Source organism: Acidovorax sp. Leaf73, from assembly GCF_916855635.1.
Taxonomy (GTDB): Bacteria; Pseudomonadota; Gammaproteobacteria; order Burkholderiales; family Burkholderiaceae_C; genus Acidovorax; species Acidovorax facilis.
The window spans coordinates 456,299-513,286 of the sequence record NZ_CAKASI010000002.1 but is presented as its reverse complement, the minus strand read 5'-3'; the positions used below and the strand labels follow the sequence as shown (position 1 = coordinate 513,286).

The 56,988-nt window shown below is 65.9% G+C and carries 52 protein-coding genes (1 of these 52 running past the window's edge); 35 read left to right on the top strand and 17 right to left on the bottom strand.

The window, feature by feature from the left end; genetic code table 11:
- Positions 1-1,330, bottom strand: the 5' portion of a protein-coding gene (locus LPA35_RS08720; protein WP_228896503.1) for a glycerate kinase. Its footprint begins 11 nt before the window's first position; the window shows 1,330 of its 1,341 coding nt (coding positions 1-1,330); it begins with the start codon at positions 1,328-1,330; its stop codon lies off the left edge, out of view.
- Positions 1,331-1,550: 220 nt separating this feature from the next.
- On the opposite strand from LPA35_RS08720, the gene LPA35_RS08715 reads away from it, so the two are divergent.
- The 15 genes from LPA35_RS08715 (at position 1,551) to otnI (ending at position 19,900) form a co-directional block, all read left to right on the top strand.
- Positions 1,551-2,879, top strand: a complete 1,329-nt coding sequence (locus LPA35_RS08715; RefSeq protein WP_055394897.1) for a C4-dicarboxylate transporter DctA — start codon at positions 1,551-1,553, stop codon at positions 2,877-2,879.
- Positions 2,876-3,580 carry a GntR family transcriptional regulator gene (locus tag LPA35_RS08710; protein ID WP_055394866.1) on the top strand — a complete coding sequence of 235 codons (705 nt, stop codon included), beginning with the start codon at positions 2,876-2,878 and terminating at the stop codon, positions 3,578-3,580. The genes LPA35_RS08715 and LPA35_RS08710 overlap by 4 nt, the downstream gene beginning before the upstream one ends.
- A gap of 200 nt (positions 3,581-3,780) precedes the next feature.
- On the top strand, positions 3,781-5,268 hold the full coding sequence (locus LPA35_RS08705) for a nucleobase:cation symporter-2 family protein (RefSeq protein WP_121505617.1): 1,488 nt from the start codon (positions 3,781-3,783) through the stop codon (positions 5,266-5,268).
- Between the two features lie 449 nt (positions 5,269-5,717).
- A complete protein-coding gene (locus tag LPA35_RS08700; RefSeq protein ID WP_228896502.1) occupies positions 5,718-8,024 on the top strand; it encodes an NADP-dependent malic enzyme in 2,307 nt (768 codons plus the stop codon).
- A 293-nt stretch (positions 8,025-8,317) separates the two neighbouring features.
- Positions 8,318-9,349 (top strand): ABC transporter substrate-binding protein, encoded by a 1,032-nt coding sequence (locus tag LPA35_RS08695; protein WP_228896500.1) that lies wholly within the window; start codon positions 8,318-8,320, stop codon positions 9,347-9,349.
- A gap of 163 nt (positions 9,350-9,512) precedes the next feature.
- Positions 9,513-10,337, top strand: a complete 825-nt coding sequence (locus tag LPA35_RS08690) for an ABC transporter ATP-binding protein (RefSeq protein WP_121943596.1) — start codon at positions 9,513-9,515, stop codon at positions 10,335-10,337.
- A gap of 18 nt (positions 10,338-10,355) precedes the next feature.
- On the top strand, positions 10,356-11,123 hold the full coding sequence (locus tag LPA35_RS08685; protein ID WP_055394856.1) for an ABC transporter permease: 768 nt from the start codon (positions 10,356-10,358) through the stop codon (positions 11,121-11,123).
- A 260-nt stretch (positions 11,124-11,383) separates the two neighbouring features.
- Positions 11,384-12,466: a patatin-like phospholipase family protein gene (locus LPA35_RS08680; RefSeq protein WP_228896498.1), complete on the top strand. Its 1,083-nt coding sequence runs from the start codon at positions 11,384-11,386 to the stop codon at positions 12,464-12,466.
- A 109-nt stretch (positions 12,467-12,575) separates the two neighbouring features.
- Positions 12,576-13,355, top strand: coding sequence for a FadR/GntR family transcriptional regulator (locus LPA35_RS08675; RefSeq protein ID WP_055394854.1), 780 nt, complete (start codon positions 12,576-12,578; stop codon positions 13,353-13,355).
- 308 nt (positions 13,356-13,663) lie between these two features.
- The gene (locus tag LPA35_RS08670) at positions 13,664-15,031 is read left to right on the top strand and encodes a GntP family transporter (RefSeq protein ID WP_228896496.1); all 1,368 of its coding nucleotides are present in this window, start codon (positions 13,664-13,666) and stop codon (positions 15,029-15,031) included.
- Between the two features lie 37 nt (positions 15,032-15,068).
- A complete protein-coding gene (gene ltnD / locus LPA35_RS08665; RefSeq protein ID WP_228896495.1) occupies positions 15,069-15,980 on the top strand; it encodes an L-threonate dehydrogenase in 912 nt (303 codons plus the stop codon).
- Positions 15,977-17,248, top strand: a complete 1,272-nt coding sequence (gene otnK, locus LPA35_RS08660; RefSeq protein WP_228896493.1) for a 3-oxo-tetronate kinase — start codon at positions 15,977-15,979, stop codon at positions 17,246-17,248. Before ltnD ends, otnK begins: the two co-directional genes overlap by 4 nt.
- 17 nt (positions 17,249-17,265) lie before the next feature.
- Positions 17,266-17,955 carry an aldolase gene (locus tag LPA35_RS08655; RefSeq protein WP_228896818.1) on the top strand — a complete coding sequence of 230 codons (690 nt, stop codon included), beginning with the start codon at positions 17,266-17,268 and terminating at the stop codon, positions 17,953-17,955.
- Between the two features lie 56 nt (positions 17,956-18,011).
- Positions 18,012-19,079 carry an alpha/beta fold hydrolase gene (locus tag LPA35_RS08650; RefSeq protein WP_228896491.1) on the top strand — a complete coding sequence of 356 codons (1,068 nt, stop codon included), beginning with the start codon at positions 18,012-18,014 and terminating at the stop codon, positions 19,077-19,079.
- A gap of 23 nt (positions 19,080-19,102) precedes the next feature.
- Positions 19,103-19,900, top strand: coding sequence for a 2-oxo-tetronate isomerase (gene otnI, locus LPA35_RS08645; protein ID WP_228896489.1), 798 nt, complete (start codon positions 19,103-19,105; stop codon positions 19,898-19,900).
- A gap of 30 nt (positions 19,901-19,930) precedes the next feature.
- On the opposite strand, the gene LPA35_RS08640 is transcribed toward otnI, so the two are convergent.
- A complete protein-coding gene (locus LPA35_RS08640; protein WP_228896487.1) occupies positions 19,931-20,929 on the bottom strand; it encodes an isopenicillin N synthase family oxygenase in 999 nt (332 codons plus the stop codon).
- A gap of 434 nt (positions 20,930-21,363) precedes the next feature.
- On the opposite strand from LPA35_RS08640, the gene LPA35_RS08635 reads away from it, so the two are divergent.
- From LPA35_RS08635 to LPA35_RS08585, 11 genes are all read left to right on the top strand, one after another.
- Entirely contained in the window at positions 21,364-21,891 is a 528-nt protein-coding gene (locus LPA35_RS08635; protein WP_228896485.1) for a nucleoside deaminase, read from the top strand.
- A 78-nt stretch (positions 21,892-21,969) separates the two neighbouring features.
- Positions 21,970-22,626, top strand: coding sequence for a TetR/AcrR family transcriptional regulator (locus tag LPA35_RS08630; protein WP_218300432.1), 657 nt, complete (start codon positions 21,970-21,972; stop codon positions 22,624-22,626).
- A 189-nt stretch (positions 22,627-22,815) separates the two neighbouring features.
- Positions 22,816-23,118, top strand: coding sequence for a 2Fe-2S iron-sulfur cluster binding domain-containing protein (locus LPA35_RS08625; protein WP_228896484.1), 303 nt, complete (start codon positions 22,816-22,818; stop codon positions 23,116-23,118).
- Between the two features lie 32 nt (positions 23,119-23,150).
- Complete coding sequence (locus tag LPA35_RS08620; protein WP_044398955.1) at positions 23,151-23,738, top strand: NAD(P)H-dependent oxidoreductase; 588 nt, start codon at positions 23,151-23,153, stop codon at positions 23,736-23,738.
- A 23-nt stretch (positions 23,739-23,761) separates the two neighbouring features.
- Positions 23,762-25,081 (top strand): amidohydrolase family protein, encoded by a 1,320-nt coding sequence (locus tag LPA35_RS08615; RefSeq protein WP_228896481.1) that lies wholly within the window; start codon positions 23,762-23,764, stop codon positions 25,079-25,081.
- Complete coding sequence (locus LPA35_RS08610; protein ID WP_121943611.1) at positions 25,078-25,542, top strand: RidA family protein; 465 nt, start codon at positions 25,078-25,080, stop codon at positions 25,540-25,542. The genes LPA35_RS08615 and LPA35_RS08610 overlap by 4 nt, the downstream gene beginning before the upstream one ends.
- A 29-nt stretch (positions 25,543-25,571) precedes the next feature.
- Positions 25,572-26,435, top strand: coding sequence for a creatininase family protein (locus LPA35_RS08605; protein ID WP_228896479.1), 864 nt, complete (start codon positions 25,572-25,574; stop codon positions 26,433-26,435).
- A gap of 75 nt (positions 26,436-26,510) precedes the next feature.
- Positions 26,511-27,509: an ABC transporter substrate-binding protein gene (locus LPA35_RS08600; RefSeq protein WP_228896478.1), complete on the top strand. Its 999-nt coding sequence runs from the start codon at positions 26,511-26,513 to the stop codon at positions 27,507-27,509.
- Positions 27,510-27,705: 196 nt separating this feature from the next.
- A complete protein-coding gene (locus tag LPA35_RS08595; protein WP_228896476.1) occupies positions 27,706-28,536 on the top strand; it encodes an ABC transporter ATP-binding protein in 831 nt (276 codons plus the stop codon).
- On the top strand, positions 28,533-29,453 hold the full coding sequence (locus tag LPA35_RS08590) for an ABC transporter permease (protein ID WP_370641382.1): 921 nt from the start codon (positions 28,533-28,535) through the stop codon (positions 29,451-29,453). Before LPA35_RS08595 ends, LPA35_RS08590 begins: the two co-directional genes overlap by 4 nt.
- A 101-nt stretch (positions 29,454-29,554) precedes the next feature.
- The gene (locus tag LPA35_RS08585; protein WP_228896474.1) at positions 29,555-30,940 is read left to right on the top strand and encodes an FAD-binding oxidoreductase; all 1,386 of its coding nucleotides are present in this window, start codon (positions 29,555-29,557) and stop codon (positions 30,938-30,940) included.
- Positions 30,941-31,111: 171 nt separating this feature from the next.
- Here the strand turns inward: LPA35_RS08585 and LPA35_RS08580 are convergent, their stop codons facing one another.
- A complete protein-coding gene (locus LPA35_RS08580; RefSeq protein ID WP_121505597.1) occupies positions 31,112-31,834 on the bottom strand; it encodes an alpha/beta fold hydrolase in 723 nt (240 codons plus the stop codon).
- Between the two features lie 159 nt (positions 31,835-31,993).
- Here LPA35_RS08580 and LPA35_RS08575 point away from each other — a divergent pair, with 159 nt between their 5' ends.
- From LPA35_RS08575 to LPA35_RS08565, 3 genes are all read left to right on the top strand, one after another.
- Complete coding sequence (locus tag LPA35_RS08575; protein WP_228896473.1) at positions 31,994-35,491, top strand: DUF2126 domain-containing protein; 3,498 nt, start codon at positions 31,994-31,996, stop codon at positions 35,489-35,491.
- 167 nt (positions 35,492-35,658) lie between these two features.
- The gene (locus LPA35_RS08570; RefSeq protein WP_228896472.1) at positions 35,659-38,304 is read left to right on the top strand and encodes a circularly permuted type 2 ATP-grasp protein; all 2,646 of its coding nucleotides are present in this window, start codon (positions 35,659-35,661) and stop codon (positions 38,302-38,304) included.
- Positions 38,305-38,306: 2 nt separating this feature from the next.
- Positions 38,307-39,278: a transglutaminase family protein gene (locus LPA35_RS08565; protein ID WP_055395477.1), complete on the top strand. Its 972-nt coding sequence runs from the start codon at positions 38,307-38,309 to the stop codon at positions 39,276-39,278.
- Here LPA35_RS08565 and LPA35_RS08560 read toward each other — a convergent pair.
- The 6 genes from LPA35_RS08560 to LPA35_RS08535 all read right to left on the bottom strand — a co-directional run bounded on the left by LPA35_RS08560 (position 39,244) and on the right by LPA35_RS08535 (position 44,337).
- Positions 39,244-40,203, bottom strand: a complete 960-nt coding sequence (locus LPA35_RS08560) for an alpha-E domain-containing protein (RefSeq protein WP_055395479.1) — start codon at positions 40,201-40,203, stop codon at positions 39,244-39,246. The genes LPA35_RS08565 and LPA35_RS08560 overlap by 35 nt on opposite strands.
- Positions 40,204-40,348: 145 nt before the next feature.
- Complete coding sequence (locus LPA35_RS08555; protein ID WP_055395481.1) at positions 40,349-41,524, bottom strand: putative zinc-binding metallopeptidase; 1,176 nt, start codon at positions 41,522-41,524, stop codon at positions 40,349-40,351.
- 169 nt (positions 41,525-41,693) lie between these two features.
- Complete coding sequence (locus LPA35_RS08550; RefSeq protein WP_055395483.1) at positions 41,694-42,011, bottom strand: BON domain-containing protein; 318 nt, start codon at positions 42,009-42,011, stop codon at positions 41,694-41,696.
- A 109-nt stretch (positions 42,012-42,120) separates the two neighbouring features.
- Positions 42,121-42,513, bottom strand: coding sequence for a hypothetical protein (locus LPA35_RS08545; protein WP_055395485.1), 393 nt, complete (start codon positions 42,511-42,513; stop codon positions 42,121-42,123).
- A gap of 54 nt (positions 42,514-42,567) precedes the next feature.
- Positions 42,568-42,732 carry a DUF1328 domain-containing protein gene (locus LPA35_RS08540; protein WP_010463174.1) on the bottom strand — a complete coding sequence of 55 codons (165 nt, stop codon included), beginning with the start codon at positions 42,730-42,732 and terminating at the stop codon, positions 42,568-42,570.
- 198 nt (positions 42,733-42,930) lie between these two features.
- Positions 42,931-44,337, bottom strand: coding sequence for a CHASE3 domain-containing protein (locus tag LPA35_RS08535; protein ID WP_121420923.1), 1,407 nt, complete (start codon positions 44,335-44,337; stop codon positions 42,931-42,933).
- 124 nt (positions 44,338-44,461) lie between these two features.
- On the opposite strand from LPA35_RS08535, the gene LPA35_RS08530 reads away from it, so the two are divergent.
- Entirely contained in the window at positions 44,462-45,094 is a 633-nt protein-coding gene (locus LPA35_RS08530; RefSeq protein ID WP_010463169.1) for a response regulator transcription factor, read from the top strand.
- 110 nt (positions 45,095-45,204) lie between these two features.
- On the opposite strand, the gene LPA35_RS08525 is transcribed toward LPA35_RS08530, so the two are convergent.
- The 4 genes from LPA35_RS08525 to gpmA all read right to left on the bottom strand — a co-directional run bounded on the left by LPA35_RS08525 (position 45,205) and on the right by gpmA (position 48,886).
- On the bottom strand, positions 45,205-45,630 hold the full coding sequence (locus LPA35_RS08525; RefSeq protein WP_055395489.1) for a response regulator: 426 nt from the start codon (positions 45,628-45,630) through the stop codon (positions 45,205-45,207).
- A 113-nt stretch (positions 45,631-45,743) separates the two neighbouring features.
- A complete protein-coding gene (locus tag LPA35_RS08520) occupies positions 45,744-46,493 on the bottom strand; it encodes a molybdopterin-synthase adenylyltransferase MoeB (RefSeq protein ID WP_228896470.1) in 750 nt (249 codons plus the stop codon).
- Positions 46,494-46,584: 91 nt separating this feature from the next.
- Positions 46,585-48,021: a S41 family peptidase gene (locus tag LPA35_RS08515; RefSeq protein ID WP_055395496.1), complete on the bottom strand. Its 1,437-nt coding sequence runs from the start codon at positions 48,019-48,021 to the stop codon at positions 46,585-46,587.
- A gap of 121 nt (positions 48,022-48,142) precedes the next feature.
- Positions 48,143-48,886: a 2,3-diphosphoglycerate-dependent phosphoglycerate mutase gene (gene gpmA / locus LPA35_RS08510; protein ID WP_121420925.1), complete on the bottom strand. Its 744-nt coding sequence runs from the start codon at positions 48,884-48,886 to the stop codon at positions 48,143-48,145.
- A gap of 87 nt (positions 48,887-48,973) precedes the next feature.
- On the opposite strand from gpmA, the gene LPA35_RS08505 reads away from it, so the two are divergent.
- The 4 genes from LPA35_RS08505 (at position 48,974) to LPA35_RS08490 (ending at position 51,517) form a co-directional block, all read left to right on the top strand.
- Positions 48,974-49,381 (top strand): rhodanese-like domain-containing protein, encoded by a 408-nt coding sequence (locus tag LPA35_RS08505; protein ID WP_121420926.1) that lies wholly within the window; start codon positions 48,974-48,976, stop codon positions 49,379-49,381.
- A gap of 77 nt (positions 49,382-49,458) precedes the next feature.
- A complete protein-coding gene (grxC, locus tag LPA35_RS08500; protein WP_015015481.1) occupies positions 49,459-49,716 on the top strand; it encodes a glutaredoxin 3 in 258 nt (85 codons plus the stop codon).
- 108 nt (positions 49,717-49,824) lie between these two features.
- On the top strand, positions 49,825-50,283 hold the full coding sequence (secB, locus tag LPA35_RS08495) for a protein-export chaperone SecB (protein WP_055395502.1): 459 nt from the start codon (positions 49,825-49,827) through the stop codon (positions 50,281-50,283).
- Between the two features lie 220 nt (positions 50,284-50,503).
- Positions 50,504-51,517, top strand: coding sequence for an NAD(P)H-dependent glycerol-3-phosphate dehydrogenase (locus tag LPA35_RS08490; RefSeq protein ID WP_218300420.1), 1,014 nt, complete (start codon positions 50,504-50,506; stop codon positions 51,515-51,517).
- A gap of 29 nt (positions 51,518-51,546) precedes the next feature.
- Here the strand turns inward: LPA35_RS08490 and LPA35_RS08485 are convergent, their stop codons facing one another.
- Together LPA35_RS08485 and lysA are read right to left on the bottom strand one after the other, a co-directional pair.
- Positions 51,547-52,233 carry a long-chain N-acyl amino acid synthase gene (locus LPA35_RS08485; RefSeq protein ID WP_228896468.1) on the bottom strand — a complete coding sequence of 229 codons (687 nt, stop codon included), beginning with the start codon at positions 52,231-52,233 and terminating at the stop codon, positions 51,547-51,549.
- Positions 52,234-52,712: 479 nt separating this feature from the next.
- A complete protein-coding gene (gene lysA / locus LPA35_RS08480) occupies positions 52,713-53,957 on the bottom strand; it encodes a diaminopimelate decarboxylase (protein ID WP_228896466.1) in 1,245 nt (414 codons plus the stop codon).
- A gap of 112 nt (positions 53,958-54,069) precedes the next feature.
- Between lysA and LPA35_RS08475 the strand changes: the two genes are divergently transcribed.
- Complete coding sequence (locus LPA35_RS08475) at positions 54,070-55,008, top strand: LysR family transcriptional regulator (protein WP_228896464.1); 939 nt, start codon at positions 54,070-54,072, stop codon at positions 55,006-55,008.
- Between the two features lie 85 nt (positions 55,009-55,093).
- Here the strand turns inward: LPA35_RS08475 and coaD are convergent, their stop codons facing one another.
- The gene (gene coaD / locus LPA35_RS08470) at positions 55,094-55,594 is read right to left on the bottom strand and encodes a pantetheine-phosphate adenylyltransferase (protein ID WP_055395514.1); all 501 of its coding nucleotides are present in this window, start codon (positions 55,592-55,594) and stop codon (positions 55,094-55,096) included.
- A 148-nt stretch (positions 55,595-55,742) separates the two neighbouring features.
- A complete protein-coding gene (locus LPA35_RS08465; RefSeq protein ID WP_228896463.1) occupies positions 55,743-56,966 on the bottom strand; it encodes a helix-turn-helix transcriptional regulator in 1,224 nt (407 codons plus the stop codon).
- Positions 56,967-56,988 lie beyond the last annotated feature (22 nt).

The window sequence follows — 56,988 nt, the reverse complement described above, 5'->3', positions numbered from 1 at the left end:
ATAGCACACGGAAATCATTCACATTGGTGTGGGTAGGCCCCGTCACCACCAGATCCCCCAGGGGCTCAAAGAAGCCATAGGCGTCGTTGCGGTCCAGGTGGGCTGCGATGCGCAGGCCCGCCGCCTCGGCCCGCGCCAGCGTGTCGGGCGCCACGCGGGCACCCGCGTTGTCCTCCACGCCATCGATGCCGTCGGTGTCTGCGGCCAGCGCCCACACACCCGGCTGCCCCTGCAACGCCTGCGCCAGGCCCAGGCAGAACTCGCCCGCGCGGCCACCCCGCCCCCGGGGTGTGCTTGGCGGCTGTGGGCGTACCGTCACGGTCGTCTCGCCGCCCGACAGGATCACGCACGGCCTTGTGAAGGGCTGACCATGCCGCGCCACGCCCCGCGCCAGCGCGGCGTGCACCTTGCCCACCTCGCGCGATTCGCCTTCGATTTCGTCCGACAGGATGTGCGCCTGCACACCCGCCGCCCGCGCGGCCTCGGCCGCAGCTTCCAGCGACTGCTGGGGCGTGGCGGTCATGTGCACCACATGGTGGGCAAACACAGCGTCGCCGGGCTTCGGGGTTTCCAGCGTGCCCGCTTCGAGGGCTGAGCGCACTGCAGTGGGCACCTCGATGCGGTAGCGGTCCAGGATCGCCAGCGCATCAGTGCAGGTGGTGGCGTCAGGCACCGTGGGGCCGCTGGCAATGACCGAAGGGTCGTCCCCCGGCACATCGCTGATGGTGAGCGTGACCACCCGCGCAGGCGCGCAGGCCGCCGCCAGCCGCCCGCCCTTGATGCGCGAGAGGTGCTTTCGCACACAGTTCATTTCGTCGATGGCAGCGCCGCTTTCGAGCAGCGCCTTGTTGATGCGCTGCTTGTCCTCCAGCGTGAGGCCGTCGCCCGGGAGCGTGAGCAGGGCGGAGCCCCCGCCCGAGATGAGGCACAGCACGAGGTCGTTTTCAGTCAGACCCTGCGTCAGCGCCAGGATGCGCTGCGCAGCAGCCAGGCCCGCCGCATCGGGCACGGGGTGGGCGGCCTCAACCACTTCGATGCGCTGCGCCAGGCCTTGCGGCCGGGGCGGTGTGTGGTGGTAACGCGTGACCACCAGCCCCGACAAGGGTGCATCCGCAGGCCACAGTGCTTCGACGGCCTGCGCCATGGCGCCGCCCGCCTTGCCAGCACCCAGCACCAGCGTGCGGCCTCCGCTTTCGCGGCTGGGCGGCGGGGGCAAAAAGGCTGCAGTGTTGTGCAGCGGCAGCGCGCGGCGCACGGCAACACCGTAGAGATATTCGAGGAATTCGCCGCTCTGGCGAATGGGGTCCGGCACGGTGGGGGGGGTGGTCATGAATGGTCGTCTCCGCGAGCGATTGTGCGGGCACGGCCAGGGCATGACCGTGCGCAGAAGTCAAAACTACTTCAACCCAGCCCCCGGCGGCATGACGCGGTGGCGACGCGGTTACCACGCGCAGCGCGGGATAACCCCATGTTCTGGCCTGCAACTGTTGTCTACAGTTCTTGTATGCAAGATTGACCAACAGTATCGCCTTCCTATCCAAAGGGTTTACATGCTCCGCTTCCTCAACTCATTGTTTGGCCGGGTGGTCCTGGCCTTGATTGCTGGCGTGGCCATCGGGCTGCTCTGGCCCGACACGGCCGTGCAGCTCAAGCCGCTGGGCGATGGTTTCATCAAGCTCATCAAGATGCTGATCCCGCTCATCGTCTTTTGTGTGGTGGTTCACGGCATCGCGGGCACGGGCGACCTGAAGCGTGTGGGCCGCGTGGGCATCAAGTCGCTGATCTACTTCGAGGTGGTCACCACCATCGCGCTGGTGCTGGGCCTGGCGCTCGCGTTCTGGTTTGAACCCGGTGTGGGCATGAATGTGGACCCGAAGGCGCTCGACCCCAAGGCGATGGGCGCCTATGCAGACAACGCCAGCAAGCTCACGGGTGGCGGCTTCAGCGACTTTTTGCTCAAGCTCATCCCCACCACCGCCGTGAGCGCCTTCGCCAATGGCGATGTGCTGCAGGTGCTGCTGTTCTCCATCGTCTTTGGCTGCGCGCTGGCGTTGATGGGCGAGCGCGGCGCGCGCGTCACCAGCCTCATCGAAGACCTGTCGCATGTGCTGTTCAAGACCATGGGCCTGATCATCAAGCTGGCGCCGCTGGGTGTGCTGGGCGCGATTGCGTTCACGGTGGGCAAGTACGGCATTGGCTCGCTCAAGCAGCTGGGCATGCTGGTGGTGCTGTTCTATGCGGCAGTGGCCATCTTCGTGGTGGTGGTGCTGGGCCTGATCATGCGGTTTTCGGGCTTCAGCCTGTTCAAGCTGCTGCGCTACCTGCGCGAGGAGCTGGCCGTGGTGTTTGCCACCACGTCGTCCGACAGCGTGCTGCCGCAGATCATGGCCAAGCTCAAGCACATGGGCATCCGCGACTCGACCGTGGGCCTGGTGATCCCCACGGGCTACTCGTTCAACCTGGACGCGTTCTCGATCTACATCACGCTGGCGGCCGTGTTCATCGCCCAGGCCACGAACACGCCCATCTCGATGGCCGACCTGCTGACCATCCTGGCGATCTCGCTGGTCACGTCCAAGGGCGCTCACGGTGTGCCGGGCTCGGCCATTGTGGTGCTGGCCGCCACGCTGCACGCAATCCCGGCCATCCCCGCCATCGGGCTGGTGCTGGTGCTGTCGGTGGACTGGTTCATGGGCATTGCCCGCGCCCTGGGCAACCTGATTGGCAACTGCGTGGCAACCGTGGCCATCGCGGCCTGGGAGGGCGACATCGACCGCGAGCGCGCACATGCCGTGCTGGACGGCCGCAGCACGCCGCCGCTGGCCCCCGAGGTCTCGCCAGAGATGGCGCCCCCGGTAGCGCCACAATCGGCCGCATGAGCATCAACCAGACCCAGATCGCCCAGCAGGTGGTGGAATCCATCCTTGCGCAAAAGCTCTCACCCGGCGAGCGCCTGGGCGAGCAGGAACTGGCCGACCTCTTCGGTGTGAGCCGTACCCTGGTGCGCGAGGCGCTCATGCAGCTGCAGGCCCGTGGTTTTGTCGAAGTGCGGCCACGCCGGGGCTGGTATGTGGTGGAGCCCACGGTGGAGGACGCTCGCGATGCGTTCTCGGCCCGGCGCATCATTGAGTCGGGCATCCTGGCCGATGCGGGCCGCCCGCTGCAGAGCGTGACCCGCCGCCTGCGGGCGCACATCGCCGAAGAACAGCAGGCCATCGAAGGTGCAGATGCCGCCACACGCGCCTTTCTGCTCGCAGACTTCCACGTCTGCCTGGCCGAGGCAATGGGACACCGCAGCCTGAGCGACATCCTGCGCGACCTCACGGCGCGCACCACTTTGGCGGCCTCGCTGTACCAGTCGCAGCACGCGGCCAGCCAGTCGTGCGCCGAACACGCCGCCATCGTCGAAGCGCTGGAAGCAGGCAACACCACGCTGGCCCGCGAACGCATGCTGGCCCACATCGGGCATGTGGAAGGCGCCCTCAACCCCGGCCAGCCGCTGGTGCGGGACCGGCTGCGTGAATCCCTCGCACCGCTGACCAGCCAACGCACCAAGGCGGCATCGACAGCCCTGAGCTAGCCCAAGCCGGTCGCGCCCCGGCCACAAACCTTCCCATCGCCTGCATCCACTGCAGGCGGGTATTTTGCTGCGCCCCTCTAAGGGTTTACCGGGATAAGCTCGTCCGGTCATTTTGTATACGATTTTTGTATGGACACTTGTGCACCATCCGGCTCAGGTGTCCCTTCCGTATTCATACCCCCAACCCCCGAAAGACTCGCATGAACCCGCCTGTACACCCCGTGGACGAACACCTACCTTTGGGGCGACTCACGGCGCTAGGCTTGCAGCATGTGCTGGTGATGTATGCGGGCGCTGTAGCGGTGCCGCTCATCGTGGGCCGCGCCCTCAACCTCACGCCCGATCAGGTTGCCAAGCTGATTTCGGCCGACCTGTTTGTATGCGGGCTGGTCACGCTGATCCAGGCGCTGGGCGCCTCGCGCTGGTTCGGCATTCAGCTGCCCGTGATGATGGGGGTGACCTTCGCATCGGTGGCGCCCATGGTCTCGATGGCGCAGACCACGGGCGGCACGGCCGGGGCCGGGCTTATCTTTGGCTCGGTGATTGGCGCGGGCGTGATTTCCATCCTGATCGCTCCGCTGGTCAGCCGCATGCTCCGGTTCTTCCCGCCGGTGGTCACGGGCACCATCATCGCGGTGATCGGCATCAGCCTGATGCGCGTGGGCATCAACTGGATCTTTGGCAACCCCGTGGGCCCCACGGCGCCCAGCGTGCCCAACCCCGAGCACCTCAAGTGGCTGGCCGATGCCCAAGCCGCTGCCGGAGCCCCCGGGTCTTCGCTGCCTCCGGTGCCCAAGGGCTTTGCGGTGGTGCCCACGGTGCCCAACCCCAAGTACGCGGACCTGACCGGCGTAGGCATCTCGGCCCTGGTGCTGCTGTCCATCCTGCTGATAGCCAAGTTCGCCAAGGGCTTCGTCGCCAACATCTCGGTGCTGTTGGGCATCGTGATCGGCGCAGTGGTGGCCGTGGGCATGGGACTGATGAACTTCGACAAGGTGGCCAAGGCACAGTGGTTTGACCTGGTGCTGCCGTTCGAGATTGCCAACCCTGTCTTCGACCCCATCCTGATCCTGACCATGACCCTGGTGATGATCGTGGTCATGATCGAATCCACCGGCATGTTCCTGGCCCTGGGGGAGATGACCGACCGCAAGGTGGACCAGGCGGCCCTCACGCGCGGCCTGCGCACCGACGGCCTGGGCACGCTGCTGGGTGGCATCTTCAACACCTTTCCGTACACCAGCTTCTCGCAGAACGTGGGGCTGGTCGCCGTCACCGGCGTCAAGAGCCGCTTTGTGTGCGTGGCCGGCGGCGTGATCCTGATCGTGCTGGGCGTGCTGCCCAAGATGGCCGCGCTGGTCGAGTCGCTGCCCACCATGGTGCTGGGCGGCGCGGGCCTGGTGATGTTCGGCATGGTGGCGGCCACAGGCATCCGCATTCTGGGCGGGGTGGACTTCAAGACCAACCGCTTCAACGCCATGATCGTGGCCGTATCCATCGGCGTGGGCATGGTGCCGCTGATCGCGCCCAACTTCCGCCAGTGGATGCCGCATGCCATCCACCCGCTGATCGAATCCGGTATCCTCCTGGCCTCGATCACGGCGGTGGCCCTGAACGTTTTCTTCAATGGCGCCAGCCGCGACACCTCCGCCGCTGTCAACGCCGCACGCCAGGCCGACGCCCACTAGCGTCCCGCTTGCACGCTGCCGAAAACCTGACACCGCCCGCGTGGCTCCGCCCCCTGTCCGCCATGGCTGCCAGGGGGTTTTGGCCTTAGAGCCTGTTCAAAGTCTTTTTGGAGATCGCATTGGAGTGCAATCGGGAGGAGTGGATGCGTCGGATGCGCCGCATGGGCTCATGCCCATGCAAGCAGCCGGGGCGTCCAATCGCCCGATTTCACTCCAACCCTGCGGGCAAGTGCCTTGCCGGGCGGTCTGCGGCGTTGCGGCGCTTGCCAATAGCACGGGCTATTGGCTGCACCCCGCGCCTTGCATCCCATCCCGGCAAGGGACTTGTGCGACTCCAAAAAGACTTCGAACAGGCTCTTATGCCGCATCCGCATAAACCTGCATGCCAGCCGCCCACGCCATCGGGTACCCTTGTTTTGCATTCCGCCGAGGACTTCCAGGATTTCCGTATGACACAGAACATTTCCGCCGCCGAACAGGCCCTGCGCGACGCTGCGCGCGAATACCACCGCAATCCCACCCGGGGCAAGATTTCGGTCACCCCCACCAAGCCGTTGTCCAACCAGCGCGACCTGTCGCTGGCCTACTCGCCAGGCGTGGCCTATCCGTGCCTGGACATCGCGGCCGACCCCTCCAAGGCGTTTGACTACACATCGCGCGGCAACCTGGTCGCGGTGATCACCAACGGCACGGCGGTGCTGGGCCTGGGCGACATCGGCCCACTGGCCAGCAAGCCGGTGATGGAAGGCAAGGGCTGCCTGTTCAAGAAGTTCGCGGGCGTCGATGTGTTCGACATCGAACTGGCCGAGCGCGACCCCGACAAGCTCATCGAGATCATTGCGGCGCTGGAGCCCACGCTGGGCGGCATCAACCTCGAAGACATCAAGGCGCCCGAGTGCTTCTACATCGAGCGCGAACTCAGCAAGCGCATGAACATCCCGGTGTTCCATGACGACCAGCACGGCACGGCCATCATCAGCAGCGCCGCGCTGCTCAACGGCCTGGAGCTGGTGGGCAAGCAGATCAGCGAGGTGAAGATTGCCGTCTCCGGCGCGGGCGCGGCCGCCATTGCCTGCCTGAACGTGATGGTGGGCCTGGGTGTGAAGATCGAGAACGTCTTTGTCTGCGACTCCAAGGGCGTGATCTACGAAGGCCGCCCCGGGGGCTACGATGAGTCGAAGGCGCGCTACGCGCAAAAGACCGACGCCCGCACGCTGGCCGATGCCGTCAACGGCGCCGACGTGTTCCTGGGCTGCTCGGCACCGGGCGTGCTCACGGCCGAGATGGTCAAGACCATGGGCCCCAAGCCCATCATCCTGGCACTGGCCAACCCCGAGCCCGAGATCCGCCCCGAACTGGCCAAGGCCGTGCGCCCCGACTGCATCATTGCCACGGGCCGCTCGGACTACCCCAACCAGGTCAACAACGTCCTGTGCTTCCCGTACATCTTCCGGGGCGCACTCGATTGCGGCGCCACCAAGATCACCGAAGCCATGAAGCTGGCCTGCGTGCGCCAGATCGCCGACCTGGCCAAGGCCGACATCAGCGAAGAAGTGGCCAGCGCCTATGCGGGCAAAGAGCTGACCTTTGGCCCCGACTACCTCATCCCTACACCGTTCGACTCGCGCCTGATCCTCAAGATTGCTCCCGCCGTGGCCAAGGCCGCAGCCGAATCGGGCGTGGCCACGCGCCCCATCGAAGACATGGAGGCCTACAAGGAAACGCTGTCGCGCTTCGTCTACCAGACCGGCATGCTGATGCGCCCCGTGATCATGGCTGCCAAGGCCCTGCCCGACGCGCAAAAGCGCGTGGCCTACGCCGACGGTGAAGACGAACGCGCCCTGCGTGCCGCGCAGATGGCCATCGACGACAAGATCGCGCAACCCATCCTCATTGGCCGCCCCGCCGTGATTGCTGCGCGCATCGCCAAGGCCGGCCTGCGCATGCAGCTGGGCAAGGATGTGGAGGTGTGCAACCCCGAGGACGACCCACGCTTCCGACAGTACTGGGAGCACTACCACCAGCTCATGAAGCGCAATGGCGCATCGCCCGAAGTGGCCAAGGCCGCCGTGCGCCGCTCCAACACCATCATTGCCTCGCTGATGGTCAAGCTGGGCGATGCCGACGCGATGATCTGCGGCCTGGTGGGGACGTATGAAACGCACCTGGAACGCATCCACAGCATCATCGGCCGCCAGGAAGGTGCCCACAACTACGCTGCCCTGAACGCGCTGATGACCAACCGGGGCACGCTGTTCATTGCCGACACCTACGTGAACGAAGACCCCACGGCACAGCAGCTGGCGGACATCGCCTGGATGTCGGTGCAAGAGGTGCAACGCTTTGGCATCCCACCCAAGGTCGCCTTCCTGTCGCACTCCAGCTATGGCTCGTCCAAGCGCGCATCGGCCCGCAAGATGCGCGAGGCGCGCGACCTGTTCGTGGCCGCCCACCCCGAGATCGAGTGTGACGGTGAGCTGCACGGCGATGCCGCGCTGGAGCCGAACATCCGCAACGCCTACATGGCGGATTCGACCCTGACGGACTCGGCCAACCTGCTGATCTGCCCCAACCTGGATGCTGCCAACATCCTCTACAACGTGCTCAAGACGACCACCAGCGGTGGCGTGACGGTGGGCCCCATCCTGATGGGTGCCGCTGCCACGGCCTACATCCTGACCCCGGCTGCCACCGTGCGCCGGGTGCTCAACATGACGGCCCTGGCCGTGGCCAGCGCTGCCGCCCGGCCACGCTGAGCGCGCTGTGCCGTGCTGACCGTGCGCAGTCCATGATCAGGCCTGCCCACACACCGTTGCAACGGGGCCCACGGGCCCCGTTTTTCATGGGCAAGCCAACCCCTCAACCGGCGCATGCACCATTTCGGGAAACCCAGCATGCTGACGTGCACCACTTCGGTGAACAATGGGGCGCAGCGAAACACCCGCGTACACAAACCGGGCATCGTTTTTGCTGACTGCAGGTGTATGGCCCCTGGATGGGGCCCATGCCTTCCCTCACCGCATTTCCCCTCGCCCGACAGGAGCCCCCGATGAAAAAGAGACTGTTCATGCAAACCGCTGCCGCCCTGGCCCTGATCGGCAGCACCTCACTGGCCCAGGCGCAGGCCACCACGCCCATCAAGTTCCAGCTCGACTGGCGCTTTGAAGGCCCCGCCGCGCTGTTCCTGCAGCCCGTGGCCAAGGGTTACTTCAAGGCCGCAGGCCTGGATGTGGCCGTGGATGCTGGCAACGGCTCGGGTGGTGCAGTGCAGCGCGTGGCCTCGGGCACGTACGACATGGGCTTTGCCGACCTGGCCGCCGTGATGGAGTTCCACGCCAACAACCCCGACGCGCAGAACAAGCCCGTGGCGGTGATGATGGTCTACAACAACACGCCGGCATCGGTCATGGCGCTGAAAAAGAGCGGCATCACCAAGCCCGCCGACCTGGCCGGCAAGAAGCTGGGCGCCCCCGTGTTCGACGCAGGCCGCCGCGCGTTCCCCATCTTCCAGAAGGCCAACGGCATTGGCGCTGTGACCTGGACGGCCATGGACCCGCCCCTGCGCGAAACCATGCTGGTGCGCGGCGATGTGGACGCCATCACCGGCTTCACCTTCACCTCGCTCCTGAACCTGGAAGCCCGTGGCGCCAAGGCCGCCGACGTGGTGGTGCTGCCCTATGCCGATTTCGGCGTTAAGCTCTATGGCAACGTGATCATCGCGTCTCCAAAGCTCATCAAGGAGAACCCGGCCGCCATCAAGGCGTTCCTGTCGGCCTTCACAAAGGGTGCCAAGGAAGTGATCGCCAACCCCGCAGCCGCCATCGAGCATGTGAAGGCACGCGACGGCATCGTGAACGTGCCGCTCGAAACCCGCCGCCTGCAACTGGCCATCGACACTGTCATCAACAGCCCCGACGCCCGCGCCGAAGGTTTTGGCCAAGCCAAGCCCGGCCGCCTGTCGCTGATGGCATCGCAGGTGTCGGACGCGTTCAACACCAAGACCCGCGTGAACGCCGACGATGTGTGGAACCCCAGCTTTCTGCCCAGCACGGCGGAGTTGAACATCCTGCCGAAGAAGTGACACCCCCTGAGTCGCTTCGCGCCTTCCCCCTCTCTCGACTCGCTGCGCGAGTCGGGAGGGGGACGCCCCCGGTGCGGCGGGGCGGCCCTTGCACGGGGGCGCTGGCCTGGGCCGCGCCCAGCATCAACCTCGGTGCACAAACACTACTCACTACGGACCTCTGATGCAGGCTGCCGATTCCTATTTTGTCGACTTCCGCGACGTCTGGCTCGCGTACAACGACGAGCTGCGCGCCAAGAACCAGTTTGCGGTGGAGGCCATCGACCTGCAGGTGCGCCAGGGCGAGTTCATCGCCATCGTGGGCCCCTCGGGCTGTGGCAAGTCCACCTTCATGAAGCTGGCCACCGGTCTGAAGATGCCCTCCATGGGCAAGATCCTCATCGATGGCCAACCCGTGACCGGGCCGCTCAAGGTCTCAGGCATGGCCTTCCAGGCGCCCTCGCTGCTGCCCTGGCGCACCACGGTGGACAACGTGTTGCTGCCGCTGGAGATCGTGGAGCCCTATCGCAGCAACTTCAAGCAAAAGCGCAAGGAGTACGAAGAACGCGCCCGCAAGCTGCTGCAGAAAGTGGGCCTCGCGGGCTACGAAGACAAGTTCCCCTGGCAGCTGTCGGGCGGCATGCAGCAACGCGCCAGCATCTGCCGCGCGCTGATCCACGAGCCCAAGATGCTGCTGCTGGACGAGCCGTTTGGCGCGCTCGACGCATTCACCCGCGAAGAGCTGTGGTGCATCCTGCGCGACCTGTGGACCGAGCAGCAGTTCAACGTGATCCTGGTCACGCACGACCTGCGCGAGTCGGTCTTTCTGGCCGACACGGTGTATGTGATGAGCAAGAGCCCCGGCCGGTTTGTGGTGCGCAAGGAGATCGAGCTGCCCCGCCCGCGCGACCTGGAGGTGACCTACACCAAGGAGTTCACCGACATCGTGCATGAACTGCGCGGCCACATCGGTGCCCTGCGAAAAGCAGGCGCGCCCATCCAGCAGTAACCCGAAGACCTTCCCACCATGCACAAGAAAACCGTAGAGCGCTGGTCCCCCTGGCTGCTGCTGACCGCCACCATTCTGCTGTGGCAAATCATCTGTTCGGCCTTCAGCGTCCCCGAATTTCTCTTCCCCAGCCCCTGGGTCATTGCCACGCAGCTGGTCGAGTTCAGCGGCGTGATCGCCGCACACGCTTGGCGCACCTACTGGGTCACGATGGCGGGCTTTGGCATTGCCATCGTGGTCGGCGTGCTGCTGGGTTTTGTGATCGGCAGTTCTCGCCTGGCCTATGCCGCCGTGTACCCGTTGATGACCGCCTTCAACGCGTTGCCCAAGGCGGCCTTTGTGCCCATCCTGGTGGTGTGGTTTGGCATTGGCGTGGGGCCTGCCATCCTCACGGCGTTTCTCATCAGCTTCTTCCCCATCATGGTCAACATCGCCACCGGCCTGGCCACCCTGGAGCCCGAGCTGGAAGACGTGCTGCGCGTGCTGGGCGCCAAGCGGTGGGACGTGCTGACCAAGGTGGGCCTGCCGCGATCCATGCCGTACTTCTACGGCTCGCTCAAGGTCGCCATCACGCTCGCGTTTGTGGGCACCACGGTGTCGGAGATGACCGCCGCCAACGAAGGCATCGGCTACCTGCTCATCAGCGCGGGCTCGTCCATGCAGATGGGCCTGGCCTTTGCGGGCCTGATGGTGGTGGGTGCGATGGCCATGGTGATGTACGAGCTGTTCAGCTGGATCGAAAAGCGCACCACAGGGTGGGCACACCGGGGTTCGCAAGGCGAGTAGGTAGGGTACATCCCCCTGAGTCGCCTTCCCCGTTCTCTCGAATCGCTGACGCGATTCGAGAGAACGGGGACACCGCCAGCGCGGCGGGGCGGACCTTGCGCGGCGGTTCTCGACCAGGCCGCGCCGGTTTCGACGATTGCGCTCCTTGCCAGTGCAAAGGATGCGCCGGCACTTCCTCTTCAGAAGCAATGGGCCGTATTTCCCGCGCTGCCAAAACGCCGCCGATATACTGCCCGCCCGTTGACCGCAGGACTCCTGGCATGCACCTGACCGCCCTTTTCCACCCCATCGCGGCGTTTGCAGCGCCCCCCGTCATCCGGATCGCCATCGTCACGGCGGCGACCCTCTGGCTGGCGGCATGCGGCAGCACCAGCACCGCCCCCGCGCGCGCCGACGATTCCCCCAGCGCGCCGCTGGCGACATCTACCCCCGCCCCCATCCGCATCGGCATCGCCCTGGGCGGCGGCGCCGCCAAGGGGTTTGCGCACATCGGCGTGATCAAGATGCTGGAAGCCAACGGCTTCGCGCCCGCTGTGGTCTCTGGCACCAGCGCAGGCAGCGTGGTCGGTGCGCTGTATGCCAGCGGCATGAATGCGTTCGAAATGCAGGAAAAGGCTGTGGCGCTGGACGAAGCCAAGATCCGCGACCTGCAGCTGTCGTCCGGCGGCCTGGTGCTGGGCCAGAAGCTCGAAGACTATGTGAACGAGCAGGTGCGCCGCAAGCCGCTGGAGCAGATGGCCAAACCGTTTGTGGTGGTGGCAACGCGCCTCGAAGATGGCGAGCGCACGGTGTTTGCACGCGGCAACACGGGGCAGGCGGTACGTGCATCGAGCAGCGTTCCCGGCGTGTTCCAGCCCGTCACCATCGGCAAATACCATTTTGTGGACGGCGGCATCGTGAGCCCGGTGCCGGTGGACGCCGCGCGCCAGCTGGGTGCGGACATCGTGATTGCGGTGGATATCTCCAACAAGGCCCGGGGTCAGACACCGGGCAACATGCTGGGCGCGCTCAACCAGTCGATTGCCATCATGGGCCAGAAGCTGGGCCAGGCCGAGCTGGCGCGGGCCGACGTGATCGTGCGCCCGCAGGTGCTGGACATCGGCGCCGCCGACTTCAGCCAGCGCGCCAACGCCATCGTGGAAGGCGAGAAGGCCGCGCTGGCCGTGATGCCGCAAATCCGCGAGCGTGTGGCCCAGCTCCAGGCCGAACGCAGCAAGGCGGCGGCGCAGGCCCAGCAGAAGGCGGCGGAGGCGCAGTACCAGGCCTGTCTGGACAACCGCAGCCGGCTGCAGAAGCTGGCGGGCCTCGCCAAACTGGACGACTCCTGCCCGGCGCCCAAGTAGCGCGGCAAACAAACGATTCCGGCGCAGTGCCCTTCGGGTAAAGTCACCTGCGCCCCGGCCTGCCCGCACATCCCGGCACCGACTTCACGCCCCACTGCCCGCCCCGCCCATGTCTTCGCCGTTCTCCGCCGTCAAACCCAGCGCCAAGCTCTCCGACCAGGTGGCCAGCGCGCTGGAGGCCGAGATCCGTGCGGGCCGCATCCAGGCGTCCGACAAGCTGCCCACCGAGGCGGTGCTGGCGCAGCAGTTTCAGGTCAGCCGCACGGTGGTGCGCGAGGCCATCTCGCGCCTCAAGTCGCTGGGGCTCGTGGACTCGCGGCAGGGTAGCGGCGTGTATGTGCTCGCGCCGGGCATCGAGCCGCTGCAGTTCGATGTGCCCCTTGCCGCATCGCGCGAGGCGGTGATGCAGATCGTGGAAGTGCGCCGTGCGCTGGAGGCCGAGGTGGCCGAGCTGGCAGCCCTGCGTCGCACCGATGAAGACATTGCCGCCATCCGCGCCGCCATGCAGCACATTGCCGACGCCGTGCGCGCAGGCCGCGACGGGGTAGAGGAAGACGTGCTGTTCCACCGCGCCATCGCCCAGGCGGCAGGCAACCCGTTCATGATCAGCACGCTGGACTATCTGGCGCAGTTTCTCAAGGGCGCCACCCGCGTGACCCGCGCCAACGAGGCGCGGCGCGCCGACTTTGCCGACGCCGTGACCCATGAGCACACGCAGATCGTGCTGGCCATCGAGGCAGGCGATGCAGTAGCTGCCCGCGCTGCGGCGGCGCAGCACATGAAGAACGCACTGGCCCGCATCGAACAGGCCGACCTGGCCTTCTGGGCCCAGGACGGCGCGCGGCTGGCACAGCCGCTGGTGGCGGCATCCGGTCCACTGGTCTTCTGACCTTGTTGGCCGCCCTGCGGCGCGGGGACCTTGAGGCGGGAAAAGGTCTCTCCGAATTGCTATTAAATCAATAGCTATTAGCGCTTAACAGATAAGCGCTAGATAGCAAAAAACCTTGTAAACACGAGCGTAGCGCCCGCCGCAGATGGCTACCGCTTCGGGTTAACCCGAAGCGGAATAGAACGCGGTAATTTGTATGATAACCATATAAACACATCAATCAAGGTGCCGACAGGAGCTGCAAATCGGCCGCTTGCACTGACCCGTTGCTCCGTCTGCCACCCTTCCATCCCGGAGATATCCCTCACATGTCCACCCTCGCACTTCTCGGAATCGGCGCCGGCAGCATTGCCCTGCTTCTGTTGCTCATCATCCGTTGGCAAGTCCACGCCTTCGTGGCCATGATGCTCGTGAGCTTTCTCGTCGCCTTCGCCACGGGCATGCCCATCGGCGACATCATCAGCACGCTGATTGCGGGCATGGGCGGCACGCTGGGTTCGGTCGCCATCCTGGTGGCGCTGGGTTCCATGCTGGGACGGATGATCGAGGTCTCGGGCGGCGCAGCCAGCCTGGCCAACCGCTTCACGCAGCTGCTGGGGCCCACGCGGGTGCCCACGGCCCTCACGGCCGCCGCGCTGGTGCTGGCCATCCCGGTGTTTTTTGATGTGGGCTTCATCATCCTGGTGCCCATCGTCTACGGCTTTTGCAAGGCGGCGGGGGTCAACCCCATCAAATTCGGCCTGCCCGTAGCGGGCATCATGCTGGCCGCGCACGTGGTGGTGCCACCGCACCCCGGCATCGTCGGAGGGGCGGCCATCGTCAAGGGCGACATTGGCTGGATCACCATCATCGGCCTGGCCATCTGCATCCCGCTGGCGGCGCTGTCCCAGGTCGTGTCGGGGTGGCTCAACCGCAAGGGCTACCCCATGCTGCCCACCACGGCAGAGCAGTTTGCGGCCTTTGGCAACAGCGAAGACAGCACCGCGTCCAAGGCCCGCAGCGCACCGGGCGTGGGCACAATCATGGCGCTCATCCTGATCCCACTGGCCCTCATCATGGCAGGCACCACCGGCGCCACCCTGCTGCCCAAGGGCGACAGCCTGCGCAACGTGCTGGGCTTCATCGGCTCGCCCATCTTTGCGCTGATGGTGGCCGTGGGCCTGGCCATGTTTCTGCTGGGCCGCAACCAGGGCTGGAACCGTGAACGCACCAACGCCATCATGGAATCCGCCCTGCCCCCTGCCGCCACCGTGATCCTGGTGACGGGCGCGGGCGGCGTGTTTGCCAAGGTGCTCACCGCCAGCGGCATTGGCGCCGCACTGTCGCAGAGCCTCACGGCCACGCACCTGCCGCTCATCCTGCTGGCGTTCATCATCTCTTTGGCGCTGCGCGCAGCACAGGGCTCGGCCACCGTGGCCATCATCACCACCTGCGGCCTGCTGGCCGATGCGATGACAGGTGGCGGGTATTCCCCCTTGCAAGTGGCGCTGCTCACGGTTGCCATCGGCTTTGGCAGCCTCGGGCTGTCGCACGTCAACGATTCGGGCTTCTGGATCGTGACCCGCTACCTGGGCCTGAGCGTGGGTGATGGCCTGCGCACCTGGACCGTACTGACCACCGTGCTGGGCCTGGCGGGTTTTGCACTCACGGCTTTGCTTTGGGTGCTGGTGGCCTGAACGCCCCCTTTTTGAATTTCTTTGAAGGACTGACAACATGACAAAACCCACCGTCGGCATCATCGGCCTGGGCGCCATGGGCGCTGGCATTGCCAAGACCCTGCGCAACAACGGCTTCACCATCCACGTCTGCGACGTGCGCCCCGGCGTGGCCGATGCCTTTGTGGCCGATGGCGGGACGGCCCACGCCACCACCGCCGCACTGGCAGCGGTGAGTGATGTGGTGGTATCGGTGGTGGTCAACGCCGCGCAGACCGAGAGCGTGCTATTTGGCGACGATGGCAAGGGCGGTGCAGCCAGCACCATGCGCCCCGGCAGCACCTTTGTGATGTGCTCCACCGTGGACCCCAACTGGTCCGTGGCGATGGAAGCGCGCCTGAACGCCCTGGGCCTGCACTATGTGGACGCCCCCATCTCCGGCGGCGCAGCCAAGGCTGCCTCGGGCCAGATGACCATGATGACCTCGGCCAAGCCCGAGGCCTATGCCGCAGCGGGCGCCGTGCTCGACGGCATGGCCGGCAAGGTGTACCGCCTGGGCGACAAGGCGGGTGCGGGCAGCAAGGTCAAGATCATCAACCAGCTGCTGGCCGGTGTGCACATTGCCGTGGCCGCCGAAGCCATGGCCCTGGGCCTGCGCGAAGGCGTGGAAGCAAGCTCCTTGTATGAAGTGATCACGAACAGCGCGGGCAACAGCTGGATGTTTGAAAACCGCATGGCCCATGTGCTGGCGGGCGACTACACGCCGCTGTCGGCCGTCGATATCTTCGTGAAGGACCTGGGCCTGGTGCTGGACACCGCACGCGCCAGCAAATTTCCCCTGCCGCTGGCGGCCACTGCGCACCAGATGTTCATGCAAGCCTCCACCGCAGGCTTTGCCAAGGAAGATGACAGCGCCGTGATCAAGATCTTCCCTGGCATCACGTTGCCCGAAGGAAAGGAGAAGGCATGACACGCGCGTTGCTGGGCTGCATTGCCGACGACTTCACGGGCGCGACCGACCTGGCCAACAACCTCGTGCGCGCAGGCATGCGCGTGGTGCAGGCCATGGGCGTGCCCACCGCACCGCTCGACGCCGAGGCAGACGCCATTGTGGTCGCGCTCAAGTCGCGCACCATTCCCAAAGACGAGGCCATCGCCCAGTCCCTGGCCGCGCTGCAATGGCTGAAAGCGCAAGGCGCCGAGCAGATCTACTTCAAATACTGCTCCACCTTTGACAGCACGGCCGAAGGCAACATCGGCCCCGTGACCGATGCGCTGATGCAGGCCCTGGGCACCGACTTCACCATCGCCACGCCCGCCTTCCCCGACAACAAGCGCACCGTGTTCAAGGGTTACCTGTTTGTGGGCGATGTGCTGCTGAACGAGAGCGGCATGCAAAACCACCCGCTCACGCCCATGACCGACCCCAACCTGGTGCGCGTGCTGCAAGCGCAGACGGCCAGCCGCGTGGGCCTGATCGACCACAGCGTGGTCGCACAGGGCGAGGCTGCCATCCGCGCGCGCATCGACCAACTCAAGGCCGAGGGTGTGCGCATGGCCGTGGTCGATGCGGTGTCCAACGCCGACCTGCTGCGCCTGGGCCCTGCGCTCAAGGGCATGCCGCTGGTGACGGCCGGCTCGGGCGTGGCCATTGGCCTGCCGGGCAACTTTGGCGTGGCTCCCAGCAACGAGGCCGCCCGCCTGCCCGCAGCGCAAGGGCTGCAGGCCATCGTTTCGGGCAGCTGCTCGGTGGCGACCAACCAGCAGGTGATGGATTTCATCAAGGCAGGCAAGCCAGCCCTGGCCATCGACCCGCTGCGCATCGCCGCAGGCGTGGACGTGGCCGCCGAAGCGCTGGCATGGGCGGAAGGCCACATGGGCCAGGGGCCGGTGCTGGTGTATTCCACCGCCGAGCCCTCGGCCGTGCGCGCCATTCAGGGCAAGCTGGGTTCCGAGAAAGCCGGTGCCATGGTGGAAGACACCATTGCCGCCATTGCACGCGGCCTGGTGCAGCGCGGTGTGCGCCAACTCATCGTGGCAGGTGGTGAAACCTCCGGTGCCTGCGTGCAGGCCCTGGGCATCACGCAAATGCGCATTGGCGCGCAGATCGACCCCGGCGTGCCGTGGTGCCATGCCGTGGCCCCCGACGCCAAGGACGGTCTGCACATCACGCTGAAGTCGGGCAATTTCGGCAGCACCGACTTTTTTACCAAGGCTTTTGCACAATTGTTGGCATGACCTCTACCCCCGCCTTCATGGATGAGCCACAAGCCCGCGATGAGATCTGCCGCGTGGGCCGCAGCCTGTTTGAGCGGGGCTATGTGCATGCCACCGCAGGCAACATCAGCGTGCGCCTGGCCGACGGCTACCTCATCACCCCCACCGATGCCTGCCTGGGCACGCTGCAGCCCGAGCGGCTGGCGCGTCTGGACGCCCAAGGCCAGCAGGTGGCGGGCGACCGGGCCAGCAAGACCATTGCGCTGCACCGGCAGATTTACGAGGCCTCGGCTTCGACTGCGGCCCCGGCGCGCTGCGTGATCCACACCCACAGCACGCACCTGGTGGCCTGCTCGCTGCAAGCCGACACGTCTGCAGACGGCCGGTTGGCGCCCGACGCGCAATTGCTGCCTCCCGTCACGCCCTACTTCGTCATGAAGGTGGGCCGCGTGCCGCACATTCCCTACCACCGCCCCGGTGACGCCGCAGCGGCAGCGCAGGTGGCGCAGACCATCACCCGCTATGCCGCACAGGGCAGCCCCGTGCGTGCCGTGATGCTGGCGCGCCTGGGGCCCAACGTGTGGCACGACGCGCCTGCCGCCGCCATGGCCGTGCTGGAAGAGCTGGAAGAAACCGCGCGTCTGTGGATGCTGTGCCAGCCCCGCCCCACGCCGCTGACCGAGCCCCAGATCGAGGAGCTGCGCCAGAGCTTTGGTGCACACTGGTAACGGGCGGGCTGTGCCCATGGCGCGGGGACGAAAGAACACACACAAGGAGACAAACCATGACCCTTTCTTTCTGGCGCAAAGCCTTTGCCCCCGTGCTGCTGGGCGTGCTGGCCACAGGCGGCGCAACGGCTGCGGACTACCCCGCCCCCAAGCATGGCGAATGGGTCGTCAAGGACTTCCGCTTCCACACCGGCCAGACTTTGCCCGAACTCAAGCTGGCCTACTCCACCGTGGGCGAACCCACCGGAGAGCCGGTGCTGGTGCTGCATGGCACCAATGGCTCGGCAGAGAGCATGCTCACGCCCGGCTTTGCAGGCACGCTGTTTGGCCCCGGCCAGCCGCTGGATGCGCGCAAGCACTTCATCATCCTGCCGGACGCCATCGGCACCGGCCGCTCCAGCAAGCCGTCGGACGGCCTGCGCGCCGCGTTTCCGGCCTACAACTATGACGACATGGTGCAGGCCCAGTACCGCCTGCTGACCGAACACCTGGGCGTGCGCCATGTGCGCGCCATCATTGGCAACTCCATGGGCGGCATGCACACCTGGGCGTGGGCCCAGCGCTACCCCGACTTCATGGACATTGCCGTGCCCATGGCCTCGCTGCCCGCCGCCATGTCGGGCCGTAACTGGATGATGCGCCGCCTGCTGGTCGAAGCCATCCGCAACGACCCCGAATGGCAGGGCGGCAACTACACCCGCCAGCCCCGCAGCCTGCAACTTGCGTCGGTGTTCTTTGGCACGGGCACCGACGGGGGTAATCAAGGCTTGCAAAAGCTGGCCCCCAACCGCGCTGCAGCCGATGCGCTGGTGGAGCAGCGCCTCAAAGCCCCTTTCCGCGGCGATGCCAACGACCACATCTACCAGTGGGAAGCCTCGCGCGACTACGACCCCGAGCCCGGGCTGGAACGCATCACCGCGCGCGTGCTGGCCATCAACTCAGCAGACGATGAGCGCAACCCGCCCGAGCTGGGCGTGCTGGACAAAGCCATCGCCCGCATCCCGCACGCCCAGGCCTACGTGATCCCTGCCAGCGCCGACACCCTCGGCCACAGCACAGTGGGCCTGGCGCGCTTTTACCAAGACCGGCTGGCGCAGGTGCTCAACAGCGCACCGCGCCGCTGATCTTCTCTTTTCAGGAACATTTCATGCCCCGCTTTGCCGCCAACCTGTCCATGCTCTACAACGACGTGGACTTTCTCGACCGCTTTGCCGCCGCTGCCCGCGATGGCTTCAAGGCGGTGGAATACCTCTTCCCTTACGCCTACCCGGCGCAAGAACTGGCCACACGCCTGCAGGCCAACGGCCTGCAGCAAGTGCTGTTCAACGCCCCGCCCGGCAACTGGGACGCGGGCGAACGCGGGCTGGCCTGCCTGCCCGGACGCGAGGCCGAGTTCCGCGAAGGCATTGCCAAGGCGGTTGAATACGCCCAGGCGCTGCAGTGCCCCCGCATCCACGTGATGGCCGGGCTGGTGCCTCAGGGCGCTGACGCAGCCACCGTGCGCGCAACCTACATCGCCAATGTGCGCTACGCCGCCGAGCAGGCTGCACCCCATGGCATCCAGATCCTGCTGGAGCCCATCAATGGCCGCGACATGCCCGGCTTCTTCCTGAGACGCCAGGACCAGGCCCATGCGCTGATCGCAGAGATCGGCGCCGCCAACGTGAAGGTGCAGATGGACCTGTACCACTGCCAGATCATGGAAGGCGACCTGGCCATGAAGGTGCGCCAGTACCTGCCCACCGGCAACGTCGGCCACTTCCAGATTGCCGGTGTGCCCGAGCGCCACGAGCCCGATGTGGGCGAGATCAACTACACCTATCTCTTCAACCTGCTGGACAGCCTGGGCTACGACGGCTGGATCGGCTGCGAATACCGCCCCGCGCGCGGCACGGCAGCCCACGCCACCAGCGACGGGCTGGGGTGGCTCCAGCCCTGGCTGTAAGCCGCACGGCTACCGGCAGCCTACTCGCCATCAATACGCCTTGAAGTTCGCCGCCACCCGCTGGTTCAGGTAGTCACCCGCAGCAATCGCCGGGTACTTCTTGCCTGGCCCTTCGATGATGGCGTCGCGGTTGGCCTGGGCAAAGAAGGCGATGCTGTAGCGCGGCCCCATGTACTCGCCGGGCAGCGGGTTCTTCACACGGTGGAAGTTGCTGGGCAGCTGGTCGTCGCTCCAGCGCATCAGCATGTCCCCGATGTTGCAGGTGATGGCCTGCTCGTCGGGCTCCACCGAGGTCCAGGCCTGCGTGTCCATCTCCTTGCCGGGGCAGACCTGCAGACCGCCCTGGCCCTGGCGCTGAAAGAGCAGGGTCAGGCAGTCAAAGTCGGTATGGGCCCCGGCACGCCACAGACCCAGCCTGGCTTGTTGCTCGGGCGGGGTCGCAAAGTAGTGCAGCAGGCGCAAGGTGCTTTGGTAGCTGGCCTGTGCAGGGTCGTGCGCACGCGCAAAGAAGGCCTCGTCAAACCCCAGCTTCCACGCAAAACACGACAGCACCTGCATGGCCACCTGCCAGCACTGGCCCTCAAAGTTCAGCATGGTGGATTGAAAGCCCGCCAGCTCCTCGTCAGTGGGCCAGAGGCCCGCCATGTGCGGGCGGGTGATCTGGTACGACTCCTTCTGGTCCGGTGTGCCGGTGGAGGGGCGCACCTGCGCGCGGCTCTCCCAGCCCACGTTGAGCGCCTTCTTGAGCGGGTACTGCGCCTTCACGGCATGCGGCAGCGCAAAGAAGCGCTCGGTCATCGCGAAGGCGTTGTGCACCTCGGCCAGGTCAATGCCGTGGTTCACGATCTGGAAAAAGCCGACATCGACTGCGGCGTCCCACAGCTGGTCGGCAATCTCGGTCTTGCGCTGAGCAAAGTGGCTGAGGTCGATGCGGCGGATCTCGCGGCTCGCGGTTTCCGAGCCCATCGCGCCCATGCGCGTTTCTTTTTGCAGCTCAGCGAGGTCGTAGGTGGCGGTGGTGGTGGTCATGCAGTTCTCCTGAAGACAAGTGGAAGGAAGAAAGGCCCTCCCGCTGGGTGCTTCAAGAGTGGGTGGCACCGCCTGCGGCGGCCGTCCGTTCAACCCTTGAAGCCACGGTGTGCCAACGCACACCGCTGCGCACGCAGCGGGCTTCAAGAGCAATTTCCGACTGGCATCGCCTCGTGCAGGATGGCACAGGGGCAACGCAGTGAACGCTTCTACTCTCGCCAATAGCGATGCAAGAAGAATGCCCAAACCGCCTTGCATGTGTGCCAGCAAGCAGCCAGAGCGCTTGTGCACAGCGCGTCAAAAGCCATGCATACATGTCACTGATTGTGATTGGCATGCCAAATGCATAGCGCCCTGCACCACAACGGCGGGCGTGCAGACAGTCCGGCGTTGCACAACGACAGCAACTCACCCACCATCGACGGAGACACACCATGCACGCGCTCATGTCTGCACGCCCAGCCAGTTTTGACGACCCCACGCCCATCAACGACACCGACGGCACCTACCTGCGCCAGGCCATCGCGTGGTCGTGCACTGCCCGCGCGCGCGGCAACCGTCCGTTTGGTGCGGTGGTCATCAGTGCCGAAGGGCGCCTGCTGGCCGAGGCCTACTGCAACACCACCGAAACCGGCGACTGCACGGGCCATGCCGAAACCAACGCGGTGCGCCAGCTCAGCCCCCGCGTGGGCCGCGATGCACTGGCCAAGGCCACGCTGTACTCGTCGGCCGAGCCCTGCGTGATGTGCGCAGGTGCAATTTTCTGGTCTGGCATCGGTCGCGTGGTGTTTGGCATTGACGCCGTTCGCCTACGGGTCTATCGCGGCGAGCGAGCGGAACAACGCGATGCAGAGCTGTCCTGCCGCGATGTGTTCGCAGCATCGCCCCATTCCATCGAGTGCATTGGCCCCGCGCTGATCGAGGAGGCCAGCGTTCCCCACATCGGTTTCTGGAAAGCGTGAAGCGAGCAGTAGCGCGCAAAATCGCTATCTTCTACCTGTTGTCTCTTGCAAGCCGCGCATCCCGCACCCCGCCCGTCCATGACTGAAACCGAAACCGATGTCGCCTCGGGCGCACTCCTGGGCCGCGCCAAACAAGGGCGCGAGCGCATCCTCACCGCCATCCGCGAGGCGGCGGTTGCCGAGTTCAGCCGCCATGGGTTCAAAGGGGCATCCACCAAGGCCATTGCCGAGCGCGCGGGCCTGACCAAGCCCCAGCTGCACTACTACATCAGCAGCAAGGAAGAGCTGTATGAAGAGCTGCTGTACTCGGTGCTCAACGGCTGGTCGGGCGCCTTCATTTTCGACAGCAACAGCGACGATCCCAAGAAGGTGTTGAGCAGCTACGTGCGCAAGAAGCTCGACTACGCGCTGGACAACCCGGGCCTGTCGCGCATCTTCACCACCGAGGTGCTGGGCGGTGGGCGCAACCTGGGCAAATACTGGCCCGTGGCCGTCAAGTCCACCCAGCAGAAGGTGGACCTCATCAACCGCTGGATTGCCGAAGGCCGCATGCGCGCCGTCAACCCCACGCTGCTGCTCATGCAGATCTGGGGCATGACGCAGCACTACGCCGACTACGGCGTGCAGGTGCACATCATGCTGGGCCTGGCGCCCGACGAGCCCATCGACCGCGAGCCCATCGTGCGTGAACTCACCAGCTTTGTGCTGCTGGGCTGCGGCCTCGCACCAGACTAAGGCCCCCGCCCCATTCTGGGCATCCCTCGGGTGCCCGAGGGACGAGTCCCGGGAAATTTGCACCAGCGCGCGGCGTCAAAAGCCGCTTTCAGGCCGCGTTGATCCACCACAAAGACGTTTGACCGCTTTTTGTGGCTGGCACAGCCTTTGCAATAGTTTGACCAATCGATCAAATCACATGGTCAAACAATGCAGACAGCCCCTGACACCGCCGACGCCGCCCGCACAGAACATGCATTCGAGCTGATCCTGCAGAGCAGCCAGATGCGCTTGCCCGTCGCCCCCGGCGAGAGCATGGCCGATGTGCTGCAGCTCGCTGGCGTACCGCTGGAAACCCTGTGCGAGCAGGGTATGTGCGGCACCTGCGTGACCCGCTGGCTGGACGGCGAGCCCGACCACCGCGACAGCTGCCTGAGCGCTGCAGAGCAAGCCACCCACGTCGCCGTGTGCTGCGCGCGCAGCCACAGCGCCACGCTCACGCTGGACCTGTAGGCCCATCCCCAACAACCCGAAGGCCCCCTGCCATGCGCATCCTCGTGATCTATTGCCACCCGGTAGAGACCAGCTACAACGCAGCCCTGCACACCGAGGTGGTGCAGCAGCTGCGCGGCGCGGGCCATGAGGTGGACGACTGCGACCTGTACGCCGAGGGCTTCAACCCCGTGATGACACGCGAAGAGCGCCTGGGCTACCACGAGGTGCCCAGCAACCAGTTGCCCGTGCAGGGCTATGTGGACCGCCTGCTCTGGGCCGAAGCCGTGGTCTTCTGCTTTCCCACCTGGTGCTTTGGCATGCCGGCGATGCTCAAAGGATTTTTCGACCGCGTGCTCATGCCCGGAGTGGCCTTTGACATCAGCGACCCACACAACGTCAAGCCCTCGCTCACGCACATCAAGCGCATCTCGGCCGTGGTCACTTACGGGCGCCCGCGCTGGACGGCCCTGTTCATGGGCGACCCGCCGCGCAAGTCCATCACCCGCTACATGCGCCTGCTCACCGGCGGCAAGGCGCGGGTGGACTACCACGCCTACTACCACATGAACGTGGCCACACCGCCCCGGCTGGCGGCCTTCAAGGCCCGCGTGGGCCAGGCGATGGCGCGCTTTGCGTAAGACCACGTTCTAAGGGCCACAGCATGCACGCATCCAACACCCCCGACCACATCCTGCGCGCCCGGTTGCCGCGCTGGCTGCTGCCCGCCGCCTGGCCGCAGCAGGGCCACCAGCCCGCACTGGCCGACCTGCAGCTGGCCCAGGGCCGCATCGTGCAAGTGCTGCCCCACGGCACATCCCGTGCACCACATGGCGCGGTGTGGGACGTGGCGGGCGCGCTGCTGCTGCCCGGCCTGGTCGATGCGCACACCCACCTGGACAAGGCCTTCACCCTGCCGCGCCTGGGAGAGGTCAAACCCGGCCTGCTGGGCGCCATCGAGGCCATGATGGTGGACCGCCAGGGCTGGACCGAAGCAGACATCCACGCCCGCGCCAGCCGCGCGCTGCAATGGGCCTACGACGCAGGCACCGTGCACCTGCGCACCCACTGCGACTGGTGGGAGCCCGACGCGCAGCCACTGGCCTGGAACGTGTTGCGCGCACTGGCCCACGACTGGGCAGACCGCATCACGCTAGAGCGTGTGAGCCTGATCCCCTTGCACCTGTACGCAGACCGCAGCGCCGCCCTGCGGCTGGCCGCCACCGTGGCCACCAGCGGCCCCGGCGCATTGCTGGGCGGCTTTGTGCACTCCACCAACTGGGACCCGCAGGCGCTGCGCCACCTGTTTGAAGCCGCACAACACCACGGGCTGAACGTGGACCTGCATGTGGACGAAGAACTGCACCCCGGCGCACAGGGCTTGGCGACCACGGCCGCACTGCTCAAGGAGCTGGGTTTCGAAGGCCATGTGGTCTGCGGCCACACCTGCGCCCTGGCCGCACAGGACGAGGCCACGGCCCTCGCCACGCTCGATGCCGTGGCACAAAGCCCCATCACCCTGGTCACGCTGCCCATCACCAACCTGCTGCTGCAGGACGCCACCACCGGCCGCACGCCGCGCCAGCGGGGCCTGACGCTGGTGAAGGAGGCCGGTGCACGCGGCATCCCGGTGCTGGTCGCCAGCGACAACGTGCAAGACCCGTTCTGCCCCGTGGGCAGCTTTGACCCGCTGGAAGCCCTGGCCACGGGTGTGCTGGCGGCGCAGCTGGATGCACCTTTCGACCAATGGAGCGAATCGCTGTGCCGCGCCGACTGGCTGTGCACCGGCCGCACTGGCACCACGGCGCTGCCGCTGCAGCCTGGCACGGTGGCTGACCTGCTGGTCTTCACGCAGGCCGACCACTGGGGCTTTCCATCGCGCGCACAAAGCCGTGTGGTGCTGCGCCAGGGCCGCGTCGCCAGCGGGCATGCACCGGCTGCCTGGCATGTGCCAACCACCCAATCCGCAAGGAGCCTCGCATGAGCCCCACATCTGCGCCGGGCATCGCCCAGCCCCTGGCCCGCTACGCCGCATGGCGCCGCGCAGGCGACTTCATCTACCTGAGCGGGATCATTGCCGTGGACCCTGCCGCCAGCCGCATCGTGCGTGGCTACGACGACATCCCGCATGAGGCCGCCACGTTGATTGGCCGCACGGGCGAGTTCAGCAGCGACATCAAGGAGGGCCCCATCCTCGCGCAGAGCTGGTATGTGCTGGACCGCATTCGCCAGACCATTGAAGCGGCGGGCGGCCAGATGTCCGACGTGTTCAAGCTGGTGCAGTACTTCAAGAACCTGGACCACTTCCCGCAGTACAGCCGCGTGCGCAAGCTGTTCTTCCCCGGCGAGCCCCCTGCATCCACCGTGGTGGAAGTGAGCGGCATGTTGCCCACGCCCGACATCCTCATCGAGGTGGAGGCCACGGCCTACCTCCCTTTGCGCTGACAACAGCTTCCTTCACGAAAGAACCACCCATGCTGCACGGCTACAACCCGCCCCACCGCTACCTGCCTTACCTGAGCTGGACCGAGACCGCCGACCTGCCAGACAAGGAAAACACCGTCATCGTGCTGCCCACGGGCGCCACAGAGCAGCATGGCCCGCACCTGCCGTGTGCGGTGGACACGGTGATCAGCGCGGGGGTGGTGGGCCATGCACTGGCCCGCCTGCCGGCCGATGTGCCTGCGTTTGCGATGGCCCCCATCACCTACGGCAAGTCCGAAGAGCACCTGCACTTCCCCGGCACCGTCACGCTGAGCGGCGAGACCCTGCTGGCTACCATGAACGAGGTGGGCGAATCGGTGTACCGCGCAGGCTTTCGCAAGCTGCTGTTCGTCAACGGCCACGGCGGTCAGCCGCAGGTGATGGAGATGTGCGCGCGCGAGCTGCGCCTGCGCCATGGCGACTTCATCGTGGTGCCCAGCTTCACCTGGCGTGTGCCGCATGTGGCGGGCAAGTACCTGTCCGACACCGAAAAGAAGCTGGCGATGCACGCAGGCCACGCCGAGACCGCGTTGATGCTGGCGCTGGCCCCCGACACCGTGCACATGGAGCGTGCGGTAGTCAACTACCCGCCCGTTTTTGATTCGCCCCTGCTCTCACCCGACGGCCGCCCGGCCTGCGCCTGGAGTGCGCGCGACTTCGGCCCCAGCGGAATCATTGGCGACCCGCTGCCCGCCACGGCCGAACAGGGGCACGCCATCCTCGACTCGCTGGCCGTGAGCTGGGCCGCCGCCATTACCGAGCTGCATCGGTTGCAGTGGGCGCCACGCCCAGAGCCCACCTGGGGCCGCGCCAATCACACCGGCCACGTGGAGCACTCCAGCGCACTGGCCTGAAACCTGCGAACGCCACCGCAAAACCTTTTCGCCTTCCCCTTCGTTCCACCTCCACCACCCTACCGGAGTACCACCATGATGAAGACCGCCTCCCGCCTTTCCAAACTTGGTGCAGCCGCGCTGCTCGCTGTTGGTGCCGTCGGCACCATGCAGGCCCACGCGCAGGAAAAGTTCACCTACATGACCAACTGGTACGCGCAGGCCGAGCATGGCGGCTTCTACCAGGCGGTGGCCACGGGCCTGTACAAAAAGTACGGGCTGGATGTGACCATCAAGATGGGCGGCCCGCAGGTCAACATCGTGCAGATGATGGCCGCCGGCCAGGCCGAATGCGTGATGGGGTCGAGCGACCTGCAGATGATCCAGATGCGTGAAGGCGGCGTGCCCGTGGTCAACGTGGCGGCCGTGTTCCAGAAGGACCCGCAGGTGCTCATCGCGCACGAGGACGTGAAGAAATTCGAAGACCTCAAGGGCAAAACCATCCTGATCGCCTCGTCGGCCCAGCGCGGCTACTGGCCCTGGCTAAAGGCCAAGTACGGCTTCACCGACTCGCAGACGCGCCCCTACACCTTCAACATCCAGCCCTTCGTGGCCGACAAGAACACCGCGCAGCAGGGCTACCTGACATCCGAGCCGTTTGCGATTGCCAAGGCGGGCGTCAAGGCCAATACGCTGATGTTCAGCGACCAGGGCTACCCAGCGTACGCCACCACCATCTCGTGCATGGAAAAGACGGTGAAGGACCGCGGCGCCGCCGTGGCCTCGTTCGTGAAGGCATCGATGGAAGGCTGGAAGAGCTACCTGGCCGACCCTGCACCCGCCAACGCGCTCATCAAGAAGGACAACCCCAACATGACCGACGAGCAGCTCGCCTACAGCGTGGCCAAGCTCAAGGAAATGGGCATGGCCACGGGTGGTGACGCCGCCACCATGGGCATCGGCATCATGACCGACGCACGCGCCAAGGCCAGCTACGACTTCCTGGTGGACGCCAAGCTCATCGACCCTGCCAAGGTGAAGCTGGCCGAGACCTACACAACTTCGTTCGTCAAAGACCTCAAGGTTCTTCCTTGATCCCCCTGAGTCGCTTCGCGCCTTCCCCCAAGGGGGACAACGCCCTCGCTGCGGGGCGGCCCTTGCTCGGCGTTCGCTGGCTCGGGCCGCGCCAGTTTCCAGCGGCTGGAGCCAAGCCAAGCGCTACGACAGATAAGCCCCAACGCCCTGACACAGCGGCCAGCCTCCCCGGCCACATCCATCGAAAGGCACCACCATGTCCATTCCCGCTGCCTCGCCACCTCTGGCACCCGCGCCGCGCCCCACACCCGCCGTGGAGGTGCTCTCGGCCGAAAAAACCTACCCCAATGGCACCCAGGCCCTGCTGCCGGTGGACCTGACCATTGAGGAAGGCGAGTTCGTCACCCTGCTGGGCCCCTCGGGCTGCGGCAAGAGCACGCTGCTGAAAATGGTGGCAGGCCTGCTGGAGCCCACCGACGGCCGCCTGCACCTGTGGCGCAAGCCCGTGGCGCAGCTGGAAGAGAGCGGCAAGAAGATGGCGTTTGTCTTCCAGTCGCCCACGCTCATGCCCTGGGCCAGTGTGCAGACCAATGTGCGCCTGCCGCTCGACCTGGCGGGCGTGCCCCGCGCCGAGGCCGATGCGCGCGTGACCGAAGCGCTGGCGCTGGTGGGGTTGTCAAAGTTTGCCAACGCCCTGCCCCGTGCGCTGTCGGGCGGCATGCAGATGCGCGTGTCGATTGCGCGCGGCCTGGTCACCCAGCCTGACCTGCTGCTGATGGACGAGCCCTTTGGAGCACTGGACGAAATCACGCGCCACAAGCTCGACGCCGACCTGCTGGATCTGTGGCGCAAGAAGAAGCTCACCGTGATCTTTGTGACGCACTCGATCCACGAGGCGGTGTTCCTCTCCAGCCGCGTGGTCATGATGGCCGCGCGCCCGGGCCGCGTGGTCGAAGAGTTCCGCATCGACGCGCCCTACCCCCGCACGGCCGACTTCATGGTGTCGCCCGAATTCAGCCGCTACGCCAAGCTGCTGCAGGACAGCCTGCTGCGCGCCAGCGTGGACACCGAGGAGACCGTGGCATGAGCACCCCCTTCCCTTCCGCACCGATGGCGTCGCCCGTGGTCACCGCCCACCCCGCAGCCGCCCCGCGCTCAGCGCCTGCACCAGTCGCTGCCAAACCTGCCGCCAAGGCCACACCCAAACGCCCGCCGCTCATGGCCCAACCCCGCGTGCAGCGCGTGGTCTACCCCGTGCTGGTCGGCCTGGTGCTGATCGCGCTGTGGCAGGGGCTGGTCACGGCCATGGAGCTGCCACCCTACCTGGTGCCCTCGCCCATCCTGATGATGAAGACGCTGTTCACCGACTGGGCCGCCCTGGGCGGCTCGCTGTGGGTCACCGTCAAGATCACGGTGCTGGCCTTTGTGGTGGCCACCGTGGCGGGTGTGCTCATCTCGTTCCTGTTTGTGCAGAGCAAACGCATCGAGACCGCGCTCTTCCCCTACGCCGTGCTGCTGCAGGTCACGCCCATCGTGGCCGTGGCGCCGCTCATCATCATCTGGGTGAAGGACCCGACCGCGTCCATGGTGATCTGCGCCGCACTGGTCGCCCTGTTCCCCATCATCAGCAACACCACGCTGGGTTTGCGCAGCGTGGAGCCTGACCTGCAAAGCTACTTCCAGCTCAACCGCGCCACGCGGCTGCAGACGCTGCTGCGCCTGCGCATCCCGAGCGCGCTGCCCTACTTTTTTGGCGGGCTGCGCATTTCCAGCGGCCTGGCGCTCATCGGCGCCGTGGTGGCGGAGTTTGTGGCGGGCACCGGGGGCCAGGGTGCGGGGCTGGCGTACCAGATTCTGCAGGCCGGCTTTCAGCTCAACATCCCGCGCATGTTTGCTGCACTGCTGCTGATTTCGCTCACTGGCGTCGCCTTGTTCGTGCTGATGGCCTGGCTCACCCGTGTCGCCCTGGGCGGCTGGCACGCCAGCGAAACGTCGCACGACTAGCCCTTTCAACCCCATCGCCAACACACTGCGCGCAGCCACTGGCGCGCGGCAAGGGCTTCCTTTTGCCCAAAACGGCCACCAGCGGCCAAGGAGATACCGACATGACCACCACCGCCCATCAACTGCCCGACCTGCTGCCCGACCTCGACTGGATTGCTGACCCGCTGCGCGTGGGCCGCCTCTCACAGGACTTTGCCTGGTTCAGCCCCGTGCTCAAACGCGACCTGGCGGGCAAGCGCGGCGACATCGCCGTGCGCCCGCGCACCGAAGCAGAAATCCGGCAGGTGGTGGCCGCCTGCGCCAGTGCGGGCATTCCCCTCACCGTGCGCGGTAGCGGCACCGGCAACTACGGCCAGAGCACGCCACTGCACGGCGGCGTGATCCTGGACCTGTCGGGCTACAACGCATTTGGCTGGGTGCGCGGCGGTGTGGGCCGCGCGCAGTCGGGCATCCGGCTGGCAGACTTTGATGCGCAGGCCAAGCCCCATGGGCAAGAGCTGCGCTGGCTGCCCAGCACCTACCGCAGCGCCACGCTGGGCGGGCTGTTTGGCGGCGGCTTTGGGGGGGCAGGCTCCATCAACCACGGCCCGCTGGCCGCGCCTGGCAACGTGCTGGCCGTGCGTGCGATGACGGTGGAGCCCGAACCGCAGATCATCGAACTGCACGGCCCCGAAGCCATGCTGCTGCACCACACCTACGGCACCAACGGCATCGTGCTGGAGCTGGAAGTAGCCCTGGCCCCTGCCGTGGAGTGGACCGAATGCATCGCTACCTTCGACAAGTTTGACGACGCGCTGGAATTTGCCGACCGCTTTGGCAGCGCCCCCGGGCTGGAGAAAAAAGAGGTGTGTTTTCTGGCCGCACCCATCCCGCAATACTTCACCAGCCTGGCCGAGCACTTGCCCGCCGACCAGCACGCGGTGCTGATGCTGGTAGCCCCGCACTCCGAAGCCGGCATGCGCGATATGGTGGCTCAGCACGGCGGCCAGATTACCTACCGCAAGACCGCCGACGAAGTGGCCGGCAGCCACAAGACGCTGCTCGAATACACCTGGAACCACACCACCCTGCACGCCCTCAAGGTGGACAAGGGCCTGACTTACATCCAGAGCGGCTTCAACCCCATGCACCGCCTCAAGCAGGTGAAGGCGCTGGAGGCAGCGCTGAAGGGCGAGGTCATGATGCACCTGGAGTTCTTGCGCACCAAGGAAGGCGCCTTCAACTGCAGCGGCCTGCAGATCATCCGCTACACCACCGAAGAACGCCTGAACCAGATCATGCAGATCTACCGCGACCACGGCGTGCAGATCAACAACCCGCACGTGTACATCGTAGAAGACGGCAAGCAGAACCACCTGGACCCGGCCGTGGTGGGCATGAAGCGCCGCTTCGACCCGCAGGGCCTGCTCAACCCCGGCAAACTGCGCAGCTGGTATGCGGAAACACAACTGGCGCCCGAGACAAAGCCAGCGCGACAAACTGCCTGAGAGCGCCTCACAAACTTCCCTGGCGTCGTTGTCCCACCTTGCCGTACTCCTTGTACGGCCTGAGGCCGAACGCCTAGGGATGGCCGCTTCGCTGAGTTTTTTGAGCCGCTCTAAGTCCATCCCGCCCACCACTGCGCCCTCGTCCACAAGGCGAGAGGAAGGAAGCTCAGGTCAGATCCATCCGCTGCGCGCCAGCCACTGCACCAGCAGCCGTGTCACCGTTTCAGGTTGCTCCATGGTCAGCATGTGGCCGCTGTCCGGCAAGAGGTGGTGCTCAGCACCGGGCACCAGCGCCGCAATCTCAGCCGAACATTCGGGCGGCGTGAGCTGGTCAGCCTCGCCGCATACCACCAGCACCGGGCAGGCCACGCCGGGCAGGTGCTGGCGGGCATCGGGCCGATGGATGACGGCGCGGTTCTGGCGAACCAGGTGGGAGGCGCCTGCGTCCAGCACAAAGTCGAGATAGGCCTGCACCAGCTCAGGCCGCGTGGCGTTGTCAGGATGAAAGGCAAAGGCCACGTTGGGCTCGATCACTTCGCGCAGGCGGCCTTGTTCAAAGAGTTCGATAGCGGCTTCGCGCAGCGCCCGCATATCCGGCGTCTCGGGCCGCGCGGTGGTGCCCAGCAGCGCCAGCCCTGCCACACGCTGCGGCGCCTGGCGCGCGGCTTCCATGGCGATCATGCCGCCCATCGACGCACCGGCCAGCACCAGTGGCCCCGCGTGTTGTGCCAGCAGGCGTGCGGCAAAGTCTTCGATGCGGTGCAGGTTCACATCCTGGTGGGCGGTGGCGACCTCGGGGCGCAGCGCGGCGGGCAGCAGCGGCAGCACGCCGCGCCACATGCGTTCATCGGCGGCCAGGCCGGGGAGGAGCAGCAGTTGGGGGGATTGGGACATGGGTGAATCAGGGCATCACCAAGTTGGTGCGCAGTCAGAAAAACAGGCGGCCCCGGCAGCGGGGTACGGACCGCGCATTGTGAACAGCCGATGACCGCTTGTCACCGCCCCCGGAATAGTTGCCCGCGATGGCTCGGGACTTGCTAGCATGGCCTGCATATGCCCATCCACGCCGCGCTCCACCACGTCACGCATTACCAATACGACCGGCTGGTAGGCCTCGGGCCACAGACCATCCGATTGCGGCCCGCGCCCCACTGTCGCAGCAATGTGATTTCGTACTCGCTCAAGGTCGAGCCCGCGCAGCACTTCATCAACTGGCAGCAGGACCCGTTTGCCAACTACCAGGCGCGGCTGGTCTTCCCCGAGAAGACGCGCGAGTTCAAGGTCACGGTGGACCTGGTGGTGGAAATGGCGGTGTACAACCCCTTCGACTTCTTCCTGGAGCCCGAGGCCGAGAACATCCCGTTCAACTACAGCAGCGATGTGCAGCAGGAGCTGGCGCCCTACCTGGCTACCGACCCGATGACACCGCTGGTGCAGGCCTATCTGGACAAGGTGGACCGCAGCAAGCAGCGCACCATCGATTTCCTGGTCAAGCTCAACCAGCAGGTATCGCAAGACATCCGCTACCTGATCCGCATGGAACCCGGCGTGCAGACACCCGAGGAAACGCTGCAAAAAGCCAGCGGCTCGTGCCGCGACTCGGGCTGGCTGCTGGTGCAGCTGCTGCGCCACCTGGGGCTGGCGGCGCGGTTTGTGTCGGGCTACCTGATCCAGCTCACGCCGGACGTGAAGGCGCTGGACGGCCCCAGCGGCACCGACCACGACTTCACCGACCTGCACGCCTGGTGCGAGGTCTACCTGCCCGGCGCAGGCTGGATCGGCCTGGATGCCACCAGCGGCCTGATGGCGGGCGAGGGCCACATCCCGCTCGCTTGCACACCCCAGCCCTCGGGCGCCGCGCCGATTGAAGGCGGCGTGGACAAGGCCGAGGTGGAGTTCAGCCACGAGATGCGCGTGACGCGCATCTTTGAATCGCCCCGCGTGACCAAGCCCTACACCGAAGCCCAGTGGCGGGCCGTGCTGGCGCTGGGCGAGCGGGTGGACGCCGACCTGGTGGCGGGCGATGTGCGCCTGACCATGGGCGGCGAGCCCACCTTTGTGGCCGTGGGCGACCGCGACGCGCCGGAGTGGAACACCGACGCCCTGGGCCCCACCAAGCGCGGTTTTGCCACCGAGCTGGTGCACAAGCTGCGCGCCGAATACGGCCAGGGCGGCTTCCTGCACTTTGGCCAGGGCAAGTGGTACCCGGGCGAGCAGTTGCCGCGCTGGGCACTGTCGATCTGCTGGCGCGCCGACGGCCAGCCCGCGTGGCAGAACCCCGCGCTGTTTGCTGACGAACGCTACCCCTCGCACTACACCAGCGCCGATGCCGAACGTTTTGTGCGCCACCTCACGCGCAAGCTGGGCATCACCGACCGCTACATCCAGCCCGGTTATGAAGACACCTTCTACTACCTGTGGCGCGAGCGGCGCCTGCCGGTCAACGTGGACCCGTTTGACGCGCGCCTGGACGATGAGCTGGAGCGCGCACGCCTTCGCCGCGTGTTCGAGCAAAAACTCGACAGCGTGGTGGGCTACGTGCTGCCGCTGCAGGCAGGCGAAGGCGCTGGCACGCTGGTGGGCAGCGTGTGGAGCACCGGGCCGTGGTTCTTCCGCGATGACCGCATGCTGCTCATCCCCGGCGATTCGCCCATGGGCTACCGCCTGCCGCTGGACGCCCTGCCCTGGGTGAAGGCGTCGGACACCGATCACCTGATCGCGCAAGACCCGACTGCACCCCAGGGCCCGCTGGCCGCTGCCGCCACGCTGCGTGCGCGGTATTCCGTTCCAGCGGGCCCTGTCACCGGCGACCGCGACCTGCCCTACCTGGCGGGCGCCACCGCACCGGGCGAGGCACGCCGCATGGCGCAAGGCACTGCGGGCGGCGACCACGCGCGCCAGGCAGGGCAGCCCGACCCCCATGCGGGCGTGCAGCCCCCGGGCAAGTTCCAGTCGGCCGCAGGCCTGTCACGCACCGCCCTGTGCGTGGAGGTGCGCGACCCGCGCCGCGCCAGCGGCCCCAAGGCGGAGAAGGTGGGCGAGAAGTACGGCGTTTTGTACGTGTTCATGCCGCCCCTGGCACGCCTGGACGACTACCTGGACCTGCTGGCCGCCATCGAAGCCACGGCCGAAGAGCTGGGCATGAAGATCGTGCTCGAAGGCTACCCGCCCCCGCGCGACGCACGCCTGAAGGTGCTGGCAGTCACGCCCGACCCGGGCGTGATCGAAGTGAACATCCACCCCGCCAGCCATTGGAAGGAGCTGGTGCAGCACACCGAGTTTCTGTACCAGGCCGCGTGGGAGACGCGCCTGTCGGCCGAGAAGTTCATGACCGATGGCCGCCACACCGGCACCGGCGGCGGCAACCATTTTGTGATGGGCGGCGCCACACCGGCCGACTCGCCGTTCTTGCGCAAGCCCGAGCTGCTGGCCAGCCTGCTGCTGTACTGGCACAACCACCCCAGCCTGAGCTACCTGTTCAGCGGCCTGTTCATCGGCCCCACCAGCCAGTCGCCGCGCGTGGACGAGGCGCGCAACGACCAGCTGTATGAGCTGGAGATCGCACTGCGCGAGATCGAATCCAACCGCGCCCTGTACGGCCAGGACATGCCGCCCTGGCTGGTGGACCGCACGCTGCGCAACATCCTGGTGGACGTGACGGGCAATACCCACCGCAGCGAGTTTTCCATCGACAAGATGTTCTCGCCCGACAGCAGCACCGGTCGCCTGGGCCTGCTGGAGCTGCGCGCGTTCGAGATGCCGCCCCACGCCCACATGAGCGTGGTGCAGCAGCTGCTGCTGCGCGCCCTGATCGCCCGCTTCTGGAAGGCGCCCTACCGCGCGCCCGCCGCCCGCTGGGGCACCGAGCTGCACGACCGCTGGATGCTGCCCACCTTCATCCAGCAGGACATGCACGACGTGATGGCCGAGATGAACACTGCAGGCTACGCGTTCGACCCCGCCTGGTTTGCGCCACAGTTCGAATTCCGCTTCCCCATGGTCGGCACCGTCCAATCGATGGGCGTGGAGCTGACCCTGCGCAACGCGCTGGAACCCTGGCATGTGATGGGCGAGGAAGGCTCTGCGGGCGGCACCGTGCGCTATGTGGACTCGTCGCTGGAGCGCATCGAGGTGCGCGTGACGGGCATGAACGAAAGCCGCCATGTGGTCACCGTCAACGGCCAGCCGCTGCCGCTGCAAAGCACGGGCACGACCGGCGAATTTGTGGCCGGTGTGCGCTACAAGGCCTGGAACCCGCCCTCGGCCTTGCACCCGACCATTGGCGCCCATGCGCCGCTCACGTTCGACATCGTGGACACCTGGATGAACCGCTCGCTCGGCGGCTGCCAGTACCACGTGGCGCACCCGGGCGGGCGCAACTACGACACCTTCCCGGTCAACGCGTATGAGGCCGAAAGCCGCCGCCTGGCGCGCTTCTCGCGCATGGGCCACACGCCGGGCAGGCTGGCGGTGCCGCCTGCGACGATTGAGCTGCCGGGCAGCCGGGAGTTTCCGTTCACGCTGGATCTGCGGCGAAAGATGCGGAGGTAGGGAAGCCACCCCCTGAGTCGCCTGCGGCGCCTTCCCCCTTGAAGGGGGACGACGCCCTTGCTGCGGGGCGGCCCTTGCTTGGCGTCCCTGGTAGGGATCGCGCCGGTTTTGAAGGCTGTGGGTTACCCGCAGAGTGTTGTCGACCAAATGCCCGAAAATCGAGCGCAGTGAACCACCTCAACGACAGCCTCCCCCCCCCCGACCCCTCTGACAGCGCAGCCCAGTTGGCGGCTGCACTGGCGCCTGCTGCGGCGGCCGGGCATTTTGACGAGCTGCGGGGTGCCAGCGTGGCGGGCGCCCCCGGTGCTGCCACTGCATCAGCCACTCCCAAATCAATAGCAAACAAGCCAGATATCACTAGCGCCTGGGCCCAATTCTTTGATCAATTGGGGGCCGAGGGCTTCCAGGACCTGGACCGGCGCATGCAGAGCCTGCAGCGCCAGGTGCGCGACAACGGCATCACCTACAACGTGTACGCCGACGCCGACGGCCCGCAGCGGCCCTGGTCGGTGGACCTGTTCCCGCTGATCCTTTCGCAGGGCGACTGGGCACACATCGAGCGCGGCGTGCTGCAACGCGCGCGCCTGCTCAACCGCGTGATGGCCGACGTGTATGGCCCGCAGGAGCTGCTGCACAAAGGTCTGCTGCCCAGCGCGCTGGTGCAGGGCCACCCGGGTTACCTGCGCGCCATGCATGGCGTGCAACCGGTGGGCAGCACCCATTTGCACATCGCGGCGTTCGACATGGCGCGCGATGCGCAGGGCGACTGGTGGGTGGTGACGCAGCGCACGCAGGCGCCCTCAGGCCTGGGATATTTGCTGGAGAACCGGCTGCTCATCTCGCGCCTGTTCCCCGAGGCGTTCAGCCAGATGCATGTGCAGCGCCTAGCCGCCACCTACCGCGCACTGCTCGACGGACTGCGGCAGATGAGCCCGGCGGGGGCGGATGCGCGCATCGTGCTGCTCACGCCCGGCCCGTACAACGAGACCTACTTTGAGCACGCGTACCTGGCGCGCTACCTGGGTCTGACGCTGGTGGAGGGCAACGACCTCACCGTGCGCGACGCGCGCCTGTACCTCAAGACGCTGCATGGCCTGCAGCCGGTGCACGGCATCCTCAAGCGCCTGGACGACGAGTTTCTGGACCCGCTGGAGCTGCGCAGCGACTCGCGCCTGGGCGTGCCCGGCCTGCTGCAGGCCATCCGTGCGGGCAACGTGCTGGTGGCCAATGCGCCGGGCTCGGCGTTCCTCGAATCGTCGGCGCTGCTGGGCTTCATGCCTGCGCTGTCGCGCCACCTGCTGGGCGAAGAGCTGGCCCTGCCGTCGCTGCCCACCTGGTGGTGTGGCGAGCGATCGGCCATGCAGGCGGTGCTGCCGCAGCTCGCGCACAGCGTGATCCGCCCCACCTGGCCCATGGCGCAGCGCGTGCCCGTGCTGGGCGGTGCGCTGTCGGCGCAAGACCTGGCGCAGTGGTCCGCACGCATCGAAGCCCAGGGCGACGAATACACCGTGCAGGCCCACCTGCCGCTGTCGCAAATGCCCACCTGGCGCAGTGAAGCCGCAGAAGGTGCGGGCCAGGGCGGCAGCCCCATCGCCCCCCGCTCGGTGATGCTGCGCGTGTTTGCGGTGTGCGACGGCCCCGGCTCGTGGCGCGTGTTGCCGGGCGGGCTGGCCCGCCTGGCCCAGGGCGACAGCGGCATTACATCCATGCAGCGCGGCGGCAGCAGCGCCGATGTATGGGTGCAGACAGATGGCCCCGTGGACACCACCACGCTGCTGGCCCACAACCAGGCCGCGCCCGCCGTGGTGCACCGCAGCCGCCAGGTGACCAGCCGCGCGGCCGAAAACCTGTTCTGGCTGGGTCGCTACACCGAACGCACCGAGAACGTCACGCGCCTGGCGCGCATCACGCTGCAATGCCTCAATGGGGAGGACCAGACCTCGCAGCCGCTGCTGACCTGGCTGAGCGCCATGGGCGTGAGCCAGGGGCTGGTGCTACCGACCGTGCCTGCGGCCGGGCAGGCACGGCGCGTGTTCGAGCGCTCGCTGATCGCCGGGCTGACGCAGCCCGCGCAGGTGACCAGCGTGGGCTACAACCTGCGCGGCATCCTGGGTGCGGCCTCGGCCGTGCGCGACCGTTTGTCGCAGGAACACTGGAACCTCATCGTGCGCGCCGAGGCGGAGTTTTTTGCGCCCCGCACAGGAGCCGAAGACGACGGCGACTATTCGCCGCTGGACGCGCTGCGCCAGCTGGAAGGCCTGAGCGGCCACACCGCAGCCATGACGGGCCAGCAGACCGACCGCATGACCCGCGACGACGGCTGGCGCCTGCTGTCCATCGGGCGCCACCTGGAGCGCCTGGGCTTTCTGGCCTCGGCGCTGGAAAGTGGCCTGCAGACCGGCGCCGTGCACGATGAGGGCGGCTTCGAGGCCATGGTGGCGCTGTTTGACAGCACCATCACCTTCCACGCGCAGTACCAGCAGCGGCGCGACATGCCCGCCCTGCTGGACCTGCTGGTGATCGACCGCGACAACCCCCGCTCGCTGGCCTGGGTCGCACAGACGCTGCGCGGGCGCATTGCCAAGATCGAAGCGACCGCCGGTACGCCCTGCGAATCCGCCGCCACGGGCATCCCCGAAGCGTCCGACCTGTCGCTGGTGGCCCTGTGCGCACAGGACGCCGAAGGCCGCCATGCCACTCTGGAGGAATATCTGGGCCGGTGTGTGCGGGGCGTGATGGGCTTGTCGGATGTGCTGGCCACGCGCTACTTCACGCATTCGGCGGATGCACTTCGGCACAGCGTAGGAGCTTGACCATGAAGCTGCGCGTCATCCACGAAACGGTGTACCACTACAGCCCGGCGGTGCAGAACGCCCAGCACATGGCCCATCTGCGTCCGCGCACCGGTGTGGTGCAGCGTGTGCTGACCCACAGCCTGCAGGTGGACCCCGCCCCAACACAGTGCAACATGGTGCAGGACGTGTTTGGCAACACCCGCGCGTTCTTCAGCCTGCCGTTCACCCACGAGCAACTGCGGGTGCGCGCCGAAAGCCTGCTGGAGACCCTGCCCGTGCCCGCCGCACCGCCCGGCGAGCCCTGGGAGGCCGTGCGCGAGCGCCTGGGTTATCGGCGCGGCCAGCCCTACCACGCGGCCACCGAGTTCAGCTTTGCGTCGCCCTATATTCCCCGGCATGCCGACTTCGTGGCCTATGCCGCCGAGAGCTTTGCACCCGGCCGCCCGCTGATGCAGGCCGCCCGCCACCTGATGTCGCGCATCCATGCCGACTTTGCCTACACCGCCAACGCCACCGACGCGGGCACGCCCGCGCTCGAATCGTTGCGGCTGCGCCGGGGCGTGTGCCAGGACTTTGCCCACGTGATGATCGGCTGCCTGCGCAGCCTGGGCCTGGCGGCGCGGTATGTGAGCGGCTACCTGCTGACCGAGCCCCCGCCCGGACAACCCCGGCTGGTGGGGGCCGATGCCTCGCACGCCTGGGTGTCGGTGTGGTCACCGGCAGCCGACGAAAGTGATGGCGCATCAGGCGACAACACCTGGTTTGACCTGGACCCCACCAACGACCGCGCGGCGGGCGAGGACTACGTGACCCTGGCCATCGGCCGCGATTTTTCGGATGTGTCGCCGCTGCGCGGCGTGATCCACGGCGGCGACCACCATGTGCTGCAGGTGGGCGTGACGGTGGAGCCGGTGCCGGCCGCTATGGCCGCTGCGCCAGACGCACCAGATACACCCCTCACACCGCCGCAGGCACCAGAAAGTCCCGGCTGATCCGCGCGCCCAGGTCGTTCACCCGCTCCAGGAACTGGGTGAGGTAGGCGTGCAGTCCATGGGTCAGGATTTCATCGATGCGTGCGAACTTCAGGTGCGCCAGCAGCCGCCCCGCGTGCCGCTGGGTCTCGGCCGACTGGCCGCTGCCCAGCATGTCGAGGTTGCCCAGCACCTCTTTCATGCAAGCGTGCAGTGAGCGGGGCATGTCGGCCCGCAGGATCAGCAGTTCGGCCACACGTTCGGGCGTGATCACGTCGCGGTACACCTTGCGGTAGGTCTCGAAGCCCGACACGCTGAGCAGGATGGCGCTCCAGTGGTAGAAATCGTAGTCTTGGTCCTGCGCCGTGGCCGCGCCCATGAAGTCGCTTTGCACCGCGTGAAACTTCACATCCAGCAGCCGCGCCGTGTTGTCGGCCCGCTCCAAAAAGGTGCCCAGGCGCATGAAGTGCAGCGCCTCGTCCTGCAGCATGGTGCCCACCGTCACACCCCGCGAGAGGTGCGAGCGGAACTTCACCCATTCGAAGAATCGCGCCGGGTCCTGCTCCAGTGCACCGCTGGCGATCAGGCGGTTCACTTCGAGCCAGGTCTGGTTCTGGATCTCCCAGGCCTCGGTGTTGAGCGCACCGCGTACGGCCCGCGCGTTCTCCCGCGCGGCCTGCAGGCAGGCCAGAATGGACGAGGGGTTGGAAGGGTCCTTGACCATGAAGTCCAGCACCTTCGCCGGAGTCACTTCGCCATGCTGGGCGGTGTAGGCGGGCAGCAGCTCGCTGATGGACAGCAACCCTTGCCAGCCCTGCTTGGCGACCTCGGTCGATTGCGGCAGCAGCGCGCTCTGGTAATTCACATCCAGCATGCGCGCCGTATTTTCGGCGCGCTCGGTATAGCGTGCCATCCAGAAAAGATGGTCAGCGGTGCGGCTCAGCATGGTCGCGCCCTCCCTTGGCGTCGTGTGTGGCTCGGTACTGGCTGCTCAAGGGGTTTCAACAGCCCCATGGCAGACACCTAGCAAGTTCCAGGCCGCCACCCTTGCCGCTCTTTGATGCAGGCAAAAAACCAAGGAAAAAATGGCGCTAGCGCACGTCCTTACTGGTTGTTTTGCTATTTTTTTTGACGTTTTGTTTGGGAGCCGGTGCGGGCTGCGGAGCCGGAGCGGCGACTGGGGCGGGCCGCCGGGCGGCTTCGCGCACCACGTCATGCACAAACCGCAGCTTGGCCAACACCTCGCCTGCCAAGGCAAACGGATAGGCATCTGGCTGCCCCAAGCTGCGGGTGAGGCTGTTGAGCAGCAGTGTCAGCGGCACCAGGTGCTGCACCATCGACTGGAAATCAGGCGCCGGGCTGGCAAACGGGTCGATGGCGCTGCTGCGCTGCGCCCCATAAATGCCCGGGATCGTGACCTCGGTCGCGTAGCTGGCCGACGTCTCCAGCAGATCGATCATGTGCAGGTAATGGGCCCATGTTTCGGCCCAGTCTTCCCAGGGGTGAGCAGCGGCATAGGCGCTGACATGGTGGTCGACCCAGTCGCCCAGGTCGTTGCCCTTGGCGTAGTGAGCCTCCAGCGCGGCAGCGTAGTCCTGGCGCTCATCGCCAAACATCTGGCGAAAATCTTCCAGGCGGCCGCCGTCGCGCACCAGCTGGTCCCAATAAAAATGGCCGGACTCATGCCGCAGGTGGCCAATCAGCGTGCGGTAGGGCTCACCCAGCGCGATGCGGCGGCGTGCGCGCTCATCGTCATCGGCCTCGGCCACATTCAGCGTAATCGTTCCGCTGTGGTGGCCCGTCAACACCGGCGGACCACCGGGCACCTCGGCCAGAAATTCAAAAACGGGTCCGGTGCGCCCGGGTGCGGGCTCCAGGCCCAGGCGGGCCAGGCTGTAGAACAGGCGCCGCTTGGCGGCCTCGATCTGCATCCAGCGGCCCATGTTCGCGGGCTCCGACAGATCGGGCAACACCCGGGTCTGGCGGCACGATACACACAGTTCCGCATAGTCGTTGGCAGGCACGGCAAAGTTGCAGGCCTGGTGTTCGGTATGGTTGCGGCACATACGGTACAAGCGACCGCTGTAATCCGAGCCACCGCGCCCGCCCCGGCGGCGCCACAGGTCGGCGCCATCCTGCGGCGCAGGCGCCAGGGCCGCGATGGTCAACACATCGGGCAAAAATGCCAGCGCGCTGCCACAGTGCAGACACTGCACGCTGTCGAAAAAAACCAGATGACCGCAATGGTCGCAATTGAATACCCGCATGGTGTGGAGCTTATACCCGGTGGGGTGTGGCAAACGAGCAAGACCCAGGGGTATGCCTGCTGGCGCCCCATGAAAAAAGCAGGCTCCAGGAGGTACCCGGAGCCTGCTCAGCGGTCAGTGCCTATGCGCTACCGGCAGGAAGCCCGCAGCGCAATGTTCAGGCATCCGGTCAGGGACGAACCACGATGCTGTTGCGCACTTCACGCACATTCTTGGTGTTGCGTGCGATGGCTTCAGCCTGGTTCTTTTCAGCTTGCGACTTGGCAAAGCCCGAGAGCTGCACCGTGCCGTTGAGCGTTTCCACGCTGATCGACGTGGCGGAGACGGATTTGTCTTCAGCCATTTTTGCCTTGACGGCGGTGGTGATGCCGGCGTCATCTACATAGGCGCCAACGGTCTGTTGTTCACGGGCCACCGAGCAGCCCGTGGCCGTGATGATGGTGATGCCAGCGACAGCGGCAAAGGCGAGTGCACGTGCGTATTTCATGGTGTTGTCCTTGTTTGAAAATGGTTGGGAACGCGGGTGCTGGAAGATTGCAATCTGCCGGTCTGTTGCACCCTCCGCGACCGGCGGACTGTAGGGATAGAGACAGGCTTCAGTAGGCGTGCTTGCGGCGCGACATCCAGAGCACCAGGGTTGCGAGCACGGCACCCGATGCTGCGGCGATCACCATCGATTTGCCGGGTTGCTCCGCCACATACTTGGTGGTGGCGTCTGCTGCATGCTGCATCTGGCGACGGGCACGGGCACTGGTTTCTGCGCAATAGCCGATGCTGCGGGCTGCCAGATCCTGGGCACGCGCTGCCAAGTCGTCAATGACGGGGTCGGTCTGGCTGCGGAGGGCACGTACGCCTTCTTCGGCTTTTTCCAGCGAGGTGTTGGCGGCCGTGCGGGTGGACTGCACGGCGTCTTGGGCGCTTTGCAGCACATCATCTGCGAGATGGCGTGCGCCGTTGGCAACTTTGTCGGTAGCGGTCTGGATACTCATGCGGAAACTCCTTGAAGGGGTGGATGCGGAATGCTTGGTTTCACGGCCGGGGCGTCAGCCCTTTTTGAGCAGACCCAGTACAAAGGTCACAACCGCCATGATGACGAACACGAAGAACAGAATCTTGGCGATGCCCACGGCACCGGCAGCAATACCGCCAAAGCCGAACAGGGCTGCGATCAGCGCGATCACCAGAAAAACAACTGCGTAGTGCAACATTTCTTTCTCCTTCTCCTCTTGAGGGGGCCGGTTGCCGGCGGGTGGGTTGGCACATGAATTTCAGCGCCTGGAATCCACTGTAAGGAGCATGGAGAGTCAAAGATGCCGGTGCCCGGCGCGCAAGCCTGTCGGCGGTGCAGCGGGCCGCCTGTAGGACGGCGCGCTGCGGCTCGCTATCCCTGGCCCAAGGCCGCCAGGTCAAGCGGCCAGAGAGGGCGGCTGCGACGACGCCTCGGCGCCATGGCGCTGCAGCGGGAGCACGGCAGAGACCAGGGTGCCGTTGCCCGGGCGCGAGGTGATGGACAGCCTACCGCCCGCAGACTCCACGCGGTGGCGCATTCCCGACAGCCCGTGCGAGGTAGGACGCACCGTGGCGGGATCGAACCCCTCGCCATCGTCGCGCACCTGAACTGCCACATGCGTGGGGTAACCATGTACCGACACCAGCACCTTGCTGGCTTTGGCGTATTTGCCGATGTTGGTCAACGCCTCCTGCACCATGCGGTACACCGTGAGTTGCGAGGCATCAGGCAACTGCACGGATTCCAGGCTCGTTTCCACTTCGATACCTGCGCGTTCGGCATATTCGCGGGTGAGGATCTCGATCGCGGCCGTCAGTCCGAGGTTGGAGAGCGATGAGGGCCGCAGGTCTTCAATGATGCGGCGCTTGAGCGCAATACCGCTGTTGAGCGTTTCGGTCAGGTGCTTGAGCCGCTCTGCCACCTCGGGGGCGTTGGCGTCGATCCTGGACTTGAGCCGCGCAACATCCAGCTTGGCCGCAGTGAGCAGTGCACCCAGCTCATCGTGCAGCTCGCGCGCAAGGTGCCCACGCTCATCTTCACGTACTTGCTGCAGATGGTTTGCCAGCTCGGAAAGCGTTGCGGTACGGGCCTTTACAAGGCCTTCCAGGCGGTCCCGTTCGCGCTCCAGCAGGGCCTGTTCGCGCTGGTTGACGACCTGCAGCGCCTGCGCCTGGCGCAGATACATGTAGAACGCCAGCAAGCCAATGACCGTCACCGTGGCAATGCCAATGCGCGACAGCATGAGCGACTGCTCGATCTGGTCCTGGCCTTGTTTCACGTGCATGTCGCTGCGGGCAATCAACTCCAGCGCGTGCTTGCGGATGGCCTCCATGTGCTCCTTGCCCACATCGGTATGCAGGATGAACTTCCAGGCATCTTCATTGCCCTGCCGGCGCAAACGCAGGCTCAGTTCCATCTCCGCGAGCTTGCGGGATATCTGCCGCGACAGCAGCGCAAATTCCTGCATGTCTTCGGGGGCATCCATGAACAGCCCGCGCAAGCCGTCCAGGTTGGTCTGCACGGTAGCCACCGCCTTGTCGTAAGGCTCCAGATAAGTCTCGTTGCCGGTGAGCAGATAGCCACGCTGCCCGGTTTCTGCGTCCAGCATGCTCTGCAGCAACAGGTTGACGGCCTTGCGCGTGTTCTGACCGTGGCTCATCTGCTCCACCGCATCTTGTGAGCGCATGTGACCCGTTTCGTTGATACCCACCAGCACCATCGCCGCCAGCAACGCCATGGGCAGGCTCAAGGCCATCTTGCGGACCTTGGGCAGCCAGATGCGGGTGTTTTCTTTAAGACTCATACGCGGTATTCTGGATAATGTGTGAAGACCGGGCACCACCCTGCCAACAGGGATGACGTGCCGGAAAAGCTTTCCAACCAACAAACATCAGGAGCGGCATCACCGCCCTGCGAAAGAAAGATCGATGATCAAGATTGGCATTGTGGATGACCACGCGATAGTTCGTTCCGGGCTGCGGCAGTTCCTGTCCGAGCATGTGGATCTGCGGGTGGAGGGTGAGGCCTCCAACGGCCGTGAAGCCATCGATCTGGTGCGCAACAAGGAAATTGATGTCCTGCTCATGGACCTGTCGATGCCCGGACAGAGCGGGCTGGATGCGCTGGCCATGCTGCGGGCCAAAGCCCCGGACATGGGCATCCTGATTCTGAGCGGCTACCCCGAAGAGCACTATGCGATCAACCTGATCCGCCAGGGTGCGAGCGGCTACCTGAACAAGGAGTGCGAACCCTCTGAAATCGTGGAGGCGATCCGCACCATTGCGCTGGGCCGCCGCTACCTGACGCCTGCCGTGGCCGAACTGCTGGCCCAGCAACTCAATCGCAAGGACGACGCACCGCCCCACGAGCAGTTGTCGGAACGCGAGTTCCAGGTGTTCCTCAAGCTGGCCAAGGGAGAGACGGCAGGCGATATCGCCAAGGCCTTGTCTTTGAGCGTCAAGACGGTGAGCACCTACCGCACGCGATTGATGGAGAAGATGAGCCTGTCGTCCAACAGCGATCTGACCTACTACGCGCTCAAGAACCGCTTGATTGACTGACATGGAGCAGTGGCCTCAGTCCGGGGTCATTGGGCCTGACTCAGCCCGCTGGCGAGAAGAGTAGAAAATAAAAAGCCCCGCCGCGCGCACCCGCGCTGCAGGGCGCAGCATCACAGCGAATGGCCAGGCGACGACAGGGACTGGCCAGCTTCCATCCCCGCAGGACTGCTGCTGTGCTGGATGCAGTAGTCCACCAGCGCATCAATTTCGTTGGATTTGTCGAAGACCGCGTCCACCCCCAGCTGTGCGCAGCGCATGCGCACATCGGGTGTCGCGTAGTTACTCAGCACCACCATCTTTTGGCCAGGGCGGCGCGAGCGGCATGCTGCCAGGACCCCCAGCCCACTGCCTTGGCGCAGAAAAAGATCCACTATTGCCAGATCCCACTGCTCACCATGGGTGGCGAGCCAGTTCTTGCCCTCGTCCTCGGTCTCAGCGACCCCTACCGCCTCTACGGACGCCAATTCTTCGAGCGTCCCGATCAGGTTCTCTCGAATGGTGGCGTTGTCTTCAACGATATAGGTGCGGAGTTTCACAGAAGGGTCCCGTTTCACTACCAACGCACATTTACGCTGGTCGAGCCTCAAATTTAGTGGCTCAGCTGAGCGGATTCTGCCAGCCGCCGCACGCGGACGCTGTAGGAGTAATCCTACCGAGCAACACACACCGTGCAGTGCGGCGCACGCGCCACGTTCATCGTGCTCCACTCCATGGACCGTCCATCCAGCATCAACAAACGCCCAGCCAGTGACGTCCCGATGCCTGCAAGCAGCTTGAGCGCCTCGGCCGCCTGCAGGGCACCCACCACGCCCACCAGCGGGGCAAACACGCCCATGGTGGAGCAACGCACCTCTTCAAAATCCGCCTCAGGCGGAAAAATACAGGCATAACAGGGCGACGCAGCTTGGCGCGGGTCCACCACGGTGATCTGGGCATCAAAGCGGATGACAGCCCCCGCAACAAGGGGCTTGCGATGGCGCACACAGGCCGCATTGACGGCGTGGCGTGTTGCGTAGTTGTCGCTGCAATCGAGCACCACGCAGGCGTCTTGCACCAAGGTATCGAGCACAGCGGCATCTGCGCGCGCCTGGAGCACGGTCGTCTGCACTTCGGGGTTGATGGCTGCCATGGCGCTGGCTGCAGACGCCACCTTGGGCTGGCCGACGCGCGCGGTGGTGTGTGCGATTTGGCGTTGCAGGTTGGTCAGGTCCACCACATCGTCGTCCACCAGGGTGATGTGCCCCACACCAGCAGACGCCAGGTACAGCGCGGCAGGCGAGCCCAGGCCACCCGCACCGATGATGAGGGCATGGGACGCCAGCACCTGCTCCTGCCCCTCGATGCCCATCTCGTCGAGCAGGATGTGGCGGGAGTACCGCAGGAGCTGGTCATCGGTCATGGCGAGAGTCTCAAGAAAAGAAGAGCAAGAAGGACAAGAAAAAAGGCCGGACTCCGCTGGAAATCCGGCCTTCAGCACAGAGAGCGAAAGCTCAATTTTCTTTCTTTTCGTCCTTGCGTTCCGTCAGTGTCTTGCTGACCAGCACGGGGCGGCCTTTGAGCTGGTTGAGCGCCTGCACGAGCTGGAAGTCCTTGTCCGAACCGAACTCTGGAGCCTTGCGTTCTGCTGCAGGCTTTTTGGCTTCTTCTTCCATGCGCTTGAGGGCGCTTTCGCGGGCCTTTTCACGGGCCTCATCCTTCTTTTCCTCGCCTTGGCCGCTACCCAGGTGCTTGTCCAGATCGGCCTCGCGCATGCGTAAAGCAGCGAAGATGTTACCTTCTTCCGATTCGTCGATCATCACGTCGGGCACGATGCCCTTGGCCTGGATCGACTTGCCGCTCGGGGTGTAATAGCGCGCGGTGGTCAGCTTGATGCCGGTATCAGGCCCGAGCGGACGCACGGTCTGCACCGAGCCCTTGCCAAAGGTCTGGCTGCCCATGATGGTGGCGCGCTTGTGGTCCTGCAGAGCGCCCGCCACGATCTCGCTGGCCGACGCAGAGCCTTCATTCACCAGCACCACGAGTGGCACGGACTTGAGGGCTGCGGGCAGGCGGCGCAACGGGTCACCCCCGCCACGGCGCTGGTAGAAGTCGGGCGAGGCCTTGTAAGTGGCCTTGCTGTCCGCGAGCTGTCCGTTGGTCGTGACCACCGTGACGTTTTCTGGCAGGAACGCGGCCGACACGGCCACAGCCGCATCCAGCAGGCCGCCGGGATCGTTGCGCAGGTCGAGCACCAGGCCCTTGAGGTTGGGTTCCTGCTTGTAGACCTCTTCCACCTTGCGCACAAAGTCATCGACCGTGCGCTCCTGGAACTGCGACAGGCGGATCCAGGCGTAGCCGGGCTCCACCACCTTGCCCTTGACGGACTGGGTCTTGATCTCTTCGCGCGTGATGGTGACCGGGAAGGTGCGGCTCTCGTCCTTGCGGAAGATGGTGAGCGTGACCTTGGTGTTGGGCTCGCCACGCATGCGCTTGACGGCATCGTTCAAGGACAGGCCTTTGACCGCCGTTTCGTCGATCTTGGTGATCAGGTCATTGGTCTTGAGGCCAGCGCGGAAGGCGGGAGACCCTTCGATGGGCGACACCACCTTGATCAAGCCGTCTTCCTGGGTGATTTCGATGCCAACCCCCACAAAACGGCCCGAAGTGCCTTCGCGAAATTCCTTGAAGGACTTCTTGTCGAAATACTGGGAGTGCGGGTCCAGGCTGGCGACCATGCCGGAGATGGCGTCGGTGATGAGCTTTTTGTCATCCACCGGTTCGACATAGTCGGTCTTTACGAGGCCAAACACCGCCGACAGCTGCTGGATTTCTTCCAGCGGCAGCGGAGTCATCGCACCACGCGCGACCGTCTGCAACGAAACCGTCGTCAGAGCCCCAGCCACGACACCAACCGATACCCATCCCGCAATTTTGAGTTTGTGGCCCATACAACACCTTTACCGCTTCAAAACCAATATACACCTTGGAAGGACCAAACCCGCTGCAGTTCCGCGCAGGCACTCACTTTAGACAGGGTATCGGCGGGTTTTCCCCGTCTTTACCCAGGCTTTACGCCTTGCCTTGCGAGGCGACTGCCGCAGCTGCCTTGGCAGCCGCTTCTGCATCGCCCAGATAGTAGTGGCGGATGGGCTTGAGGTCGGCGTCCAGTTCATATACCAACGGGATTCCGTTGGGAATGTTCAGGCCCACGATGTCCGCCTCGGAGATGTTGTCCAGGTACTTCACCAAGGCGCGGATGGAATTGCCGTGCGCGGCGACCACCACGCGCTTGCCTGAGCGGATGGCCGGTGCCATGGCATCGTTCCAGAACGGCAGCACGCGGGCCACGGTGTCCTTCAGGCATTCCGTGAGCGGCACGCTGCCTTCGGCCAGAGCGGCGTAGCGGCGGTCGCTGCGCTCGCTGCGGGGGTCGGTGGCTTCCAGCGCTGGCGGCGGGGTGTCATAGCTGCGGCGCCACACCAGCACCTGCTCGTCGCCGTACTGCTTGGCCATGTCGGCCTTGTTCAGGCCCTGCAGGGCACCGTAGTGGCGCTCGTTCAGGCGCCAGTCCTTGACAACGGGCAGCCAGGTGCAATCCATTTCGTCCAGCGTGTACCACAGGGTGTGGATGGCGCGCTTGAGCACGCTGGTGAACGCCAGATCGAACTCGTAGCCCTCGGCCTTGAGCAGCTTGCCAGCCGACATGGCCTGGGAAACACCGGTGGGCGTGAGATCCACGTCGGTCCAGCCGGTAAAGCGGTTTTCAAGGTTCCAGGTGGATTCGCCGTGGCGAATCAGAACGAGCTTGTACATGGTTTCCCCAGGAAAGGCAGGTCAAAAAAATGCGGGCCAAAACCCAGCATTCTAGAATTACGCTGTTCGCCAACCCAAGGAAGCTTCGTGAAATTCATTATTGATAACTGGTATCTGTTCCTCGTTGCACTGGCTTCGGGCAGCATGTTGCTGTGGCCGGTCCTCAAGAACGCCAGTGGCGGCTCGCTGACGCCAGCGCGCGCCGTGCAGCTCATCAACCGCGAAAAAGCGGTGGTCATCGACGTCTGCGAAACCGAGGAATTCGCCGCCGGCCACGTGAACGGAGCCAAGAACGTGCCCCTGGGCCAGCTCGAAGAGCGCCTGCCCACCGTGGTCAAGAACAAGGCCCTGCCCGTGGTGCTGGTGTGCGCCAGTGGCGCCCGCTCCAACCGCGCCGTCGCCATTGCCAAAAAGCTGGGCTACGAAAACGCCCAGTCGCTCGCTGGTGGCCTGAAGGCCTGGCGCGAAGCCAGCCTGCCTGTGGAAAAAGCCTGATCCGCCCCCAGTTATTGGGTCCGCGATAGTCTTGCCACTGGTTTTTAGCCCCACAGGAAGAAAGAGGAAGGTCCGCCATGCAACCCGTGAAGATGTACACCACCGCCGTCTGCCCCTACTGCATACGGGCCAAGCAGATCCTCAAGTCCAAGGGTGTGGAGCAGATCGAGGAGATCCGCATCGACACCGACCCCGCCGCGCGCAGCCACATGATGGAGATCACCGGCCGCCGCACGGTGCCGCAGATCTACATCGGTGACACCCATGTGGGCGGCCACGACGATCTGGTGGCGCTGGACAGCCGTGGCGAGCTCATGCCCTTGTTGGGCGCCTGACCCCCTCCCCGGGCGCTGCATAATGCAGCCCCATGTGCCCGCTGCGGGAGCTGCTCCCCGGCGGGTTTTGTTTTGCTAGCAATTTTGTAAGCTCAAAGAGACTTCACCATGGCCGATCAAGAAAACCCCGTGTTCCAGATCCAACGCGTCTACCTCAAGGACCTGTCGCTGGAGCAACCCAATTCCCCCGGTATCCTGCTCGAACAAGAGCAACCCAGCGTGGACATCCAGCTGGGTGTGGAAGCCACTCCCGTGGCCGAAGGCATTTTTGAAGTGGCCGTCACGGCCACCGTGCAGACCAAGATCAAGGACAAGACCGTGTTCCTGGTCGAAGCCAAGCAGGCCGGCATCTTCGAAATCCGCAACGTGCCCGAAGACCAGATGGGCCCCATCATGGGCATCGCCTGCCCACAGATCGTGTACCCCTACCTGCGCGGCAACGTGGCCGACGTGATCAACCGCGCTGGCTTCCCGCCCGTCCACCTGGCCGAAATCAACTTCCAGGCCATGTACGAGCAGCAGCAAGCGCAGGCTGCCGGCCAAGCCTCGCCCATCATCACGCAGTGATGTAAAACGCCCCCTGAGTCGCTTCGCGCCTTCCCCCTCTCTCTACGCGCTGCGCGCTACGGGAGGGGGACGCAGCCAGCGGCCTGGCAAAGCCAGTTCCGCGGCTACCGCGCTTGGGCCACGCCGGTTCCACGGACGGCCGACGAAGCACAGCGCAGTGGGCCCTTGAAATCAATGCTATTTTTGGCCTCTACCGCACGATAGATAAGCGCAAGCAGCTATGAAAATCATAGTATTGGGCGCTGGTGCCTGGGGCTCTGCGGTCGCCATGAGCGCAGCCCAGCACCCTGCCGGGCACGCGGTCACCCTGTGGGCCCGCGATGCAGCCCAGGCGCAAAGCATGCGCGCCCAGGCACAAAACGCCCGCTACCTGCCGGGCATTGCCCTCCCCCCGTCCCTCTCAGTGGTCGATGGCGACTTCCGCGCACTGTTGCCCGGTGCCGACCTGGTCATCGTGGCCACGCCCATGGCCGCCCTGCGCGGCATGCTCCTGGCGCTGCGCGGGTGCACGGCACCTGTGGCCTGGCTGTGCAAGGGCTTCGAGGCGGTGCCTGCCGGTGCCAATTCAGCATCTTTTGGACTGCTAGCGCACGAAGTACAAGCGCAAGTAGCTCCTGATTTGATAGCAGGCGTGTTCAGCGGCCCGAGCTTTGCGCAGGAAGTCGCCCTGGGGCAGCCCACAGCCCTGGTGGCCGCCAGCGCCCATGCCGCCGTGCGCGATGCGCTGGTCAAAGCCTTTCACAGCCCGAGCGTGCGCGTGTATGCCAACGAAGACATCGTGGGCGTGGAAGTGGGGGGCGCGGTGAAGAACGTGCTGGCGATTGCCACCGGCCTGTGCGACGGGCTTGCGCTGGGTCTCAACGCCCGCGCCGCACTCATCACGCGCGGCCTGGCTGAGATGACGCGGCTGGGCCTGGCGCTGGGCGCGCGGCCAGACACCTTCATGGGCCTGTCCGGCCTGGGCGACCTGGTGCTGACCGCCACCGGCGACCTGTCGCGCAACCGGCGCGTGGGCATGCTGCTGGCACAGGGCCAGACCCTGGCGCAGGCGGTGGAATCCCTGGGCCATGTGGCGGAAGGCGTCTACAGCGCCCGCACCGTGGTGCAGCGCGCACAGACCCTGGGTGTGGACATGCCCATCGCCGAGGCCGCCGTGGCCTTGCTTGACGGCCGCCTGCAACCTGCCGAGGCCGTGGCGCAGCTCATGGGGCGCGGCCCCCGGGGCGAGCTCTGACGGTAGAGGCCCCGCGCAAGACCTGACGGCTACCTCACCGACAGGCGCCGCAGCAGACCCTCTTCATCGTCGGGGTGGAAGAAATAGGGGTAGAAGCTGCGCTCCACGCTGGCCAGCTTGGGCTGGCCGCCAAATTGGTCGATGAGGCGGCGCCCCTTGTCAGCGCCGATGTGCAGCAGCACGGCGGGCGCACCCACACGCTCGCACATGCGTTCGGGGCCGATCTGGTCAAAACACAGCATGCGCCGATAGAACGGGGCATGGCGCGGGTTCACCTCGATGACGATGTCGGTGGCGCGCCGGGCGCGGAAGGCCACGATCCACGCAATGTGGAAGATGGCACCCAGCACATGCTTGGAACGCACCCCGGGGTCCATTGCAAGCTTGCCCATTTCGCAGATGCGCGCGCCGCGCTGGCGCAGTTCGGCAATGAACTCGGGGTACTGCTCCTCCGCCGCCAGGTGCCCGTCGTCCATGCGCACCGAAATCGTCCCTTGCGACTGTCCATCAATCTGCACCACCAGGCTGCTCAGGTCGCAGTCGTGCGACAAGGTGGCCTGCATGCTGTAGCCCTTGCGGGCGTACATGCGGGCCAGCAGCCCCTGGCCCTTGCGGGACAGGCGGATCTTGCAGGTCTTGGTTTCGGCACAGCCCAGGCGGCTCAGGTATTCGCCGGGGTAGTCCAGCTCGACAATGGTCTGTTCTTCGGCGTCCATGGCGGCTCCAGGGGTGGGCAAAGTGGCCTCTACCCGCCCGCGCGCCGTGCGTGGCGCGAGGCAGCCGGGGCCTCGTCGCTCTGTTGAAAACAGGGCGAAAGGCCAGCTTAGCGGCTTCTCTCGTTCCCTGGAGCCCGGGTTGGCATGGCAAGCGGACGAACGGACGCACGACCTTGGCGAAAGGCATGCCCATCAAAAAAGCCGCAGGGCACCATGGATAGGCGCCCTGCGGCTTTTTTTGGCAATCCCCTTGCGGGGCAGGATCAGAACACGCCGAACAGCATGAGCAACAGAACAACGGACAGTGGGACGCCGAGCAGCCAAGCAATGATGGGCATAGTGATCTCCTGAAAAGGGTTGAAGGGGATAAGTGATTTCACTGTAGGGCCCTCCTTTTCCCGCCCGTGTGCGCCAGCACGGCGCGTGGCCGTAGGCGCGCGCCTACCGGCTGTGGGAGCGGCACCCGCCCCACAACACGATCAAAGCCCCAGTTCCAGCGCCAGCAGTTCGTCCACCGTCTGACGGCGGCGGATCAGGCGCGCCTGGCCACCGTCAACGAGCACCTCGGCAATCAGCGGACGCGTGTTGTAGTTGGAGGACATCGATGCGCCATAGGCCCCGGTGTCGTGGATCACCAGCAGATCGCCCACCTGGGCGGCGGGCAGGTCGCGTGGCAGCACCACGCCGCCGTCGCCCTGGGTGAACACGTCGCCCGATTCGCACAACGGGCCTGCCACCACCGTGGGTTGCTCTGCCGCCGTCGAGCCATCGCGACGCAGCACGCTCATGCCGTGGTAGCTGCCGTACATGGACGGGCGCATGAGTTCGTTGAAGCCGGTATCGACCAGCACAAAGTGGTTGTTGCCCGCGTTCTTGGTGGCGCGCACCTGGCCCAGCAGCACGCCGGATTCGGCCACCAGGTAGCGGCCGGGCTCGATCTCCAGGCCCAGCTTGTGGCCCACGATGGCCTCGGCCTGCTGGCGCGCGGCGTCCCACAGGCCGTGGTAATGCTGCGTATCGACCACCGGGTCGCCACTGCGGTAGGGGATGGACAGGCCGCCACCGGCCGAGATGGCGTGCAGGTCATGCCCGGCCGCATGCGCCGTGCGCACCAGGTTGACCATGGCGCCACACACCTCCTGCAGGTGACTGTAGTCCACGCCCGAGCCGATGTGCATGTGCAGGCCCGCCAGCTTCAGGCCATGCTGCTGGATCGCCGCCAGCGCCGCAGGCAGGTCGGTGTGCCAGATGCCGTGCTTGCTGTGCTCGCCACCCGTGTTGGTCTTGTTGCTGTGGCCATGGCCAAAGCCGGGGTTGATGCGCAGCCACACCGCATGGCCCGGCGAGCGCGCGCCCAGTTGGTGCAGCATGTCGATCGAGCCAGCGTTGACCGGCACGCCGTGTTCCACCACACAGTCGAGCGTGGCGGCGTCGAACAGGTCGGCGGTAAAGACGATCTCCGACGGCTCTCCGCCGGCCGTGTAGCCGGCCGCCAGCGCACGCAGGATCTCGCCGCGCGAGACCGCATCCACCTTCACGCCCTGCTCGCGCATGAGCTTCAGGATGTGGATGTTGGAGCAGGCCTTCTGCGCGAACCGGATGGTCTCGAAATTGGACACCTGCGCAATGCGCTGGCGGATGGTGGCCGCGTCATACACCCACAAGGGGGTGCCGAACTGGTCGGCCAGGGACCACAGCTGGGCGGGCGAGAAGGGGTTGGACATGGGCACTCCGAAGGCACAAAGACTGAAGGGAAGCGCGGATGATGCCCCTTCCAAGGTATTTGGTCGAATGCTTTGATTTACATCTTCTATTCAATATGGATATGCTTTGCCCATGACCGACCCCGCACTGGCCCACCGCATCACCCACCGGCACATCGAGGTGTTCCGCGCCGTGATGACCGCCGGCAGCGCCACCGGCGCCGCCGACCTGCTGCACAGCTCGCAGCCCACGGTGAGCCGCGAGCTGGCCCGGCTTGAATCGTTATTGGGCTATGCGCTGTTCGAGCGCATACAGGGCCGCCTGCGCGCCAATGCGCGGGCACTGGCCCTGTGGGACGAGGTACAGCGCTCGTGGCAGGGGCTGGAGCGCGTGGTGGACCGCGCCGTGGCGCTGGGCCGGCCCGACGCCGTGCAGCTGGCAGTGCTGTGCCTGCCCGCGCTGGCGCATGCGCTGCTGCCCGGCGCGGCGGCGCGGCTGATGCAGGCGCAGCCCCACGCGCGCCTGTCGGTCACGCCGCAGGATTCGCCGCTGCTCGAAGAATGGATGAGTGCCCAGCGTTTTGACCTGGGCCTGTGCGAGCAGACCGCCGCCCCGCCCGGCACCCGCGCCGAGGTGCTGCTCACCCTGGACGAAGTGGCCGTGCTGCCCGCAAGCCACGCCCTGGCCCGGCAACCTGTGCTGCAGCTGGCGGACTTTGTCGACCAGCCCTTTGTGAGCCTGTCGGCCGACGACCCCTATCGCCGCATCATTGACGCGCGCTTCGCCGAAGCCGCCGTGCCACGCACGCTGCGCATGGAAACCCACAGCGCGGCTGCCGTGTGCGCGATGGTGGAGCATGGCCTGGGGCTGGCCATCGTCAACCCGCTGACGGCCCTGACCGCCGCAGCCAATGGCCGGCTGGTGGTGCGTCGGCTCGCGTTGTCGATCCCGTTCAGCGTGGCGGCCGTACTGCCGCTGTACCGCCCACCGCTGCCCGAGGTAGCGCCCATGCTGGAGGCCCTGCGGGCCGAGGCGGCGGAGGTGGCGCGCCGCCTGGAGGCCGTGGCGTGACCACTGCCGCCACAGAGAGTTTGCTACTATTTATATAGCTTTTCGCGCTTACAAGATAAGCGCTAGAGGCTATTTAGGCCAAAAATCAGGGCGGCGTGAGCGTGCGCACCTTCTCGGCCAGCCGCTGCTCCACCGAGGGCGACACAAACTTGGTCACCTCGCCGCCGAGCACGGCGATCTCGCGCACAAAGGTGCTGCTGATGAACTGGTACTTGTCGCTGGGGGTGAGGAACACGGTTTCCACCTGCGGCATCAGGCTGCGGTTCATGCCCGCCAGCTGGAACTCGTAGTCAAAGTCGGTCACGGCGCGCAGGCCACGCACCATGGCCTTGCCGCCACGCTCCACGACAAAATCGCGCAGCAGGCCCGAGAAGGCTTCGACCTGCACTTGCGGGTAGTTCTTGACCGCCTCGCGGACCATGTCGATGCGTTCTTCCAGGGTGAACAGCGTCTTCTTGTGGTGGCCCGCAGCCACGGCCACGATCACGCGTTCGAACAACTGGGTGGCCCTGCGCACCACGTCTTCATGGCCCAGCGTGATGGGGTCAAAGGTTCCGGGGTACACGGCGAGCACGTTCTGGGCCATGGCTGGTTGTCTCCTGTCTGGCTGTATAGACGTTGGCCCGGGCCCTGGGAGCGGATGAACCACCCGTGCCGCAGGGCCTGCGGGCCGCGTGCGCGCATTATGCAGTGCACTGCAACATGAACCGGCGGGCCGCCCTCTCCCCACGAGATCACACCACCGCAATCCCCTGCAGTGCCACGTTGCCCGGTGCCAGCAGCATCAGCCGGGCCACCAGCGCCACCAGATCCTGCTGGCGCTGGGTGCGCGTCTTGGCCAGCAGCGCGCTCATCTGCGTGCGCACGGTCGAGATGCGCGAGCCGCGCGCGTCCGCAAAATCCTGCGGGGTCTGGCCGCGCATCAGCGCCAGCAGCAGGTCGGCCTCGGACGGGCTCAGGCGGTAGGCCTGGCGGGCCAGGGCGACGGCGGCCTCGCCGCACAGGCTGCGCTCCAGCACCACCCAGGCGATGCCTGGCGCGCGGTGGCACAGGCCCAGCGCGGCCAGGTCGCTCAGGGGCAGCGTCACCAGCAGCAAGCCGCCCTCGGTGCCGGGCAGCTCCACACAGCCGCTGCGGCCCTGCAGCGATTGCTGGAACAGCGCGCGCAGCGCGGCATCGGCCGTGCTGGTCAGCACCGGGCGGCGCAGCAGCGTGCGCAGGGCCACGCTTTCGGGCCGGGCGCTCAGCAGCCGGGCGCGTGCATTGGCGTGCAGCAGGCGGCCGGCAGTGTCAAAAAACAGCAGGCCCATGGGCATCTGCTCCATCAGCGACTCCAGGCCCTGGGTGCGCGCGCGCAGCGCCACCATCTCGCGGTGCAGAAAGGCCGCGCGCTGCACGCCGCCAAACTCTGCGCGAAAACGCGCGACTTCCTCCGGTGTGAAGCCCTCGTCGTCCCCCTGGCGGTACACCGACATGAACAAATTGCCCACCGGGTGCGACGCGCCCTGGCTGCCGCCAAACATGCGGGTGCCGATGCCGTACTCGCGCAGGAAGTCGCTGTAGATCTCGCTGCGGCGAAAGCCGCGCGTGGCGTGCACGGGCGCGTCCGTGGCCACCCAGGTGCCCGACGGGCCCGTGCGCGCACGCTGCGCCATGGCGTCGTCCCACAGCGGGTCTTGCAGGCGAAAGTGCGTGGCGTAGCGCTGCGCCGCCTCGGGCGTCACGCCCATCGCCAGCAGCGCGGGCGCGCCGTCGCTCGATGGCGACTGCAGCCAGTAGTCCACCTCGGGGTGCGCGGCAAACTCCGCGCCCCACTGCGCCAGCTGGTCCAGATCGCTGGCCAGGAAGGCTCCGCCGAGCAGGTCCGCGCGAAAGCTGGCGGCGTAGCGGGCCAGCGCGTCGCCAAACCGGGTGCCGTCCGACACCGATGCCAGCAGATCGCAAAAAGCAGGATGCAAACCCATTCCCTTCATGCAGAGC

Excerpts from the sequence above, each read along its gene's own strand:
- LPA35_RS08715 (WP_055394897.1), top strand. The coding sequence starts at position 1,551 with ATGCTCCGCTTCCTCAACTCATTGTTTGGCCGGGTGGTCCTGGCCTTG.
- LPA35_RS08710 (WP_055394866.1), top strand. The coding sequence starts at position 2,876 with ATGAGCATCAACCAGACCCAGATCGCCCAGCAGGTGGTGGAATCCATC.
- LPA35_RS08705 (WP_121505617.1), top strand. The coding sequence starts at position 3,781 with ATGAACCCGCCTGTACACCCCGTGGACGAACACCTACCTTTGGGGCGA.
- LPA35_RS08700 (WP_228896502.1), top strand. The coding sequence starts at position 5,718 with ATGACACAGAACATTTCCGCCGCCGAACAGGCCCTGCGCGACGCTGCG.
- LPA35_RS08695 (WP_228896500.1), top strand. The coding sequence starts at position 8,318 with ATGAAAAAGAGACTGTTCATGCAAACCGCTGCCGCCCTGGCCCTGATC.
- LPA35_RS08690 (WP_121943596.1), top strand. The coding sequence starts at position 9,513 with ATGCAGGCTGCCGATTCCTATTTTGTCGACTTCCGCGACGTCTGGCTC.
- LPA35_RS08685 (WP_055394856.1), top strand. The coding sequence starts at position 10,356 with ATGCACAAGAAAACCGTAGAGCGCTGGTCCCCCTGGCTGCTGCTGACC.
- LPA35_RS08680 (WP_228896498.1), top strand. The coding sequence starts at position 11,384 with ATGCACCTGACCGCCCTTTTCCACCCCATCGCGGCGTTTGCAGCGCCC.
- LPA35_RS08675 (WP_055394854.1), top strand. The coding sequence starts at position 12,576 with ATGTCTTCGCCGTTCTCCGCCGTCAAACCCAGCGCCAAGCTCTCCGAC.
- LPA35_RS08670 (WP_228896496.1), top strand. The coding sequence starts at position 13,664 with ATGTCCACCCTCGCACTTCTCGGAATCGGCGCCGGCAGCATTGCCCTG.
- ltnD (WP_228896495.1), top strand. The coding sequence starts at position 15,069 with ATGACAAAACCCACCGTCGGCATCATCGGCCTGGGCGCCATGGGCGCT.
- otnK (WP_228896493.1), top strand. The coding sequence starts at position 15,977 with ATGACACGCGCGTTGCTGGGCTGCATTGCCGACGACTTCACGGGCGCG.
- LPA35_RS08655 (WP_228896818.1), top strand. The coding sequence starts at position 17,266 with ATGGATGAGCCACAAGCCCGCGATGAGATCTGCCGCGTGGGCCGCAGC.
- LPA35_RS08650 (WP_228896491.1), top strand. The coding sequence starts at position 18,012 with ATGACCCTTTCTTTCTGGCGCAAAGCCTTTGCCCCCGTGCTGCTGGGC.
- otnI (WP_228896489.1), top strand. The coding sequence starts at position 19,103 with ATGCCCCGCTTTGCCGCCAACCTGTCCATGCTCTACAACGACGTGGAC.
- LPA35_RS08640 (WP_228896487.1), bottom strand. The coding sequence starts at position 20,929 with ATGACCACCACCACCGCCACCTACGACCTCGCTGAGCTGCAAAAAGAA.
- LPA35_RS08635 (WP_228896485.1), top strand. The coding sequence starts at position 21,364 with ATGCACGCGCTCATGTCTGCACGCCCAGCCAGTTTTGACGACCCCACG.
- LPA35_RS08630 (WP_218300432.1), top strand. The coding sequence starts at position 21,970 with ATGACTGAAACCGAAACCGATGTCGCCTCGGGCGCACTCCTGGGCCGC.
- LPA35_RS08625 (WP_228896484.1), top strand. The coding sequence starts at position 22,816 with ATGCAGACAGCCCCTGACACCGCCGACGCCGCCCGCACAGAACATGCA.
- LPA35_RS08620 (WP_044398955.1), top strand. The coding sequence starts at position 23,151 with ATGCGCATCCTCGTGATCTATTGCCACCCGGTAGAGACCAGCTACAAC.
- LPA35_RS08615 (WP_228896481.1), top strand. The coding sequence starts at position 23,762 with ATGCACGCATCCAACACCCCCGACCACATCCTGCGCGCCCGGTTGCCG.
- LPA35_RS08610 (WP_121943611.1), top strand. The coding sequence starts at position 25,078 with ATGAGCCCCACATCTGCGCCGGGCATCGCCCAGCCCCTGGCCCGCTAC.
- LPA35_RS08605 (WP_228896479.1), top strand. The coding sequence starts at position 25,572 with ATGCTGCACGGCTACAACCCGCCCCACCGCTACCTGCCTTACCTGAGC.
- LPA35_RS08600 (WP_228896478.1), top strand. The coding sequence starts at position 26,511 with ATGATGAAGACCGCCTCCCGCCTTTCCAAACTTGGTGCAGCCGCGCTG.
- LPA35_RS08595 (WP_228896476.1), top strand. The coding sequence starts at position 27,706 with ATGTCCATTCCCGCTGCCTCGCCACCTCTGGCACCCGCGCCGCGCCCC.
- LPA35_RS08590 (WP_370641382.1), top strand. The coding sequence starts at position 28,533 with ATGAGCACCCCCTTCCCTTCCGCACCGATGGCGTCGCCCGTGGTCACC.
- LPA35_RS08585 (WP_228896474.1), top strand. The coding sequence starts at position 29,555 with ATGACCACCACCGCCCATCAACTGCCCGACCTGCTGCCCGACCTCGAC.
- LPA35_RS08580 (WP_121505597.1), bottom strand. The coding sequence starts at position 31,834 with ATGTCCCAATCCCCCCAACTGCTGCTCCTCCCCGGCCTGGCCGCCGAT.
- LPA35_RS08575 (WP_228896473.1), top strand. The coding sequence starts at position 31,994 with ATGCCCATCCACGCCGCGCTCCACCACGTCACGCATTACCAATACGAC.
- LPA35_RS08565 (WP_055395477.1), top strand. The coding sequence starts at position 38,307 with ATGAAGCTGCGCGTCATCCACGAAACGGTGTACCACTACAGCCCGGCG.
- LPA35_RS08560 (WP_055395479.1), bottom strand. The coding sequence starts at position 40,203 with ATGCTGAGCCGCACCGCTGACCATCTTTTCTGGATGGCACGCTATACC.
- LPA35_RS08555 (WP_055395481.1), bottom strand. The coding sequence starts at position 41,524 with ATGCGGGTATTCAATTGCGACCATTGCGGTCATCTGGTTTTTTTCGAC.
- LPA35_RS08550 (WP_055395483.1), bottom strand. The coding sequence starts at position 42,011 with ATGAAATACGCACGTGCACTCGCCTTTGCCGCTGTCGCTGGCATCACC.
- LPA35_RS08545 (WP_055395485.1), bottom strand. The coding sequence starts at position 42,513 with ATGAGTATCCAGACCGCTACCGACAAAGTTGCCAACGGCGCACGCCAT.
- LPA35_RS08540 (WP_010463174.1), bottom strand. The coding sequence starts at position 42,732 with ATGTTGCACTACGCAGTTGTTTTTCTGGTGATCGCGCTGATCGCAGCC.
- LPA35_RS08535 (WP_121420923.1), bottom strand. The coding sequence starts at position 44,337 with ATGAGTCTTAAAGAAAACACCCGCATCTGGCTGCCCAAGGTCCGCAAG.
- LPA35_RS08530 (WP_010463169.1), top strand. The coding sequence starts at position 44,462 with ATGATCAAGATTGGCATTGTGGATGACCACGCGATAGTTCGTTCCGGG.
- LPA35_RS08520 (WP_228896470.1), bottom strand. The coding sequence starts at position 46,493 with ATGACCGATGACCAGCTCCTGCGGTACTCCCGCCACATCCTGCTCGAC.
- LPA35_RS08515 (WP_055395496.1), bottom strand. The coding sequence starts at position 48,021 with ATGGGCCACAAACTCAAAATTGCGGGATGGGTATCGGTTGGTGTCGTG.
- gpmA (WP_121420925.1), bottom strand. The coding sequence starts at position 48,886 with ATGTACAAGCTCGTTCTGATTCGCCACGGCGAATCCACCTGGAACCTT.
- grxC (WP_015015481.1), top strand. The coding sequence starts at position 49,459 with ATGCAACCCGTGAAGATGTACACCACCGCCGTCTGCCCCTACTGCATA.
- secB (WP_055395502.1), top strand. The coding sequence starts at position 49,825 with ATGGCCGATCAAGAAAACCCCGTGTTCCAGATCCAACGCGTCTACCTC.
- LPA35_RS08490 (WP_218300420.1), top strand. The coding sequence starts at position 50,504 with ATGAAAATCATAGTATTGGGCGCTGGTGCCTGGGGCTCTGCGGTCGCC.
- LPA35_RS08485 (WP_228896468.1), bottom strand. The coding sequence starts at position 52,233 with ATGGACGCCGAAGAACAGACCATTGTCGAGCTGGACTACCCCGGCGAA.
- lysA (WP_228896466.1), bottom strand. The coding sequence starts at position 53,957 with ATGTCCAACCCCTTCTCGCCCGCCCAGCTGTGGTCCCTGGCCGACCAG.
- LPA35_RS08475 (WP_228896464.1), top strand. The coding sequence starts at position 54,070 with ATGACCGACCCCGCACTGGCCCACCGCATCACCCACCGGCACATCGAG.
- coaD (WP_055395514.1), bottom strand. The coding sequence starts at position 55,594 with ATGGCCCAGAACGTGCTCGCCGTGTACCCCGGAACCTTTGACCCCATC.